The 56,396-nt window shown below is 65.3% G+C and carries 53 protein-coding genes, 1 tRNA gene, 1 other RNA gene and 1 pseudogene (2 of these 56 cut by a window edge); 31 read left to right on the top strand and 25 right to left on the bottom strand.

What is annotated here, in order from left to right; translation table 11 throughout:
- Together CRO22_RS00560 and CRO22_RS00555 are read left to right on the top strand one after the other, a co-directional pair.
- A protein-coding gene (locus CRO22_RS00560) for a GNAT family N-acetyltransferase (protein ID WP_097068167.1) crosses the window boundary here: on the top strand, positions 1-73 show its 3' portion. Its footprint begins 713 nt before the window's first position; 73 of the gene's 786 nt are visible here — the last part of the coding sequence; its start codon lies off the left edge, out of view; the stop codon is at positions 71-73.
- A 10-nt stretch (positions 74-83) separates the two neighbouring features.
- Entirely contained in the window at positions 84-941 is an 858-nt protein-coding gene (locus CRO22_RS00555; protein WP_097068166.1) for a lysophospholipid acyltransferase family protein, read from the top strand.
- Here CRO22_RS00555 and CRO22_RS00550 read toward each other — a convergent pair.
- Positions 908-1,141, bottom strand: a complete 234-nt coding sequence (locus CRO22_RS00550; protein WP_097068165.1) for a ribbon-helix-helix domain-containing protein — start codon at positions 1,139-1,141, stop codon at positions 908-910. The two genes, CRO22_RS00555 and CRO22_RS00550, sit on opposite strands and share 34 nt — an antisense overlap.
- Positions 1,138-1,329: a DUF4169 family protein gene (locus CRO22_RS00545; RefSeq protein WP_097068164.1), complete on the bottom strand. Its 192-nt coding sequence runs from the start codon at positions 1,327-1,329 to the stop codon at positions 1,138-1,140. The genes CRO22_RS00550 and CRO22_RS00545 overlap by 4 nt, the downstream gene beginning before the upstream one ends.
- Positions 1,330-1,440: 111 nt before the next feature.
- On the opposite strand from CRO22_RS00545, the gene CRO22_RS00540 reads away from it, so the two are divergent.
- The gene (locus CRO22_RS00540) at positions 1,441-1,884 is read left to right on the top strand and encodes a GNAT family N-acetyltransferase (protein ID WP_097068163.1); all 444 of its coding nucleotides are present in this window, start codon (positions 1,441-1,443) and stop codon (positions 1,882-1,884) included.
- An 81-nt stretch (positions 1,885-1,965) separates the two neighbouring features.
- On the opposite strand, the gene fumC is transcribed toward CRO22_RS00540, so the two are convergent.
- The 20 genes from fumC to bchF form a co-directional block, all read right to left on the bottom strand.
- Positions 1,966-3,360: a class II fumarate hydratase gene (gene fumC / locus CRO22_RS00535; protein WP_097068162.1), complete on the bottom strand. Its 1,395-nt coding sequence runs from the start codon at positions 3,358-3,360 to the stop codon at positions 1,966-1,968.
- Positions 3,361-3,447: 87 nt separating this feature from the next.
- Entirely contained in the window at positions 3,448-4,032 is a 585-nt protein-coding gene (locus CRO22_RS00530; protein ID WP_097068161.1) for a hypothetical protein, read from the bottom strand.
- A gap of 24 nt (positions 4,033-4,056) precedes the next feature.
- Positions 4,057-4,524 (bottom strand): SspB family protein, encoded by a 468-nt coding sequence (locus tag CRO22_RS00525; RefSeq protein WP_097068160.1) that lies wholly within the window; start codon positions 4,522-4,524, stop codon positions 4,057-4,059.
- Between the two features lie 118 nt (positions 4,525-4,642).
- On the bottom strand, positions 4,643-5,068 hold the full coding sequence (locus tag CRO22_RS00520) for a nuclear transport factor 2 family protein (protein WP_097068159.1): 426 nt from the start codon (positions 5,066-5,068) through the stop codon (positions 4,643-4,645).
- Between the two features lie 63 nt (positions 5,069-5,131).
- Positions 5,132-5,878 carry a phytochelatin synthase family protein gene (locus CRO22_RS00515; RefSeq protein WP_097068829.1) on the bottom strand — a complete coding sequence of 249 codons (747 nt, stop codon included), beginning with the start codon at positions 5,876-5,878 and terminating at the stop codon, positions 5,132-5,134.
- A 97-nt stretch (positions 5,879-5,975) separates the two neighbouring features.
- Positions 5,976-6,329: a transfer-messenger RNA gene (ssrA, locus tag CRO22_RS00510) on the bottom strand.
- Positions 6,330-6,410: 81 nt separating this feature from the next.
- Complete coding sequence (locus tag CRO22_RS00505; protein ID WP_097068158.1) at positions 6,411-7,733, bottom strand: ABC1 kinase family protein; 1,323 nt, start codon at positions 7,731-7,733, stop codon at positions 6,411-6,413.
- A gap of 43 nt (positions 7,734-7,776) precedes the next feature.
- Positions 7,777-8,250: a NifB/NifX family molybdenum-iron cluster-binding protein gene (locus CRO22_RS00500; RefSeq protein WP_097068157.1), complete on the bottom strand. Its 474-nt coding sequence runs from the start codon at positions 8,248-8,250 to the stop codon at positions 7,777-7,779.
- 23 nt (positions 8,251-8,273) lie between these two features.
- Positions 8,274-8,774, bottom strand: a complete 501-nt coding sequence (locus CRO22_RS00495; RefSeq protein ID WP_176518504.1) for a lysozyme inhibitor LprI family protein — start codon at positions 8,772-8,774, stop codon at positions 8,274-8,276.
- A gap of 236 nt (positions 8,775-9,010) precedes the next feature.
- Positions 9,011-9,925 carry a putative photosynthetic complex assembly protein PuhE gene (gene puhE / locus CRO22_RS00490; RefSeq protein WP_097068155.1) on the bottom strand — a complete coding sequence of 305 codons (915 nt, stop codon included), beginning with the start codon at positions 9,923-9,925 and terminating at the stop codon, positions 9,011-9,013.
- Between the two features lie 169 nt (positions 9,926-10,094).
- Positions 10,095-10,577, bottom strand: coding sequence for a photosynthetic complex assembly protein PuhC (gene puhC, locus CRO22_RS00485; RefSeq protein ID WP_097068154.1), 483 nt, complete (start codon positions 10,575-10,577; stop codon positions 10,095-10,097).
- Positions 10,578-10,587: 10 nt separating this feature from the next.
- On the bottom strand, positions 10,588-11,241 hold the full coding sequence (gene puhB, locus CRO22_RS00480; protein ID WP_097068153.1) for a photosynthetic complex putative assembly protein PuhB: 654 nt from the start codon (positions 11,239-11,241) through the stop codon (positions 10,588-10,590).
- Between the two features lie 70 nt (positions 11,242-11,311).
- Complete coding sequence (puhA, locus tag CRO22_RS00475) at positions 11,312-12,079, bottom strand: photosynthetic reaction center subunit H (protein ID WP_097068152.1); 768 nt, start codon at positions 12,077-12,079, stop codon at positions 11,312-11,314.
- A 15-nt stretch (positions 12,080-12,094) separates the two neighbouring features.
- On the bottom strand, positions 12,095-13,528 hold the full coding sequence (locus tag CRO22_RS00470) for a PucC family protein (RefSeq protein ID WP_097068151.1): 1,434 nt from the start codon (positions 13,526-13,528) through the stop codon (positions 12,095-12,097).
- Entirely contained in the window at positions 13,525-14,199 is a 675-nt protein-coding gene (bchM, locus tag CRO22_RS00465) for a magnesium protoporphyrin IX methyltransferase (protein ID WP_097068150.1), read from the bottom strand. The genes CRO22_RS00470 and bchM overlap by 4 nt, the downstream gene beginning before the upstream one ends.
- A 1-nt stretch (position 14,200) precedes the next feature.
- Entirely contained in the window at positions 14,201-15,103 is a 903-nt protein-coding gene (bchL, locus tag CRO22_RS00460) for a ferredoxin:protochlorophyllide reductase (ATP-dependent) iron-sulfur ATP-binding protein (RefSeq protein ID WP_097068827.1), read from the bottom strand.
- Positions 15,104-15,131: 28 nt separating this feature from the next.
- A complete protein-coding gene (locus tag CRO22_RS00455) occupies positions 15,132-18,701 on the bottom strand; it encodes a magnesium chelatase subunit H (protein ID WP_097068828.1) in 3,570 nt (1,189 codons plus the stop codon).
- Between the two features lie 4 nt (positions 18,702-18,705).
- Positions 18,706-20,271: a ferredoxin:protochlorophyllide reductase (ATP-dependent) subunit B gene (bchB, locus tag CRO22_RS00450; protein WP_097068149.1), complete on the bottom strand. Its 1,566-nt coding sequence runs from the start codon at positions 20,269-20,271 to the stop codon at positions 18,706-18,708.
- The gene (locus CRO22_RS00445) at positions 20,268-21,545 is read right to left on the bottom strand and encodes a ferredoxin:protochlorophyllide reductase (ATP-dependent) subunit N (RefSeq protein WP_097068148.1); all 1,278 of its coding nucleotides are present in this window, start codon (positions 21,543-21,545) and stop codon (positions 20,268-20,270) included. Before CRO22_RS00445 ends, bchB begins: the two co-directional genes overlap by 4 nt.
- Positions 21,542-22,060, bottom strand: a complete 519-nt coding sequence (gene bchF, locus CRO22_RS00440) for a 2-vinyl bacteriochlorophyllide hydratase (protein ID WP_097068147.1) — start codon at positions 22,058-22,060, stop codon at positions 21,542-21,544. The genes CRO22_RS00445 and bchF overlap by 4 nt, the downstream gene beginning before the upstream one ends.
- 434 nt (positions 22,061-22,494) lie before the next feature.
- On the opposite strand from bchF, the gene CRO22_RS00435 reads away from it, so the two are divergent.
- From CRO22_RS00435 to CRO22_RS00360, 17 genes are all read left to right on the top strand, one after another.
- Positions 22,495-23,250 (top strand): cobalamin B12-binding domain-containing protein, encoded by a 756-nt coding sequence (locus CRO22_RS00435; protein ID WP_176518503.1) that lies wholly within the window; start codon positions 22,495-22,497, stop codon positions 23,248-23,250.
- A 74-nt stretch (positions 23,251-23,324) separates the two neighbouring features.
- On the top strand, positions 23,325-24,734 hold the full coding sequence (ppsR, locus tag CRO22_RS00430) for a transcriptional regulator PpsR (protein WP_245860838.1): 1,410 nt from the start codon (positions 23,325-23,327) through the stop codon (positions 24,732-24,734).
- Positions 24,735-25,107: 373 nt separating this feature from the next.
- Positions 25,108-26,850, top strand: coding sequence for a magnesium-protoporphyrin IX monomethyl ester anaerobic oxidative cyclase (gene bchE / locus CRO22_RS00425; protein ID WP_097068145.1), 1,743 nt, complete (start codon positions 25,108-25,110; stop codon positions 26,848-26,850).
- 18 nt (positions 26,851-26,868) lie between these two features.
- A complete protein-coding gene (gene bchJ / locus CRO22_RS00420) occupies positions 26,869-27,507 on the top strand; it encodes a bacteriochlorophyll 4-vinyl reductase (RefSeq protein WP_097068144.1) in 639 nt (212 codons plus the stop codon).
- 37 nt (positions 27,508-27,544) lie between these two features.
- Positions 27,545-28,459 (top strand): chlorophyll synthase ChlG, encoded by a 915-nt coding sequence (chlG, locus tag CRO22_RS00415; RefSeq protein ID WP_097068143.1) that lies wholly within the window; start codon positions 27,545-27,547, stop codon positions 28,457-28,459.
- Entirely contained in the window at positions 28,456-29,742 is a 1,287-nt protein-coding gene (locus CRO22_RS00410) for a BCD family MFS transporter (protein ID WP_097068142.1), read from the top strand. Before chlG ends, CRO22_RS00410 begins: the two co-directional genes overlap by 4 nt.
- A gap of 2 nt (positions 29,743-29,744) precedes the next feature.
- Positions 29,745-30,920: a geranylgeranyl diphosphate reductase gene (locus CRO22_RS00405; protein ID WP_097068141.1), complete on the top strand. Its 1,176-nt coding sequence runs from the start codon at positions 29,745-29,747 to the stop codon at positions 30,918-30,920.
- Positions 30,921-30,925: 5 nt separating this feature from the next.
- Positions 30,926-31,456 carry an isopentenyl-diphosphate Delta-isomerase gene (gene idi, locus CRO22_RS00400; protein ID WP_245860837.1) on the top strand — a complete coding sequence of 177 codons (531 nt, stop codon included), beginning with the start codon at positions 30,926-30,928 and terminating at the stop codon, positions 31,454-31,456.
- A gap of 72 nt (positions 31,457-31,528) precedes the next feature.
- Positions 31,529-31,978, top strand: coding sequence for a hypothetical protein (locus tag CRO22_RS00395; RefSeq protein ID WP_097068139.1), 450 nt, complete (start codon positions 31,529-31,531; stop codon positions 31,976-31,978).
- 100 nt (positions 31,979-32,078) lie between these two features.
- Positions 32,079-32,234, top strand: coding sequence for a hypothetical protein (locus CRO22_RS18765; RefSeq protein ID WP_176518502.1), 156 nt, complete (start codon positions 32,079-32,081; stop codon positions 32,232-32,234).
- 157 nt (positions 32,235-32,391) lie between these two features.
- Positions 32,392-33,720 carry a helix-turn-helix transcriptional regulator gene (locus CRO22_RS00390; protein ID WP_097068138.1) on the top strand — a complete coding sequence of 443 codons (1,329 nt, stop codon included), beginning with the start codon at positions 32,392-32,394 and terminating at the stop codon, positions 33,718-33,720.
- An 82-nt stretch (positions 33,721-33,802) separates the two neighbouring features.
- Positions 33,803-34,210: a response regulator transcription factor gene (locus tag CRO22_RS00385; RefSeq protein ID WP_097068137.1), complete on the top strand. Its 408-nt coding sequence runs from the start codon at positions 33,803-33,805 to the stop codon at positions 34,208-34,210.
- The gene (locus tag CRO22_RS00380; protein ID WP_097068136.1) at positions 34,210-34,503 is read left to right on the top strand and encodes a hypothetical protein; all 294 of its coding nucleotides are present in this window, start codon (positions 34,210-34,212) and stop codon (positions 34,501-34,503) included. Before CRO22_RS00385 ends, CRO22_RS00380 begins: the two co-directional genes overlap by 1 nt.
- Before the next feature lie 3 nt (positions 34,504-34,506).
- Positions 34,507-37,203, top strand: a complete 2,697-nt coding sequence (locus CRO22_RS00375; protein WP_097068135.1) for a sensor histidine kinase — start codon at positions 34,507-34,509, stop codon at positions 37,201-37,203.
- Between the two features lie 102 nt (positions 37,204-37,305).
- Entirely contained in the window at positions 37,306-38,595 is a 1,290-nt protein-coding gene (locus tag CRO22_RS00370) for a FliM/FliN family flagellar motor switch protein (RefSeq protein ID WP_097068134.1), read from the top strand.
- 88 nt (positions 38,596-38,683) lie between these two features.
- Positions 38,684-39,037, top strand: a complete 354-nt coding sequence (locus tag CRO22_RS00365; RefSeq protein ID WP_097068133.1) for a TraR/DksA family transcriptional regulator — start codon at positions 38,684-38,686, stop codon at positions 39,035-39,037.
- A 77-nt stretch (positions 39,038-39,114) separates the two neighbouring features.
- The gene (locus tag CRO22_RS00360) at positions 39,115-41,154 is read left to right on the top strand and encodes an enoyl-CoA hydratase/isomerase family protein (RefSeq protein WP_097068132.1); all 2,040 of its coding nucleotides are present in this window, start codon (positions 39,115-39,117) and stop codon (positions 41,152-41,154) included.
- On the opposite strand, the gene CRO22_RS00355 is transcribed toward CRO22_RS00360, so the two are convergent.
- On the bottom strand, positions 41,141-41,356 hold the full coding sequence (locus CRO22_RS00355) for a hypothetical protein (protein ID WP_097068131.1): 216 nt from the start codon (positions 41,354-41,356) through the stop codon (positions 41,141-41,143). The genes CRO22_RS00360 and CRO22_RS00355 overlap by 14 nt on opposite strands.
- Before the next feature lie 135 nt (positions 41,357-41,491).
- Here CRO22_RS00355 and CRO22_RS00350 point away from each other — a divergent pair, with 135 nt between their 5' ends.
- A complete protein-coding gene (locus tag CRO22_RS00350) occupies positions 41,492-41,740 on the top strand; it encodes a DUF2312 domain-containing protein (RefSeq protein WP_097068130.1) in 249 nt (82 codons plus the stop codon).
- 223 nt (positions 41,741-41,963) lie between these two features.
- On the opposite strand, the gene CRO22_RS00345 is transcribed toward CRO22_RS00350, so the two are convergent.
- Positions 41,964-42,851 carry a hypothetical protein gene (locus tag CRO22_RS00345; RefSeq protein WP_097068129.1) on the bottom strand — a complete coding sequence of 296 codons (888 nt, stop codon included), beginning with the start codon at positions 42,849-42,851 and terminating at the stop codon, positions 41,964-41,966.
- Between the two features lie 690 nt (positions 42,852-43,541).
- Here CRO22_RS00345 and CRO22_RS19105 point away from each other — a divergent pair.
- The 7 genes and pseudogenes from CRO22_RS19105 to CRO22_RS00310 form a co-directional block, all read left to right on the top strand.
- A pseudogene (locus tag CRO22_RS19105) lies at positions 43,542-43,676 on the top strand (IS110 family transposase); the annotation flags it as partial.
- Positions 43,677-44,406: 730 nt separating this feature from the next.
- Positions 44,407-44,479, top strand: a tRNA-Thr gene (locus CRO22_RS00335).
- A gap of 613 nt (positions 44,480-45,092) precedes the next feature.
- The gene (locus CRO22_RS00330) at positions 45,093-46,121 is read left to right on the top strand and encodes a BMP family protein (protein ID WP_394341473.1); all 1,029 of its coding nucleotides are present in this window, start codon (positions 45,093-45,095) and stop codon (positions 46,119-46,121) included.
- A 3-nt stretch (positions 46,122-46,124) separates the two neighbouring features.
- Complete coding sequence (locus tag CRO22_RS00325; RefSeq protein WP_097068127.1) at positions 46,125-47,672, top strand: ABC transporter ATP-binding protein; 1,548 nt, start codon at positions 46,125-46,127, stop codon at positions 47,670-47,672.
- Entirely contained in the window at positions 47,662-48,711 is a 1,050-nt protein-coding gene (locus CRO22_RS00320; protein ID WP_097068126.1) for an ABC transporter permease, read from the top strand. Before CRO22_RS00325 ends, CRO22_RS00320 begins: the two co-directional genes overlap by 11 nt.
- Complete coding sequence (locus CRO22_RS00315) at positions 48,711-49,655, top strand: ABC transporter permease (protein ID WP_097068125.1); 945 nt, start codon at positions 48,711-48,713, stop codon at positions 49,653-49,655. The genes CRO22_RS00320 and CRO22_RS00315 overlap by 1 nt, the downstream gene beginning before the upstream one ends.
- A complete protein-coding gene (locus tag CRO22_RS00310) occupies positions 49,655-50,932 on the top strand; it encodes an amidohydrolase family protein (protein WP_097068124.1) in 1,278 nt (425 codons plus the stop codon). Before CRO22_RS00315 ends, CRO22_RS00310 begins: the two co-directional genes overlap by 1 nt.
- Positions 50,933-50,937: 5 nt before the next feature.
- Here the strand turns inward: CRO22_RS00310 and CRO22_RS00305 are convergent, their stop codons facing one another.
- Entirely contained in the window at positions 50,938-51,567 is a 630-nt protein-coding gene (locus CRO22_RS00305; RefSeq protein WP_097068123.1) for a TetR/AcrR family transcriptional regulator, read from the bottom strand.
- A 113-nt stretch (positions 51,568-51,680) separates the two neighbouring features.
- Between CRO22_RS00305 and CRO22_RS00300 the strand changes: the two genes are divergently transcribed.
- From CRO22_RS00300 to pflA, 3 genes are all read left to right on the top strand, one after another.
- Entirely contained in the window at positions 51,681-53,726 is a 2,046-nt protein-coding gene (locus CRO22_RS00300) for an oxidoreductase (RefSeq protein WP_097068122.1), read from the top strand.
- 384 nt (positions 53,727-54,110) lie between these two features.
- Entirely contained in the window at positions 54,111-56,378 is a 2,268-nt protein-coding gene (gene pflB, locus CRO22_RS00295; RefSeq protein ID WP_097068121.1) for a formate C-acetyltransferase, read from the top strand.
- Positions 56,379-56,385: 7 nt separating this feature from the next.
- On the top strand, positions 56,386-56,396 hold the 5' end (the start) of the coding sequence (gene pflA / locus CRO22_RS00290) for a pyruvate formate-lyase-activating protein (RefSeq protein ID WP_097068120.1). The gene runs 781 nt beyond the window's last position; only the first 11 of its 792 coding nucleotides appear in the window; its start codon is at positions 56,386-56,388; its stop codon lies beyond the right edge, outside the window.

Here is a 56,396-nt window from a genome sequence, read left to right as displayed (position 1 = left end):
TCTGATGGACACCCAGGCGATGTCGGAGAAACACCGCGAATTCTATACGCGCCGCGTCGAGGGGCGTGGATGAGGAGGCGGGGATGAGCGAACCCTCTGGCCCGCTCTGGATCGGTGACGAGCCGCCCGCGCCAGCGCCGCTCACTCCGGCAGGCGGGCTGCGGCTGGTGGTGCGCGGGGTGTCGATGGTCGTCGTGCTTCTGGCGGGGCTTGCGCTCTTGCTGGGCCTGCGGCTGATCGAACGGCCGCTCCACGGTGCGGCGCGGCCCTGGACGCCCGCGATCACCACTGCCGTTTGCCGGATCTGCATTGCGCTCATGGGCCTCCGCTACCGCGTGCAGGGGCAGCCGATGCACCATATCGGCGCGGTGGTGGCGAACCACTCGTCCTGGCTCGATATTTTTGCGCTCAATGCCTGTCAGCGGGTCTATTTTGTCTCCAAGGCCGAGGTGGCGCGCTGGCCCTTCATCGGCTGGCTGGCGCAGGCGACGGGCACGGTTTTCATCCGCCGCGATCCGCGCGAGGCAAAGGCGCAACAGGCGCTCTTCGAGGCGCGGTTGCGGGCGGGGCATCATCTGCTGTTCTTTCCCGAAGGCACATCGACCGATGGCCGCCGTTTGCTGCCGTTCAAGACGACGCTGTTTCAGGCGTTTTACACCCATGGGCTCGACAAGGTGATGCAGATCCAGCCGGTGAGCGTGGTCTACCACGCGCCCGCAGGCGAGGATCCGCGCTATTACGGCTGGTGGCGCGACATGGGATTTGGCCCGCATCTGATGAAAGTGCTGGCCGCGCCGCGGCAAGGCGCGATCGAGGTGGTGTTCCACGCGCCGCTTGATGTGTCCGCCTTCCCCTCGCGGAAGGAGCTGGCCGCGGCCTGCGAGCGCCGGGTGCGCGCCGGGCTCGATCAGGCTTTCTCTCGCGAAGCGCCATCGCGGTAATAAGCGAGCACTTCAAGCCGGATCGCCGTGGCCAGCCCGGTATCCTGAGCGCGTGCGGCGTCGATCTCACGGGCAAGCTCGTTGATGCCGAGCCCGCGCGCCGCGGCCATCTCCTTGAAGCCCTTCCAGAAATCATCTTCGAGCGAGACCGAGGTGCGGTGCCCGCCCAAAGTCAACGAATGCTTGCGCGGCGGGCTCATGGTTCTGTGTCGGGGCGCTCGCGTTTGCTGGCGTCGAGCACGGCGCGCGCCTTTTCAGCCTGCGCCTCTTCGAGCACTTTCTGCGCCTTGGTCCGGCCGAATTTGACGGCATTGGCATCGGCCGCGGCACGGGCCTCGGCCTTCGCGGCGTTTTTGCGGAAACGGTTCAGGTTGACGATCTCGGCCATGGGCGCAGCATCGCACGGCGCGCGGAACTGTGCAATCGGCGCACTCGTCGCCCGTTTTGCCTGCTTGCTCCCGCCGCGGCTTCGCGCTTCGATGGGGCAAAGGAGAGCGCCATGACCCTGACCATTTCCCCCGTGACGGAGGCCGACCGGGCCGATTGGGAGGCGCTGTTTCGCGCCTATGCTGATTTTTATCATACCGAGGCGCGCGCCGCCGAGCCGCAGGTCTGGGACTGGATCCACGCCGAGGCTGAGCCCTATTGGGCCGATCTCGCGCGTGACGCGGCGGGGCAGGCGCTCGGGCTCGTGCAATATTCGCTGATGCACCGCTCGCTTTCGGGCGGGATGGTGGTCTATCTGAGCGATCTCTACACCGTGCCCGAAGCGCGCGGGCAGGGCGTTGGGCGCGCGCTCATCGACCATGTGCGCGCCTTTGCCCGGGCACGCGGCTACGCTTCGGTGCGCTGGCTCACCGCCGAAACCAACGTGGCCGCGCGCAGGCTCTACGACAGCTACGCCCCCGCTTCCGGGTTCATCCTCTATAGCGTCGCGCCTTAACACCACGGCCGGGGGCGGCCGCTCCTCCGCGATATGAAAAGGGCGGCCCGCGGGCCGCCCTTGCGCGCACTGCGGGCAGGTTCAGCCTTTGGGACCGATCATGTCTTCCGGGCGCACGATGCGGTCGAAGGTCTCGCCATCGACATAGCCGAGCGCAATCGCCTCTTCGCGCAGCGTCGTGCCGTTTTTGTGCGCGGTCTTGGCCACCTTGGTTGCGGCATCATAGCCGATGGTGGGGGCGAGTGCTGTGACCAGCATCAGGCTCTCCTTCATCAGCTTGTCGATCCGCGCAGTGTTGGCCTGCGTGCCCACCACCATGTTGTCGGTGAAGGCCGAGGCCGAGTCGCCCAGAAGCTGCATCGATTGCAGCACATTGTAGCTCATCATCGGGTTGTAGACGTTGAGCTCGAAATGACCCTGGCTGCCGGCAAAGCCCACGGCCGCGTCATTGCCCATCACATGCGCGCAGACCATGGTGAGGGCCTCCGCTTGCGTCGGGTTCACCTTGCCGGGCATGATCGAGGAGCCGGGTTCGTTCTCGGGCAGGATGAGTTCGCCGAGCCCCGAGCGCGGACCCGAGCCCAGAAGCCGCATGTCATTGGCGATCTTGAAGAGGCTCGCGGCCACGGTTTTCAGGGCGCCCGAGAAGAACACCATCGCATCATGCGCGGCGAGCGCCTCGAACTTGTTCGGCGCGGTGACGAAGGGCAGCCCGGTGATCTCGGCGATCTGCGCGGCGATCCGCGTGTCCCAGCCCACCTTGGTGTTCAGCCCGGTGCCGACCGCGGTGCCGCCTTGGGCGAGCTCATAGATATGGGTGAGGGCGAGCTTCACCCGTGCGATGCCGCGGTCCACCTGCGTCGCGTAGCCGGAGAATTCCTGCCCGAGCGTGAGCGGCGTGGCATCTTGCGTATGGGTGCGGCCGATCTTGATGATGTCCTTGAACTCATCGGACTTCGCCCAGAGCGCTTTGGAGAGCTTTTCGAGGCCCGGGATCAGCACATCGCGCGCATGGCACGCAATCGCCACATGCATCGCGGTGGGGAAGGTGTCGTTCGAGCTTTGCCCCATGTTGCAATGATCGTTCGGGTGGACGGGCTTTTTCGAGCCCATCTGGCCCCCCAGCATCTCGATGGCGCGGTTCGAGATCACCTCGTTCGCGTTCATGTTCGACTGCGTGCCGGAGCCGGTTTGCCAGACGACGAGCGGGAAGTTGTCGTCAAACTTGCCCTCGATCACCTCGGTCGCGGCGGCGACGATGGCATCGGCGATCTCGGGCGCCATGTCGCCCTGCGCCTTGTTCACAAGCGCGGCGGCCTTCTTGATCACGCCAAGCGCGCGGATGATCGGCACCGGCTGGCGCTCCCAGCCGATCGGAAAATTCATGATCGAGCGCTGCGTTTGCGCGCCCCAGTATTTGTCGGCGGGAACTTCGAGCGGACCGAAGCTGTCGGTCTCGGTTCTTGTCGCAGTCATCGAGGGCCTCCGTGATGCAAATCTCCCGCGGTTCTAGAACCGCGGGACGGATTTGGCAATTGGTATGCGGAGGTATACTGGGCGCGCTCAGGCGTTCGCGAGACGGAACACGCGCGCATTGGCGCAGAGCGGATGATCGGCGAGCAACTCGGCGAGGGCTGCCTCGACATTGCGCACTGCCCGGCAGTGGAAATAGAGCTCGGTCGTCTTTTCAAACGCGCGCTCGCCCATGTAGCGCCCGCCCGAGCTGATCTTGTGCTTGATCCGTTCGAGCAGTTCGTCGGGCGAATGCGCGGCCTTCACGGCCGGGTCGAGCCCGGCGGTGTCGAGTTCCAGCACCAGCACTTCAGTCGACCCGAAGCGGCGCAGCTCCTTGCCGGTCTCGTCGGCGAACCACGAGCCCTTCGGCGCGCCGAGCGACTCGAAATGCGGCACCAGCCTGTCAAGGAGCTTCTTGTCGAGCCCCTTGATCTCCATGTCGAGGGTGCATTCGGTGACGCGCCCCGCGCCATCCATCGCCGAGGCGCCGGCGGTCACGCTGCCCACCCCCCAGGAGTTGAGCGCTTCCTGCACCAGAGCATCATAGCGCGGCGCGCGATCCTCGGCGGTGAGGCAGGTGGGCATATGGGCGGTGACCGCCACTGTCTTTTGCGGTTTGAGGAAATTGAACATCGGTTTGGCCGTTGTTTTGGAAGGTTATTTGCGAAACTTGTCGAGGCTGACCACCTCTGCCTCGGGGCGCGGCTTGTCGGCGCTCTCCTCGGTGATCTCGAAGTCTTCCTCGGTCTCGTCCTCCTCTTCGTCCTCGCTGTCTTGCGATTCGAAGCGCAGGCCGAATTCGACCGAGGGGTCAACAAACGTGTGCACCGCATCGAAGGGAATCCAGAGCGGTTCGGGCTGGTTGCCGAAGTTCAGCGTGATCCCGAAGCCTTCGCTCGTCACGGTGAGATTCTCGAACCAGTGCTGGATCACGATGGTCATTTCTTCGGGGTAGCGGGACTTCAACCAATCCGCCATTTCCACCTTCGGCGCGCGGGTGTCGAAGGTGATGAAGAAGTGATGCGCGCCGGGCAGGCCATGCTCGGCCACCTCGTTCAGCACGGTCTGGATGAGGCCGCGCATCGCGCGATGCATGAGAGTGCCGTAATCGATCGAACGCGTCATGGGGACCCTTTCCTTTGCGCACAGCATAGGGGATTTGCCGGGCAAGGAAAGGGGGAACCGGGGAGGGGCAGCGGCGGCGGCCGGTGTCGCGCGAAGGCGGTTTCGCACGAGGCACGACTCAGCGCAATTGCTCGCCCATCAGGCACAGCGCCATTGCCTGTTCGGGAAGTGCGCCGATCTGCTCGAAGAAAGTGATCATGTCGGTCATGTTGTAGGCCTCGGCGAAACGATCGCCCGTGAAGCGCACCGCCACCTGCGAGGACACATCGATTGGCCGGTGGTCGCGTCGGGTCTTGCCCTGAAAGCGCAACAGCGCCCAGAGCCAGTCGTCCCCCTCTGCATGGCGCAGCACTTCATAGCGCAGATCGGTGACGAGGCTGCGCATCAACGGAATGAATTCGGCAAAATCACGCGGCGCGAGAGAGAGGCCGGGCATAATTCCGGTCGCCTCCGTTCCCTGGGGAAAGAAGTCGTTGATTGCGTCCAGATCACCAGCGATCCACACGCGATCATACCAATCGCGCAGGATATCGAGCTTGCCCATTTTGTCGTCTCCGTGAGGTGGGCACATTTTCGGCGCCAACTCTGAAGACGCGATTAACGGTGCTCAGCGCGAGAGCCGCACCAGCCCCCCGGTCTGGCCCTTGAGGACGCCCTGATCCTCGGGGGCGGGGCGGGTGAGCGCGGCAAGAAGCACCGGAACCGGCGTCCAATAGGGAATATACCACTCCTGATCGACTTCGAGAACCAGCACCCGGTCGCGGGCCGCATCATAAGCGCCCACCAGCGAAACATGCGGCCCGTCCCAATCGCCGGTGACCACACCTTGATTGAAATAGACGAGGATCACGTCATCGGCGGTGCTTTCGTTGGCGGCCAGACGAGCGCGCAGCTCGGAGAGGGCCGCCGCCTCCGGCATCGCTCCGGGGGCGCCGGGGTGAAAGCTGTCGATGGTGATTTTGAGCCCCATCGCTTCGGCGGCCTTGCCAGCATAGAGGCTCAGCTCGTCGAATGTGATACCGTCACCCTCCTCGGCCGAGATCGCGCTCCAATGCGCGTCATTCACTTTTTCGAGAAGTTCCGGCTGGCGCATCACCGTGTCTTCGGCATTGGGCGGCAGGCCCGCGAGCCCGGTGAGCGCGGCGGTGATCGAGGCGACTCCACAGGCTGAAGAGGTGAATTGCGGTTTCACGAAGGGGAAGAAGGCCCAGAAATCCGGCGCTGGGGCCTCGGTCAGATAGGCGTGGTCCAGCGTGATCGGCACGGCATTGGGGCCGAGCTTGGGCAGGGGGGCATCTTCGGCCAGCGCGGGCGTTGCGAGGAGGGCGAGGGAAAGCAGAAAGGCGTGTCGCATCAGGATCTCCGGTTTTTCGGAAAGCGTGATGCGCGGACGGGGATTGCGCAAGCCTAAACCACCTGAGCGCGCGCCGCTTCGCGCGTTTGGTCGGAAAAGTGCAGGTTTCTGTTGCCAGGCACCTGCGAGCCCCGCCTTAAGCGGCTAAGCGTAAGGACTTTAGGTTTCGGTACCCGAGCTGCTTACGCAGCCAGAGCCACCGGAGCACGGTTGTCGTTGGCAACTGTACAATTTGCACCGATAACGGTGGTCGCTCACCGGGACAAAGCCATCACCTTTACACGTTCGTCGATCCTGTTTCGGCCCCAGATGCCCCCAACGAGGGATTTGGTGGAGCCGCCGGGTACCGCCCCCGGGTCCGATCCGCTTATTCCGTGCGCGTTTATGCCCATAGTCCGGGTTGCCCCGGACAGGAACCAAGATAGGGCGGGGGGGGCGCGGCTGCAAGGGGGCTGTTTCGTCCCGACGGAGCCGGTCCCCCCGCCTCCCCCCGGGGTATTTGCCCCCAATGGAGGAGAGGGGCGCCGGTGGTTCAGAGATGCGGTTCGATCAGTGCGCGCAGGTTGACGCGGGCGCGCATCTTCGTGGCCAGCAGATAGACACCGCCAAACTTGCGCTGCAAAAACAGCGTATCCATCGGCGGGATGCGCATATGCGCGCGCTGCTCCGACATCGCCATGCCGGCATCGCGCATCCTGAGCGCCAGATCATTGGCGCCGAAGTCGAAATCGCCCTGATGGCGCAAGGGTTCGAGTGACATCAGGAACATGCCGAGCATCGCCTCTTCCAGCGCCTCGGGCATGCCGTCGCTCAGAAAGCCGATCGCGCGGGCCGCTGTGCGGATGCCGGCCTGATCGCCCGCAAGCCCTGCGCGCAGAAGCGCGCGGTAGCGCTCGGCGAAGGCTTGGTCGAAAGCGCGCGTCGCGCCGAAATCGAGCAAGATGATGCGCCCCGTTGCCGGATCGTAGCGGAAATTGGCGAAATTCGGGTCGGTCTGCATGAGCTGGAAGGTGAAAAGCTCCGAGAAGATCAGTTCGATGATCAGCCGCATCACCCGGTCGCGCTCTTGCTGCGGCGCCGCTTCGAGCGCCTCGATCGGCTTGCCCTCAAGATAGCTCATCGCCAACACTTCGCGAGTGGTGAGATCGGCATGAAGCTCCGGCACGCGGAATTCGGGCCGGTCGGCGAGAAGTTGGCCAAAGAGGTCGAGATATTTCCCCTCGCGCTCGTAATCGGCCTCTTCATGCAACTGGCGCTTCGCCTCTTCGATCATCGGCGCGATGTCGATTTCCTTCGGCACCATGCCGGCAAGCTTCATCAGCCCGGCGACATTGTCGACATCGCTGTCGATCGAGCGGCGCACGCCCGGATATTGCACCTTGATCGCGAGGTCGCGCCCGTCGCGCGTTTGCGCGCGGTGCACCTGCCCGATCGAGGCGGCCGCAATCGGGCGCACCTCGAATTTCTGGAACCGGTTGAGCCAGTCCGGCCCCCAGGCGGCGGTGAGCACCTTCTTGAGCTGCGGCCCCGGCATATGATGCGCCTCGGCGCGCAGCCGGGCGAGGATGTCGGCGAGTTCGGGCGGCAGCATGTCGCCCGCATCCATCGACATCAACTGCCCCACCTTCATCGCCGCGCCGCGCATCTGCGCCAGCTTGTCGGCCACCTTGCGGGCATTGGCGGGCGTCATCAGAAGCGCGCTCATGTTGGGCTTCGTGCCACGGGCCAGTTCGCGGGCGCTGCCTGCGGCCACGGAGCCCGCGAGCGTGGCACCGAGCCCGCCCAGTTTTGCCAGCCGCGACAGCCGCGAGGAGGGCACGGCAAGCGCCCGGGATTCGAACTTGCGCTCGGTCATCTTTTGTCCTTCGGAGGGTCTTTCGGCTCAGATAGGGGCAGGATCAATGGTTGCAAGAGCAGCCGCCCCCTGCGTGTTCCGACCCGTGATCCGCCTCGTCATGGCTGCAGCCGCACCCGCCCGTGCCGTGATCGTGATGATGGTGATGATGATGCCCGGAGGCCGCACCGCGCAGATCGGGGATCGGCGCCTCTTTCATCTGGGCGAGCGCTTCCACCAGCGCCTGCACCGCCAGAAGCGGGTCGGTCTCGTCGGTCACCACAGCGAGCACCCCGCGCGCGGCCATGCGCGCGGTAAACCCTTGCCCGGCGGAGCCCGCGATCACCGCTTTCATCGCATCGAGCGGATGGGCGCCCTCGCCGTGGAATTCGTGCATCGACATATCCTTGGGCAGGTCGAGCCGGTCGACTTCGATAACCGGCGCGCTCGGCGCGGCCTCATAGACGAGGAAACGGCGGGTCTTGCCGGCGTGGCCGGTGATGGTGCGGAAGTTTTGCGAGGCAACGGCGATACGCATTGGTCTTTCCTTGGGATCGGGGCTCAGCGCGCGGCGGAGGAGTCGAGCAAGATCACCTGTTTGGCGGTCTCGTTCAGGTGGCATTCCTGCGCATTCACCATGCGCTTGGGCGAGGAGCGGTAGAACATCGACTCGAAATTGCAGCGCATCTGTTCCCAGCTGTTCCAGGCGGCGATCATCTTGTCGAGATCGTCAGTCATTCGTGCGGCGCCGGCCGCGATCTGCTTTTCATAGGGCTTGTCGCGCTCGGCGGCCCGGGTGCGCATCGCCTCTTCCGCCTTCGCAAGCCGGGCGCGCCACCAGGAGATTTCCGCGTTCATGCACAACGCCAGATCGGTGACTTGCGGATTGGGGAGCCGCTTGCGGCATTGCGTCGAGCTGAGCCCGATACAGGTCGCACGTTCCGCATCGGTACTGGCGGCGGCGTAGCAATCGGCGGTCGGGTCGGATTTTCCGGCCTGCGCCGGAAAGGCGAGGGCGGGCGCGATCAGCAGCGCCGCAAGGGCAACGGGTTTCGCATGCATCATCGGTTCCTCGGTCGAGAGCCAGAGAGGAACGGTCCGGGCCACGAAAAGCAGACCCGGAACCGTTCGGGGAAGCCCGGGCCGACGCGACTCATTGGGGGGAGACGTTGCCCGGATGGGGCGACCATGGACCGGGGGCGAGGATGGGTCTGTGATCTTATCACGTATCCCCTGCGACGCTTTGGCCCTGCGTCGGTCACGTTCCCGTGCCCGAAGCGCAAGCGTGAAAAAAGGGGTTACTTGCCGCCGCGCGGCGGACGGCGCAAAAGCGGTACGCTGGTTGCGGGCGCAGCCCCGGCAACAGCGATCGCGCCGGAGAGGGGAGAGGCCTTTGCCCGTTCGGCGCGGCGGGCCGCACGGGCACGGGCGCGGTTGCGCTCGGTCACCGCGGTGGGCAGCATCCAGGTCCAGAGCTTCTGATCCGGGAGCGGCAGCACCATGAACCAGTGCTCCAGCAGCGCCAGGAGCGTCAGCACCGCAATCAGCACATGGCCGATGAAACCGGCATCGCTCTCGGCCGAAATCGCGCGTTCGAGAAAGCAGCCAGCGGCAAAGGTGAGCACCGTGACCGAGACCGGGAACAGGAAGTTCATCCGCGCCAGCTTGAAGTGGCTGGCAAGGTGCGCAAGCGGCGAGGGCAGGAACTGCACATTGATCCGCGGCACGCCGAGGAACAGGTTCAGCTTGGCCGAAATCCGCGCGGTATAGAGAATGCCGAAGGTCAGAAGGCCGATCCGGTTCTCATTGTCGGAAACGATCACCGTACAGGCGATCATCGCGGCCAGAAGGGCGAGCTCATGCCACAGGATCGTGCCGGTGGCGCGCACGAACCGCTCGCTCATCGAGGCGCCTTCGGGGCAGGGCAGTCGATTCGGCCCCGCCACAACGCCGGAGAGGAAGGCAAGCTCAAACCAGCCCCAGACCGAGAGCGCCGCAAGAAAGGCGATATGGGCGCCCTGCACCGTGGTGTCATCCGAGGAGCGGTGCAGATAGAGGAACCCGAAAATCAGAAGCGGCAGGCCAAGCACGACCGAGAGCTGATGCGCGCCGCGGCCCTCAAGGTCGGCGCGGCGCACCCGCCACAGGATCGCGCCGGTGGAAAACCACCAGATGAACACAGTCGAGAGCGTAACGAGCCACGGATTGGTCATGCGCGGCACCCCCCGTTAAGGGGGCGCCGCGCGGGACCGGGGGACGCGCCCATCACCCCGATCCAAACCGCCTCGGGGGCGGTAGCCTGTTGCCCGCGCGCAAGCCCATTGGCTGCGGCGCGGGAGAAAAGCCGAGAAGAACCCTTGCTGGTCATCTTCCCGGCCCTCCTCAGTTCATGTCGAGCAGGCGCTCGAAAGCGGCCTTGCTGTCGGGGCCGAAGGCGTAAAGCTCGGCAGACCAGCCGGTGGCGGGATCCTCGGCGGAAATCCGGCCGTTCTCATAGCGCACGATGCGAATCGGCGGGTTGCCCTCGATCCGTTGCACCACGCGGGTGCGTTTGACCGCCGCGCCAACCACGTTGACAAAGCCGCCGTCGGGCATGTCAACGAGCACGGAGCCATCGGGGTTGCGCACGATCACATGCTGCGAATTGACGTCTTCAAGGATCACCGAGCGCTCCGCGAGCACTTTGGCGGTATCGGGCACGCCGACATGCGGGCGCCCGGTGGCGACCGAATATCCGACGATGGCGAGCGACAGAAGCGCCACGCCGATCATCGCGCGCACCATTGCGAGCGGGATCATCTCCTTGCTCTTCTCGGCGCTCTTGCCCGGCGCAGCGGCGCGGGCGGAAACGGGGTGTTGTGCCATTTTCAGGGCCTCATTCTGCCGGTGCCAGACCGGCCGTCGCAGTCCCCACGGGGGCGTGGGTCAATTCGGGTTCGTTCAGCTTCGCCTGCGCCGCCTCGGCGAGGATTCGCGCCACCTTCTCGGCCTCGGGAATGCAGCGGAACGCGGGCTGCGGGTGGCGGATGTGCCAGGGCCGGGCCGAGGGCCAGAGCACGGTATAGGAGAGCCGCATCTCGTCGGGCACCTGCAGCGCCAGCGTGCCGATGCCCTGTTTGGAGCGTTTCGTCAGCCCCAGCGCGGCCACTTCGATGACCTTGTAGGGCACGGTGAACGTCACCTGCAAAGCGGCGCCGACCCGCAGGATCGCGCGTGCCGAGGTGAGGGTGTAGATCGTCGCGCGGGCCTGCACATAGGCAAGAAGCAGCACCAGCAGATAGGTGCCCACCGCGAAGAGCAGATAAAGAACCAGTGTCGGCAGGGCCTTGGCCAGACCGCTCTCGGTCCAGATCACAAACGCCCGCCAGAAAGCCAGCGCCACCATATAGCCGGTGACCCAGCGAATTTTGAAGGCTTCGCTGGCCAGCGCCTTCATGTCGGGGCTGCCCTGCCAGAGAATTTCCTCGCCCTGGGGCAGAGGGGCCGGGATTCCCGGCTGGGGTTCGAAGTCGAAATCATGGTCTGACATTTCAGACCCTCCGTCCAGCAGTCAGGCGGAACGGCGCGGGCGCGCGCCGTTCCCGTAAGCACGCCTCAGATCAGATCGCGAAAGGCTGACGGCCCGTGGCATACATGTAGCCGCCGGCAACGTAAGCGCAGATCTTTTCTTCTTCGAGCTTGGTGACCTGGTCGAACGACTTCACATCCGGGATGTCGTCAAACAGGTCAGAGGTGATCGCGTTCACGCGAACGCGGTCCGACCAGATGCGCAGCAGCGTCATCGGGATCAGTTTCTTCTTGCCCGAGTTCAGTTCGATCTCGAGGTAACGGCCGAGTTGTTCGGGCACGTCGACCCACATCTCGGTGACTTTGCCGACCACTTCGGTATCGCCCGCTTGCACCGGCAGACCGCGCGGATCACGGCCAGCCGAAACCATCATGCCAGCGACATTGCGCATCGGCTTGATTTTCGGTTCGCCATGGGCGTCCATTTCCGGTTCGTCGCGCCGCGGCACCCAGGAGGCCGGGCCCACGCCGTCTTTCAGCGGGTTGCCGGTCGGGCGGAAGGGGTAGCCTTCGTTGGCCGAGGTGCGTTCCAGCGCCAGATCGGTGCGGCGGTGGGCTTCCTCGTTCTCGACCGAGGGCACCGTCACGGTGGTGCCGTTGGCGAGCAGGAAAGTTTTCGGCGAGGGCACCGGGAACGGGCCCTGGTTCACGGCAACGGCCCCGTCGTCGTTCTCGAGCGGGTAGCCTTCACGCATGTTTTCCGTCTGGAGGTAGTAGATCAGGTAGGCGAGAAACGCCCAGAACGACCAGATCGCGAGACTGGCGAGATCGAAATCTCCGAAGAAATTGACACCGACCATGATGGTCCTCCTTTGTCAGGTTGGAAATTCGGCAAGGCCGATCCGCGCCTCGCCGGTCTCCGGTTTCTTGGGGAACAGGCTGCCGGGACGGGCCAAGGGCCCGAGCACGGCAAGAGTAGTGAAGAGAAGTCCGATTTCGATGGCATAGACCACCGAATAGCCGAGCGCCGGGCTGTCGAGCGCCCCGAGGTAGCCCGCCGAGGCGGCGTGCGCAACGAGGTCGCGCAGCGCCCCGCCAAAGAACACCGCAAGCCCCGCCGCCGTGGCCTGCGCCGCACCCCAGGCCCCGAGCGCGATGCCGGAGGCACCCCGCACGATGACCATCATCGCCACGGTCAGCGTGGCAATCCCGAACGTGCCGCTGCCCAGGCCAATGCCCCAGGCGGCAGCAAAGAACATGATCTTGCTTTCGAACAGGGCCGAGAACAGCACCGCGGTAAAGGCCACGATGCCGATCAGGATGCCGCGCGCGGCAAGACGGTGCGCCGTCGCCCCTTGCGAGAGGCGCCGGGCAGACCAGATGAATCCGATCAGCGCACCGAAGCTCCAGCTTGCGGTGAGCAAGGTCGTCATACTGACGGGCAGTCCAAGCACCTGTCCACCATAGGGTTCAAGCAACACGTCCTGCATATTGAACCCAAGTGTCCCGATCATCACCACGGCAAGAAGCCGCATCGCGCCACTTTCGGCCGCCAGAAGGCCCCAGGCTTCGCGGAAGGTTTGCCGCGGCGCCTCCCTTTCCGCCTTTGTCATCGGGCGGATAACCTCTTGCTTCCAAAGCGCGATGACGTTCAGAACCAGCGTCATTGCGCCGCAGGCCTGCACCACGCGAATAAGCGTCATCTGGTCGAAATCGCGCAAAAAGAAGCCCACGACGATCGCAGAGATGCCCATGCCGACGAGGAACATGACATAAAGCAGCGCCACCACGCGCGGGCGCGTCTCTTCGGTGGCGCGGTCGGCGGCAAGCGCGAGGCCCGCTGTCTGCGTCATATGCATGCCGAGCCCCGCCATCAGGAAGGCGATGGCGGCGAAGACCTCGCCCGCCCAGTCCGGGCCCATGGTCTGATCGCCCGAGAGCAGAATCAGCGCAAAGGGCATCAGCGCGAGCCCGCCCATCTGCCACAGCGAGCCAAACCAGAGGTAGGGCACGCGCTTCCAGCCGATCGCCGAGCGGTGCGTGTCCGAGCGGTGGCCGAGCACGGCCCGGAACGGCGCGACGAGCACCGGGATCGAGATCATCAGCGCCACGACCAGCGCCGGAACCCCCATCTCGACGATCATCACCCGGTTCAGCGTGCCGAGCAGGAGCACCTGCGCCATGCCGACCGAGATCTGGAAGAGCGAGAGCCGCATGAGTTGCTTGAGCGGAAGCTCCGCCGAGGCCGCCTCGGCAAAGGGCATCCAGGTCTTGGCAAGCGAACCGATCATGCGGCGGCTGAGGATCATGGCCGATACTCCAGGCACTCGGAAATGTAGAAGCCCTTCACCACCCGGTCGATTTTCATCAGGCTGTCGCCGGCGTGGCGTTGCAGCTTGTCGAGCGCATGCGGGATCATCACCGGCGAGCGGTTCGAGCGCGGGAAAAGCTTGCCCACGCCCCAGAACGCCATCAGGAACGGCGTTTTTGGTGCCACGGTGAAGACGATCGCACTATGGGTGCGCGCGCCAAGGTTGGTGAGGATCGCGCCAATGTCGGGGGCGCGGTAGTAGATCAGGCTGTCCATCGCCACGACGTAATCGAACTGGCCCAAGGCCGGGTCGGTCATGTCGCCCGCCATGAAGGTGACCTTCTCGCGCAGCGCAGGCTCCAGACGGTCTTCGGCAACCGAAATGAGCTGGGGCGAGATGTCCACCGCCACCACCTCGGCGCCGCGTCTGGCAAGCTCGGTCGTCATCAGCCCGGTGCCGCAGCCCGCGTCGAGCACGCGGCAGCCGTTCAGATCTTCGGGGAGCCGCGAGAGCATGATCGCCCGCATCCGGTCGCGTCCCTCGCGCACGGTCTGGCGCACCTTCGAGACCTTTGCGTCCGATTGGGTCAGCCGTTCCCAGGCGCTTGTCGCGGTGCGGTCGAAATAGTGTTCGACGCGGTCGCGGATGGCTGCGTAGTCGTTGGCCATTTCAGTCAAATCCCAGCAGTTCGAAGATATGGCGGTCCGTCAGCGGCTCAGGCGTGAGCCCTGGCTCGTCGACCGAGCGCAACAGCGTCTCGGCGAGGCGAATATATTCGGCGCGCGCCTGCACCACGTCCTCGGCATCGTCCATCTCGAAAAGCGTGCGCTTTTTGAGCCGCGAGCGGCGGATGCTATCAAGGTCCGGCATGTGGGCGATGCGTTTGAAATTGGCGGCCTCGCAATAGCGGTCCACCTCGTTCGTCTCGCGCGAGCGGTTGGCGATGCAGCCCGCGAGCCGCACCTTGTAGTTGACCGATTTCGCCTGCACCGCGGCGATGATGCGGTTCATCGCGTAGATGCTGTCGAAATCGTTCGCCGTCACGATCAGCGCGCGGTCGGCGTGTTGCAGGGGCGCGGCAAAGCCGCCGCAGACCACATCGCCCAGCACGTCGAACACCACCACATCGGTATCTTCGAGCATATGGTGCTGACGGAGCAGTTTCACCGTCTGGCCAACGACATAGCCGCCGCAGCCGGTGCCCGCGGGCGGGCCGCCCGCCTCGACGCACATCACCCCGTTGAAGCCCTCGGTGACGAAATCCTCGGGACGGAGTTCTTCCGGGTGGAAGTTCACCGATTTGAGGATGTCGATCACCGTTTCCTGCAGCCGGCCGGTGAGCGTGAAGGTGCTGTCATGCTTCGGGTCGCAGCCGATCTGCAGCACGCGTTTGCCCAGAAGCGAGAAAGCCGCCGAGAGGTTCGAGGAGGTGGTCGACTTGCCGATCCCTCCCTTGCCATAGACCGAGAAGACCTTCGCGCCGCCGACATCGAGGTTTTCGTTTTCATGCACCTGCACGGAGCCTTCGCCATCAAGGCCGGTGAGGTCGGGTATGTCGTCGCGCGGGCTCATGCGGCCCTCCTTTTCGTAATCGTCCATGTCACTCGGCCGCCACGCCTTCCATCCGGTCCTCAAGCTCGTCGGCGGCAGCCTGCAGCGCGGCGAGGGTTTCAGGATCGGGTTGCCAGTAGTTGCGGTCGGAGGCCTCCAGAAGCCGCTGCGCCATCCGGCTCGAGGCGGCGGAGTTCAGATCGGCGAGGCGCTTGCGCATCTCCTCGTCGAGCACGAAGGTTTCCGAGAGCCGTTGGTAGACCCAGGGGTCGACCTTGCCGGTGGTCGCCGACCAGCCCAGCGTGTTGGTCACCTGCGCCTCGATCTGGCGCACGCCCTCGGCGCCGTGCTTGAGCAGGCCCTCGTAGAACTTCGGGTTGAGCGAGCGCGCGCGGGTTTCGAGCGCGATCTGGTCTTGCAGCGTGCGCACCGTGCCCGCGCCGCGGGTCTGGTCGCCGATGTAGACCGCCGTGTCTTTGCCGCCCTGCGCGCGTTTGGTGGCGCGCGCAATGCCGCCCAGCGTGTCGAAATAGTGGTCGACGGTGGTGACGCCGAGTTCCACGGATTCGAGGTTCTGGTACGCCAGATCGACCTTGCCGAGCACGTTTTGCAGCAAGTTCACCTGTTTGGTGGATTTGCCGTCGCGGCCATAGGCGAAGGATTTGCGCGCCTCATAGGCATCGGCCAGCTCGTCCTCATCGCCAAAGCCCGCAGAGCCCACGAGCGTGTTGACGTTCGAGCCGTAAGCCCCTTCGGCGTTCGAGAACACCCGCAGCGCCGCAGTGTCGAAATCCATCCCGGTGTCCTGCATCGTGGCCAGCACATGGGCGCGGATGAAGTTCTGCGCGAGCGGTTCGTCTTCGGCACTGGCGCAAAGCCATGCGGCCTCGGCCAGAAGCTTGGTTTGCAAGGGCAGCAGGTCGCGGAAGATGCCCGAAAGGGTCATCACCACGTCGATCCGCGGGCGCCCGAGCTCATGGAGCGGAATGAGCTCCGCCCCCGCAAGCCGCCCGTAAGTGTCAAACCGCGGTTTCGCGCCCATCAGCGCCAAAGCCTGCGCGATCGGCCCACCGTCGGATTTGATGTTGTCCGAGCCCCAAAGCACCAGCGCCACGGAACGGGGCAGGGTGGGGTGGGTGGCCAGAAGCCGCGCCGCCTGCGCCGCGCCATCGCGGAGCGCAAAGGCGGTGGGCATGCGGAACGGGTCAAACGCGTGGATGTTGCGCCCGGTCGGCAGAATCTCCGGTGCGCGCACAAGGTCGCCCCCCGGCACCGGCTCGATGTAGCGCCCGCCCAAAGCGCGCAGCAGCGCCTTGATCTCGTGCTCTTCGCGCAGGAACTTGTCGGCGCGGGCCCGGTCTGCCGTTTCCGGCATCAGGTCGAGCATTTCGGCGCGGTGTTCCGCCGTCATCGGCTTTCCGAGAACGTGAAGCCCCTCGGTGATCAGCGCGCCCTCGGTCTCAAGGAGTTTTTCCCAAAGCGTCGAGAGATCGGAAGCGTCCATGTCGACGCTTTTCGCCTGTTCGCGCACGAGTTCCGACAGGTCTTCCGCCTCGGGCGAGCCGGGCGGCAGCGCGCGCAGCCGTCCAAGGCTTTCCTTGAGTTCCGAGAGGCCCTTGTAGAGCCCCGATTGTGCGAGCGGGGGCGTGAGATGGCTCACGATCACCGCGTTCGAGCGGCGCTTGGCAAGCGTGGCCTCGGAGGGGTTGTTGGCGGCGTAAAGATAGACGTTCGGCAGGTTGCCAATCATCCGGTCCGGCCAGCACTCCTCGCACATGCCCGCCTGTTTGCCGGGCATGAACTCAAGCGCGCCATGCATGCCGAAGTGAAGCAGCGTATCGGCCTCGAAATCTTCGCGCAGCCAGCGATAGAAGGCGGCGAAGGCATGGGTCGGCGCAAAGCCTTTTTCAAAGAGCAGCCGCATCGGGTCGCCCTCATAGCCAAAGACCGGCTGGAGCCCGACGAAGACATTGCCGAAATGGCGCCCGAGGATGAAGAGATCACGCCCGTCGGTCTGATGCTTGCCCGGTGCGGCGCCCCAGACGGCCTCGATATCCTTGAGCCATTTCGTGCGCGCCACTACCTCGGCGGCGGGGAGCCGCGCGGCGATTTGTGCGGGCTGGCCATGCGTGGCCTCGGGGCCGCAAAGGACCGCCGCGCGCAGGTCATCGACCGAGGCGGGCAGATCGCCGGTTTGATAGCCCTCGGCCTTCATCGCATGGAGGAAGTTGAAGAGGCTTTCAAAAACAGCGAGATAGGCGGCGGTGCCGGCGGCGCCCGCATTCGGCGGGAAGCCATAGAGCACAATGCCGACTTTGCGTTTTTGCACCTCGGAGCGGCGCAGTTTTGCAAGGCGGAGCACCTTGTCGACCAGCACATCGACCCGTTCGGGGCAGGCGGCCATGGCGTGGCTTTCGGCTTCCGGGTCGGGTTTGCAGCCATGCGGACAGGTCGCGCAGCCCGCCGGATCGTGGCGCCCGCCGAACACGGTCGGGTTCGTGGCCCCGTCGATCTCGGGCAGCGCGATCAGCATCGTCGTTTCCACCGGGCCAAGCCCGCCGCCCGAGGCGCGCCATTGCCCGAGCGTCTGGAATTCGAGCGGCTGTGCGGAAACATAGGGAACGTCGAGTTCCTTCAGCGCGGTCACCGCGGCATCGCTGTCGTTATAGGCGGGCCCGCCCACAAGCGAGAAGCCCGAGAGCGACAGGAGCGTGTCGACCTTGCCCTTGAGGAATTCGTCAATCGCCGGGCGCCCGTCGAGCCCGCCCGCAAAAGCGGGCAGCACCGCCAGCCCCTTGGCCTGCAGGCCACGGATGACAGCATCGTAATGCGCGGTATCCTTGGCGAGAATGTAGGAGCGCAGCATCAGCACGCCCACTGTCGCCACCGGGTTGGCCGGTTGCGGGAGTTTTGCCGGATCGGTGGTGATGCGGCCCGCCATGTCGGGGTGGTAGAGCCCGACCTCAGGGTAATCGACCGGGGCCGCAACCTTCACGCCGCGCCAATCGACATTGTCCGAGTAGCGGCTGACGAGGTAGCGGACCATCGACTCGATATTGTCTTCCGAGCCGCCGAGCCAATACTGCATGCAGATGAACCAGGCGCGCAGATCCTGCGCCTTGCCCGGAATGAACTTCAGCATCTTCGGGATGCGGCGCAGCATCGACATCTGCTTTTCGGCAGAGCCCGCGCCCGGCTCGTTTTTCCCGCGCAGCTTTTTGAGAAGCGCCATCGGCCCGGAGGCCGGTTTCGTCATGTCGAGATCGCCCATCTTCGTCAGGCGCACGATCTGCGGATCGGCCACCATGCCGACAAAGGCATCGAGCCGCGGGCGCACCGCGGTCATCTCGGGCAGGATCGACTGCAGATGCTCGTCGATGAACAGAAGGTTCGCGACGATGATATTCGCCTCAAGCACCGCAGCTTTCGCAGCGGCGAGCTTGGCGGGGCTTTCGGCCCATTCGGCGGCGGCGTGAACAGTGATGTGCAGGTCGGGGAAGTCGTGTTGCAGCCGGGGCAGCGCGCGGGCGGCAGGGCCCGCGGCATGCGCATCCAGAGTAACGATCACGACGTTATAGCCGCCCGGACGGTGCGGCGGCAGCGGCATGGTTCCGCTCATCGACTCATCGTGCATAGTGGGCCTTGGCCTCGTAGAGGGTTTCGACGGTGATGTCGCGCACGCCCTTGTGCGCGGCAAAAAGCTCGGTGTTGCGCTTCGCTTTGCCCCGCACGAAGAACGGGATCTTTTTCAGCTCGCGCTCGGCCTCGGGCATCCAGCGGATCTCGCCCGAGGGCTCGACTACCGGCACGGCCGGGGTGTCGACTTGTGTTTGGGGGGCCGCTTGCGCGGCCGGTTCGGGCGCTTCGGCCCGCTCGACGTGCTTGCCGCCATGATGGCTGGCACCGGCTGCGTCGTGGAATTCAAAGTCCTCGCGGAACATCGTCAGCAGGTGTTCCTCCAGCCCCATCACGAGCGGATGGATCCAGCTGTCGAAAAGGACGTTGGCGCCCTCGAAGCCCATCACCGGGGCGTAGCGGGCGGGGAAATCCTGCACATGGACCGGCGCCGAGATCACCGCGCAGGGGATGCCCAGCTTCTTGCCGATGTTGCGCTCCATCTGCGTGCCGAGGATCAGTTCCGGCGCCGCCGCCTCGATCGCTTTTTCGACCTCAAGGTAATCATCGGTGATGAGCGGCTCGACGCCGTATTCGGCGGCGGCGGTGCGCAACGCCCGCGCCATCTCGCGGTTGTAGCAGCCCATGCCGACCACCTCGAAGCCCACTTCCTTCGCGGCGATCCGCGCGGCGGCGATCACATGGGTGCCGTCGCCAAACAGGAACACCCGCTTGCCGGTGAGGTAGGTCGAGTCGACCGAGGCGCTCCACCACGGCTGGCGCAGCGTGCGCTCGTCGGCCTTGACGGGCAGGCCGGTGAGCTTGCTTACCTCGGCCAGAAAATCGCGCGTGGCGCCCACGCCCATCGGCACGGTCTTTGTGAAGGGCTGCTTGCAGGTCCGCTCCAGATGCCGGGCCGCGCTCTCCCCTGTTTCGGGGTAGAGGAGCACGTTGAAATGCGCCTGACCGAGCTTGCGCAGGTCATCGGGCGTGGCGCCCATGGGCGCGACGACATTGACCGTCACGCCCATGCCTTCAAGGAGTTTTGTCACCTCGACCACGTCATCGCGGTGGCGGAAGCCGAGCGCATTGGGGCCAAGGATGTTGCAGCTTACCTCTGGGGTGCGCTCCATCGGCTTGGCGAGCGCGCGCACCAGCGCGCGGAAGGTCTCGTCGGCGCCGAAGTTCTCCTTGCGCGAATAGCTCGGCAGTTCGAGCGGCACCACCGGAATGGGGAGCGCAAGCGCGCGCGAGATCCCCTCGGGGTCGTCTTGCAAAAGCTCGGCCGTGCAGGTGAGCGCCACGGCCATCGCCTGCGGCTGGTAGCGCTCCTGCGTGGCCTTGATCGTCTCTTTCAGCAAAAGCCCGGTATCGGCGCCCATATCGGCGGCCTGAAAGGTCGAAAACGCCACCGGCGGGCGGGCATTGCGCCGCTCGATCATCGTGAAGAGAAGATCGGCATAGGTGTCGCCCTGCGGGCCGTGCAACACCAGATGCATGTCCTTCATCGAGGTGGCAACGCGCATCGCGCCGACATGCGGCGGGCCTTCATATGTCCAAAGCGTCAGTTTCATGCGGCGCTCCCCCCCGCAAGCAGCGCACGGCGGCGCAGCGGGCGCGAGAAGAGCCCCGCGAGGTCGCCTGCCTGCTCGTAGAAATGGATCGGCGTGAAGACGAGTTCGATTGCCCACTTCGTCGCATGGCCCTGCGCCTCGAGCGGGTTGGCGAGCCCAAGGCCGCAAACGGTGAGGTCGGGGTTGATCGCGGTGTGGCGATCGATCTGCGCCTCAAGATCCTGCCCCTCGGTCAGGCTCGCCGCGGCGGGCAGCAGCGCGAGTTCCGGCGCCATGATCGCGCGGTGCAGGAAGGGCGTGCCCACTTCCGTCGGCACCATGCCGCATTCGCGGGCAAGGAAGCGCGCGAGCGGGATCTCAAGCTGGCTGTCGGGGAAGAGGAAAAGCGAGCGCCCCTCCAGCGTGCCGCGATGCGCGGCGAGCGCCTTTTTCGCCCGCGCCCGCGGCGCGGCGGTGACGGCCTCGAAGGTCTCCGCGCTCACACCGTAAACGTCCGCAACGGCCTTGAGCCAGAGCGTCGTACCCTCTTCGCCGAAAGGGAAGGGGGCGGTGATGCGCTTGGCGCCGCGGCGTTCAAGCGCCGCGGCGGTGTCGCCCAGAAACGGCTGGGCGAGGATGAAGCGGGTGTTCGGCCCCACCGCGGGCGCCGCATCCGAGCGCCGCGCTGGCAGGAAGCGCACCGAGGGGATGCCGAGTTGCGAAAGCAGCGACGCGCATTGGTCCTCGACCACATCGGGGAGCGCGCCCACCACCAGAAGCTCTTCGGCTTCAGTGGGCTTCAGCGTCGGCACCATCGCGGCGAGGCAGGTATCTTCGCCCTGCGTGAAGGTCGTATCGAGCCCCGAGCCCGAATAGGCATAGACCCGCACATGCGGCGCGTGATGGGCGTTGAGCCGCTCGGCCGCGCGTTCGAGATCAAGCTTGATCACTTCCGACGGGCAGGAGCCCACGAGGAAAAGCTGGCGAATGTCGGGGCGGCGCTCCAGAAGGCGCGCGACCTCACGGTCCAGCTCGGCATTGGCATCGGCGAGCCCGGCAAGATCCTGCTCTTCAAGGACAGCAGTGCCAAAGCGCGGCTCGGCAAAGATCATCACCCCCGCGGCGGCTTGCAGCAGATGCGCGCAGGTGCGCGAGCCAACGACGAGGAAGAAGGCGTCCTGCATCTTGCGGTGCAGCCAGACGATGCCGGTGAGGCCACAAAAAACGGCTTTCTGGCCGCGCTCATGCCGCACCGGAGAATCGGTGCAGCCCAGTTTCGGCGAATCGAGGGTCATGGCGTGCCTTGCTCCATCGCGAGCGTGCCCGTGGGGGCCGACTCACTTGCGGCCTGAAGCCGGGCCTGGCGCAGTTTCCACAGAAACTGTCCGGCGTTGATGACATAGGTGGTGTAGGCGGCGAGCGCGATGAACATCTGCAGATTGTGCGACTGGCCGGTGAAGAGTGCCCAGAGGTAGCCCGTGTGCAGAGCGATCACCGCGAAGGAGAACACGTCTTCCCAGAAGAAAGCGGGGGCAAAAAGATATTGCCCAAACACCACTTTTTCCCAGATCGCCCCGGTGACCATGATCGTGTAGAGGATCAAGGTCTTGATCAGGATGGAAACTGTGGCCGCGGTATAGCCGTCGCCGGTGAACAGGTAGCGCAGCACCAGCCCGAGCGAGACGGCGAAGACGAAAAACTGCAAGGGCGCGAGAATCGCCTGCACGATCGTCCATGGCGTGGCATCGCGGCGGGCACGTTCCTCCGGCGTATAAAGAGACTTCGTCGATGGACGGGGGGTGTGTGGCATAGTGGCAGCCAGCCTTTCTTCGTGGGCGCGCAGTAGCTGTCAGGTTAGGCAATGGCCCCCAAGTGTCAACGAAAACTTACACTCTGGCGCCGCGCCCAAACGCCGCTGGCGGGGCCGGGGAGGGGGCAAAAGGGCAGGTTACCCCACCGTCATGACGGCCGCGCGACGGCGCGTCATGATGCGCGACGGGCTGCGGCGTGTTGCCGCAATGCGCTGCAAAAGAAAGGTATTTCTGCCCGCCGGACGATCGTCCTGTGACGATCGTCACGCCGCTGCGTTGCGGCGTGGGCGGCGGTGTCGCACCTTGTCAATTTCGGTGGACATCGGGGCGTCGTTGATGTCGTATGACACGAGGGGAGCGATCCCCTTCTTTTCATGTTCCGCTCGCGGGGGTAGGGAAGACCCGCCGCGATCGTTGGGTTTCGGGGACTCTGATGCGGGATATCAGTTTTGAAGTCGAGCGGGCCAACGGCAGCCTTGATGGTTTCGTTGGACTCGCTCTGGAGGCGATTGGGCGGCTTGCCGCGCGTCGCCGTGATGGAGTGGGAGAGCTGCGGACCGCGCTTGTGAACAGGTTGGTCGAGCTTGCCACAGGTCCGGAGCTTGGCGCTATGGACCTGTGTCTTGATGATTTTCGTGGCGCTTTCGTCGCTTCGGAAGACATCGCTGCAAAATATGTGCCTGCGGCGGCCCGGCAGATCGGGCTGGCGTGGGAGGCCGACCAGCTCAGCTTCGCGCAGGTCACGGTCGGCGTTGCCCGGTTGCAGGAGCTGCTTCACGCGCTGCAATCGGACTTCACGGCGGATTCGTCAGATCCGACGAATACGTCGACGGTGTTGGTGATCGTGCCCCCCGGCGAGCAGCATACGCTTGGCGCGCTGGTGGTGGCGATGGGCCTGCGCCGGAAAGGCATCTCGGTGCGGCTCCTGTTCGCCCCGGGGTTGAGTGATTTGTCGCGACTGATGGCGACCAATCGCTTCGACGCCGCCCTGATTACGGTCGGCAGCATGGAGAGGGTTGAAATCTCCGCGAAACTGGTGAAAACGCTGTCCAGCCTGACTAAGGGGCGTATGCGGGTTGCGATTGGCGGGGCGATCGTCGCGCAGCGCGCAGAAGCTCTCGCCAAGACCGGCGCGGATCTGGTGACCAACGATCTTTCGGTGGTGATTTCCGAATTCGCGCTGGCGTGACTGGGAACGGGTCGGGGGGAGACTGACAGGGGAAGGCTGAAGGAAGAGACACGGGTTCAGGAAAGGTTTCGGCCGTGACATCTGATGGCAGCTTCATGATGCGGCGGGAGGCCTTGCAAAGGGTTCCTCCTGCGCTCTTGGCCGATATCGTCACGTCGGCCTGTGATATCGCCCTGGTGGTCTCACCGGATGGCGTGGTCAATCTTGTTCTGGCCAATCCCCAGCTTGGCCCGACCGAACGGTTTGCACAATGGCAGGGGCAACGCCTCTCCGATCTGTTCAGTCCGGAAAGCTTCGAGAAGCTGCAGCGCCGCCTGGAAGCCGAGCTTGATCAGAACCGCGCGCTGGTGCTCGAACTCACCCATCTGTGCGAGGCGATCCAGTTTCCGATCCGCTATACGCTCACCCACACCGGCGCCGAGGGCACGATCCTGATGATCGGGCGCGACATGCGGCCGATCGCCGAGGTGCAGCAGCAACTGGTGAAGGCGCAACTCGCGCTCGAGCGCGATTACGAGGCGCAGCGCGAACTCGAAACTCGCTACCGCGTGCTGCTGGAGGCCAATCCGGCGCCGCTTCTCATCGTCTCGCTCGCCAATGGCCGGATTGTCGATCTGAACGGCGCGGCAACGGCGCTGATCGGCGCGACGCGCGCCGAGCTTCTGGGCGCGCCCGCTTCCAATGAGCTTGAAGGCCGTCGGCGCGGCGAGTTTCTTGAGGCGCTGGCGAAAGTTGCCGGAAATGACCCGCTCGGCTCGCTCGATCTCACGATCCGCCGCTCAAAGCGCAAGGTTGCGGTGTCGGCCACACTGTTCCGTGCCGCAGGGGACCGGCTCCTGCTCTGTCGGCTCGGGCTTTCGGAGGTGGCGCGTCCGCGCGGTGACGACGTTGGCGATTTGTCGGAGCGGCTTTTTCTCAAGGGCATCGACGCGATGGTCTTTCTGGAGGCCGATGGCACGATCCGCGCCGCGAACGATGCGTTCCTCTATCTCACCGATGCGGGCTCGGCGGCACTGGTGCGGGGGCGCTCCTTTGCCGATTTCCTCTCGCGCGGCTCGATCGACCTCAATGTGATGCTCGACAATGTCAAGCGCATCGGCCATCTGCGCCATTACGTGACGCGGCTGAACACCGATTTCTCGGGCCAGGTCGCGGTCGAGCTTTCGGCCACGCTCTTCTCCGAACGCGCCAATCCGACTATCGCGCTCGTTATCCGCGATTCGAACCTTGCCGATGCCACGCGCATCCTGCCCGGTGCGGCCGGCAATGAAGGCTTGCGGAACGTGATGCAGATGGTGGGCTATGCGACGCTGCGCGACATCGTCGCCGAAACCACCGAGATCATCGAAAAGATGTGTATCGAGACGGCGCTCGAACTCACCGGCAACAACCGTGTGGCCGCCGCCGAACTCCTCAGCCTGTCGCGCCAGTCGCTTTATGTGAAGCTGCGCAAGTTCGGGCTGTTGAGCAAGGAAATCGACTGAGCCGCATCCGGGGCCGCTCCCGAGTCGCAAACCGTCCCGCGCGACGGGGAGCAAAGCCACGGGAAAAGCCCGCGTGGCTGATTCATCTTTTGCCAATCCGGCTAGACGCTTTGTCGCAGTTCGCGCCTCTTGAATTCTGGTGCACAGTGTCAGGACCGGCTTGAATCGCCTCTCAACGCACTGCGCCACCCCGTCGCAGGCGGGCGTAATGCCCTTAGCCATCAGAGAAAAACATTTCTGTTACAATAGGTTGAGGCTTGCGCCGGGGGGCATTCAAAAAGGTGCGGCAATTTTCTGCATTTGACCTGTGCCAATTAATATGGTTGGGATTGTTGTCAACTGAGGTTTACACCTACGCCCTGGAGGGTCAGCCATGCGCATCCTTTTCGTCCACCCCAATTACCACTCCGGCGGGGCCGAGATCGCGGGGAACTGGCCCCCGGCTTGGGTCGCCTATCTGGCCGGTCACCTGAAAGAAGCGGGGTTCGACGACGTTCATTTCATCGACGCGATGACGCTGAACGTGCCGCATGACGAGCTGAAAAAGCGCATCGCCGCGCTGCAGCCGGACATCGTCGGCGTCACTTCGATCACCCCCTCGATCTACGAGGCGGAAGAAACGCTGAAAATCGCCAAGGAAGCGGCGCCGCATACAGTCGGCCTGCTCGGCGGCGTGCACGCCACCTTCATGTTCCGTCAGGTGCTGTCGGAAGCGCCGTGGATCGACGCGATCGTGCGCGGCGAAGGCGAAGAGATCATGGTCGAGGTGGCGAAATGCGTCGCCGAGGGCCGCTGGCCGGAAGACCGCAAGTCGATCAAGGGCCTTGCCTTCCATGAAGGCGACGAGATCGTTGCGACGCAAGCCGCGCCGACGGTGAAAGACATCGACAGCCTGAAACCAGACTGGTCGATGATCGAGTGGAAACACTACATCTACATCCCGCTCGGCGTGAAAGTTGCGATCCCGAACATGGCGCGCGGCTGCCCCTTCACCTGCTCGTTCTGCTCGCAATGGAAATTCTGGCGCGACTATCGCGTCCGCTCGCCCAAAGCGGTGGTCGACGAGATCGAGGATCTGGTGGAAAACCACGGCGTCGGCTTCTTCATCCTCGCCGACGAGGAACCGACGATCAACAAGAAGAAATTCGTCGAATTCTGTCAGGAGATGATCGACCGCGGGCTGAACCACAAGATCAAGTGGGGCATCAACACCCGCGTGACCGACATCTACCGCGATCGCGATCTGCTCAAGTTCTACCGTGAAGCGGGCCTTGTGCACATCTCGCTCGGCACCGAGGCGGCCGCCCAGCTCAAGCTCGACATGTTCAACAAGGAGACCACGGTCGCCGAGAACAAAGAGGCGATCCGCCTTCTGCGCGAGGCCGACATCTTCACCGAGGCGCAATTCATCGTCGGTCTCGACAACGAGACCAAGGAGACGCTGGAAGAAACCTACCAGATGGCGTGGGACTGGCAGCCGGACCTTGCCAACTGGTCGATGTATACGCCCTGGCCGTTCACGCCGCTGTTCCAGGAACTGCGCGATCAGGTCGAGGTCTTCGACTTCTCGAAATACAACTTCGTGACGCCGATCATGAAGCCCAAGGCGCTGACCCGGGGCGAGCTGCTCGATGGCGTGATGAACAACTACCGCCGCTTCTACATCAAGAAGGCGCTCTTCCACTATCCGTGGCGCGGCACGGGCTTCCGCCGCCGTTACCTGCTTGGCTGCCTCAAGGCCTTCCTCAAGGCCGGTGTGGGCCGCACCTTCTATGACCTCGGCAAGGCTGGCTATTGGGGCCCGCAGTCGAAAGAGAAGGTGGATTGGCATTTCGACGATACCCGCCAGATCGCCGATGCGCAGGTGGCCGACTGGGAAGCCGCGGCCGAGCGCTCGCGCAAGCACAAGGAACGCCAGGAGGCGGTGCGCGCGCAGATGAAAGAGCGCGCGACCGAACGCAACAGCGCCAACTTCGTGCTGCCGGAAGGCGCCGAGGACGAATTCGACCTCTCGCCCGAAACGCATGAAGCGCGCTCTGCCGAGCACGCCGGGGAAACCACCGCGCCGATGGCCTGCGGGGGCGGCAAGACGCAGATGGTCGACGCCGCGGAATAACGAAAAGGAGGGCGTGCCATGGTCGGGGCGCCACATGAGACGCAGGATGAGCCCCGGATCGGGCCCAACGCAATCCTGCAAACGATCGGTGTGCTCGACCGTCATCTGGGCCGCGCCGAGCGTGATCGGATCATGAAGCTGGCCGGGGTGCCTGTCCCCCCGGCCGACAGCGGCATGCTGCCGGAGAGCCAATGTTTTGCGGTGCATCAGGCGTTGCGCGTCGATCAGGGCGAGGAAGCCGAGGGCCTTTTGTGGCTCTCGGGGCTTGCCACGGGCGACTATATCCTCGCCAACCGCATTCCCGGCTTTGCGAAAACGCTGATCAAGCTGCTGCCGCCCGCGCTTGGCGCGCGGTTGCTGGCGGGGGCAATCACCAAACACGCCTGGACCTTCGTCGGCTCCGGGCAATTCCGGGTCGAGGGGTTCAAGCCGCTCACCTTCCGTATCGACGGCAACCCCTTGCGCGCGGAAAGCGCCGATCACCCCTCCTGCCACTGGCATGCGGCGGTGTTTCAGCGCCTTTTCTCGACGCTCGTCTGGCCCGATTGCACGGTGGAGGAGATCTCCTGCGCCTCGGTCGGCCCCGGGCCTTGCCGCTTCGTCCTGAACCCGCAAGGCGGCGCGCAGTCGCAACTTGCGCCTGTCCACTCGGGGTGAGCCCCGCGCTCGCCCGCCAAACCGGTTCGATCGACCCATGAGCGCCCCAGACAGTCTGACGACCCAACGCACCCTTCCCGAGCCGCGCGCGATGCTGCGGCTGATCAAGCCCGTGACATGGTTCCCGCCGATGTGGGCTTACCTCTGCGGTGCTGTTTCCTCGGGCGTGGCGATCTGGTCGCATTGGGGGCTTGTGCTTCTGGGCATCGTGCTGGCCGGGCCGATCGTCTGCGGCATGTCGCAGGCGGCGAATGACTGGTGTGACCGGCATGTGGACGCGATCAACGAGCCGGACCGGCCAATCCCGTCGGGGCGCATTCCGGGTTATTGGGGCCTTTACATCGCGCTCGCGATGTCTGCGCTTTCGCTCGTCGTCGGCTGGCAACTCGGCACCTGGGGCTTTGGCGCCACCGTGGTCGGTGTGCTCGCGGCTTGGGCCTATTCGGTCGAGCCGGTGCGGCTCAAACGCTCGGGCTGGTGGGGGCCGGGGCTCGTCGGCATCGCCTATGAGGGGCTGCCGTGGATCACCGGCGCCGCAGTGCTGCTCGCCACCGTGGGCGCCGCGCCCACCTATCCGATCGTCGCCATGGCCACGCTTTACGCGCTTGGCGCACACGGCATCATGACGATCAACGATTTCAAGGCGATCGAGGGGGACTGCAAGCTCGGCATCCGCTCGCTGCCGGCGGTCTACGGGCCCGAAGTGGCCGCCAAGATCGCCTGCACCGTGATGGGGCTGGCGCAGGCGCTGGTCATCACCATGCTCTTCCTCTTTGGCAAGCCGTTCCATGCGGGCGCGGTTCTCGTGCTGCTTTTCGGGCAATTCTGGGCCATGTCGGTCTGGATGCGCGACCCGGAAGGCAAGGCGCCCTGGTATAACGGCACCGGCGTCGTGATGTATGTATCGGGCATGATGATCACCGCCTTCGCGATCCGGGGCATGGTGATATGACCCTTGGCTGGCTCCAGATCTTCCGGCTGGGGCTGGTGCAGCTGTGCATCGGCGCGGTGGTGGTGCTGACCACCTCCACCTTTAACCGGCTGATGGTGGTGGAGCTGGCGCTGCCCGCGCTGTTGCCGGGCCTGCTGGTCGGGCTCCATTATGCGCTGCAGATCACCCGCCCCGCTTGGGGGCTGCGCTCCGATACCAAGGGCAACCGCACCGTCTTCGTGATCGGCGGCATGGCGGTTCTGGGTCTGGGCGCCTTTCTCGGCGCCGTGGCCATTGCGGTTCTGGCGATGAGCTTTTGGGCCGGGCTCGCGGTCGCGCTGCTGGCCTATACGCTCATCGGCTTTGGCGTTGGCGCCTCGGGCACGTCGCTCCTTGCGCTGCTGGCCTCGGCCACCGAGCCGCGCCGCCGCGCCGCCGCCGCCACCATCACCTGGCTGATGATGATCTTCGGCATTGCCGCCACCGCGGGCACGGTCGGGCATCTGCTCGACCCCTATTCGGTGGAGCGGCTCCTGTGGATCGTGGGCGCCGTCACTGCGGGGGCGCTGGTGGTCACCGCGCTCGCGGTCTGGGGGATCGAACGGCAGGTGAAGCACCCCGAACCCGAAGCGCGCCCGACCTCGCTGCGCGAGGGCCTGCGCGAGGTCTGGTCCGAGCCGCAGGCGCGCGCTTTCACGTTTTTCCTCTGCCTCTCGATGACCGCCTATTTCCTGCAAGAGCTGATCCTCGAGCCTTATGCGGGCCTCGTGTTCGGGCTCACCGCGGGCGAGACGACGAAGCTCTCGGGCGTGCAGAACGGCGGCGTTTTCGTCGGCATGCTCACCGTCGGCATCGCGCTCTCGGGTCTCAAGCTCGGCACGCTGCGGGGCTGGGTGGTGGGCGGTTGCCTTGGCTCGGCGGCGGCGATCCTCGCCGTTGCCGCTGTGGGCCAGATGCCCGGCGCGCCGATCATGCCTGCCGTGGTGGGGCTTGGCTTTTTCAACGGCATCTTCGCCGTGGCGGCCATCGGCGCGATGATGTCGCTCGCCGGTGAGGGCCGCGCGGCGCGCGAAGGCACGCGGATGGGCCTTTGGGGCGCGGCGCAGGCCATCGCCGCGGGCTTTGGTGGCCTGCTTGGCGCGGGCGCGGCCGATGTGATGCGCCTGATCCTCCCCGAAGCCACAGCCTTCGGGATCGTTTTTGGAGCCGAAGCGCTCCTTTTCCTTGTCGCGGCCGGTATGGCGACCAATGTGGTCGCCTCCCGGGGCGCGGCGCATGTGCCCACTGTGATTGCGGGAGAATGATAATGGAATACGATGCTTTCGTGGTCGGGGGCGGTCCTTCGGGCTCCACGGCGGCCTGGGATCTGGCCCGGGCGGGTTACAAGGTGGCGCTTCTGGACAGGGCCGGGCGCATCAAGCCCTGTGGCGGCGCGATCCCGCCGCGGCTGATCCGCGATTTTGACATTCCCGATCATCTGCTGGTGGCGAAAATCACCTCGGCGCGGATGATCGCGCCCTCGGGGCGGTTTGTCGACATTCCGATCGAGAATGGCTTTGTCGGCATGGTCGACCGCGAGGATTATGACGAATGGCTGCGTGAGCGGGCGCGCAAGGCGGGGGCCGAACGGCTCACCGGCACCTGGCTGCGGATCGAGCGCGACACCGGCAAAACCATCGTCGTCTACCGCGACAAGGAAAGCGGCGAAGAGCGCAAGGTGGGCGCGCGCGTGGTGATTGGTGCCGATGGCGCCAATTCGCAGGTGCGCGCGGAAGTGCCCGCGAAAAAGATCCCGCTCGTCTTTGCCTATCACGAGATCATCAAGGCCCCGACCACGGTGGCGAATTATGATCCGACGCGCTGCGACGTCTATTATGACGGACGCATCAGCCCCGACTTTTATGGCTGGGTGTTCCCGCACGGGAAAACCGCCTCGATCGGCATGGGCACCGAGCTTCCCGATGTCAGCCTGAAGGATTGCACTGCGCTTTTGCGCGATATGTCCGGCCTGGCCGGGGAAGAAACGATCCGCAAGGAAGGCGCGCCGATCCCGCTGGAACCCCTTGATGTCTGGGACAATGGCAAGGATGTGGTGCTGGCGGGCGATGCGGCGGGGGTGGTTGCCCCGTCCTCGGGCGAGGGGATCTATTACGCCCATGCCGGTGGCCGCTTCGCCGCCGAGGCCGCGCTGGCTTTCCTGAAATCGGGCAAGGCCGCGGAGCTGAAACTGGCGCGCGCGCATTTCATGAAAGAGCACGCCACCGTCTTCAAGGTGCTCCGCATGATGCAGGACAAGTATTACCACACCGACGAACGGCGCGAGCGCTTTGTGAGCCTGTGCCACGATGTCGATGTGCAGCGCATGACCTTCGAGAGCTACATGAACAAGAAGCTCACCTCGTTCCAGCCGATGAAGAACTTGAAAATCGGCTTCAAGAACCTCGCCCATCTCTCGGGCCTCGTGCCGCCGCAATGGGTGTGACGGCGATGGCGCATGAGATGATCCCGGCCTGGCTCGACGGCGAGCTGACCCCGGTCGAAAAGATGGAAGTGCATCGCAAGGGGCTGCGCCACCTCGCGATTTCGGCTTTCGTGACGCGCGGCGACAAGGTGCTTTTGCAGCAGCGCGCGCTGAGCAAATACCACACGCCGGGGCTCTGGGCGAACACCTGCTGCACCCATCCCTACTGGGGCGAGGCGGCGGTGGCCTGCACCGCGCGCCGGCTCGAGCAGGAGCTGGGGCTCAAGGGGCTCGATCTGCGCCATGTCGGGCAGGTCGAATACCGCGCCGATGTGGCCGATGACATGATCGAGCATGAGGTGGTGGAGATCTTCACTGCCGAGGCGCCCGAGGGGATCGAGCCGGTGCCGAACCCCGAGGAGGTGGCCAGCACCGAATGGGTGCCGATCGAGGCGCTTGCGGCGCGCATCGCCGCTCATCCGGAGCGCTACACCCCCTGGCTCCAGATTTACATCGAGCGCCATCGCGAGATGATCTTTGCCTCTGCCGGGGTCTGAGCGACATCCCGAAGCGGCGATTAACCAAAGCTTGATCCTCCGCGCGTAGGCTATGCGTGGAGGAGTTTCGCCATGCGCCCATCTCGTCGCTACCGTCCCCGTGTGAACCCGGAAGAAGAGTTTTCGCCGTTCCTGATCTGGGGCGGTGGGGCCGCTTTCGCGGTGGCGCTCGCGGTCCTGTTCTGGCTGTTGTGGAAAAGCCAGTTCACCGCGCCGGTAGGCTATCTTTTCGATACCCCTGATCTCGGTGCGGAAGCGGGCTATTGTCTCAGCGTGGCGCAAAAGGTCGTCCCCACCGGCGCCCCGGAGGGCAGCTTTTACGACGAGGCGGCTCAGTTCTGGATCCGGCGGCTGCGCGGGCTCGACATGGACATGGGGGCGGCGATTGCGCGCGGCCGCGGCAAGCTTGCACGCGACAGTGCGGCCGTGGGGGATCGCGCGCCCGAATGGGGGCTCGCCGCGATGGAACGCTGCGCCCGGCGTGCGATCAATTACGGCGCGCATTTCCGAGCGTTCGAGTGACGTTGGGAGAATCTTGACCCGGATCAGGGCGCATGCGAGACTTCTGAACTGCATAGTTCATAGGTCTCGAGTAAAGACCACGACGCCCGGAGGAAACGTCATGAGCCGTCACACGAAACCCGCCCTGCCCATCACCCTGACGGCCCTGCTGCTCTGTGCGGCTCTGGCCGGTTGCGCCAAGCCCGTCACCCAGTGCGAAGGCGGGGTTGAAGATCTTTCGACGATGTCGAGCGTTGTGGTCGACAACCCCTGCTGACCTAGCCCGGCGGGGAGGGCCACGTGCCGGGGCTCCGGCCGTGGCCCTTTCTTCTGCCCTCAGGCAGGCGCCCTGGCGGCTGCAAAGCATCTGTAAAAGACTTTTGTTCTCCGTGATCTGGTTGTAAATTCCTCCCGGGATCGCCGGGGGAGGGGGAATGGCCCGTTCGGCACTGACCGGCACGAGGATACGCGAGCGGCGGCTGGCGCTGAAACTGCGTCAGGCGGAGCTTGCCCGCGAGGTCGGCATTTCCGCCGCCTATCTCAACCTGATCGAACACAACCGCCGTCGTGTTGGCGAGTCGCTCCTGGACCGTTTCGCAACAGCGCTCGGCGTCGTGCCCGAGGCGCTTTCTGAGGGCGCGGAAAGCGCCCTGTTCGAGGCATTGCGGGAGGCTTCGGCCGGCAGTTCCGGTGCCGAGGGGCCAGCACAGGCCGATCTGGCCGAGCTGGAACGGATCGAGGAATTCGTCGGCCGGTTTCCCGCCTGGGCGCGGGTGCTTGCGGCGCGGCAAGGCCGGGTGGCGGCGCTCGAGCGCGTGGTCGAGACCTATTCCGAACGCATGGCGCAGGATCCGTTCCTGCTCGACGGGCTGCATGAGGTGCTTTCTGCCGTGACCTCGTTGCGTTCGAGCGCCGCGATTCTCGCGGAGACGCCCGATATCGAGCCGGAGTGGCAGGCGCGCTTTCTGGCGATGATCGCGGGGGAGAGCCGTCGGCTTTCCGCGGCTGCCGAGGGGCTTGTCGCCTATCTCGACGGGATCGAAGCGGAAGAGGCCGGGCCGACGGCGCCGCAGGAACAGCTTGAGGCCTGGCTGGCCGGGCAGAGCTGGCATCTGAGCGCATTCGAACGGCCGGACCCGCCCGAGCCCGAGGAACTGATTGCCCGTGCGCCCGAACTCGCCGCCTCGGCGGCGCGCGAGCTTGCCCGGGGGTATCTTGCGCAATTGCGCGCCGATACCCGCGCGCTCCCGCTCAAGCCATTTCTGGCCGCGCTCGCAGAGCTTGGCCCCGACCCCGGGCGCCTTGCGCAACGGTTCGACCGGCCGCTGCCCGTCGTGTTTCGTCGCCTCGCCACGCTGCCCGAGGGGCTTTCCGGCGTGCCGCCTTTCGGGCTTGTGGTTTGCGATGCCTCGGGCACGCTTGTCCTGCGCCGCCCGCTGCCGGGGTTTGCCCTGCCGCGCTCGGCGGCGGGATGCCCGCTCTGGCCGCTCTACGAGGCTTTGAGCCGACCAATGCAGCCCTTGCGTGTCACGCTCGACATGGCCGGGCGGCTGCCGCAACGCTTTCTCACCTATGCCTTTGCGGCGCCCAAAACCGGCAGCAGCTTCGACGGGCCGGTGCTGATGGAGGCGATGATGCTGATCACCCCGGCCAAGGCGCAGGCCGACGGAGCCCCCGCGCGTTCGGTGGGCACCTCCTGCCGGGTCTGCCCGCGCGGTGCCTGCCCGGGGCGGCGCGAGCCCTCGTTGATGGCGCTGCGCTGAGCCTTGCCGCGTGCGTTTGAGAGCGCCGCGTTTGACAGCGCGGGGGCAAGCGTGAATAGAATGACGCGGGGGAGGCGGAGCGATGACACACAAGCAGGTGTTGCTGGTCGAGGACGAGCCGAACATCGCTGAGGCGATCCGGTTCATTCTCACGCGTGCGGGCTGGGGGGTGGCGGTCGAGCCCTCCGGGAGCCAGGCGATCGCGCGGATCTGCGAGGAGCGGCCCGCCGCAGTGATCCTCGATCTGATGCTGCCCGGGCGTTCCGGTCTTGAAATCCTGGCCGAATTGCGCGCCGATGCGGCACTTTCCGCAACGCCGGTGCTGATGCTTACCGCACGCGGTCAGGGCCGCGACCGGGAGGCGGCGACCGCCGCGGGCGCCACCGCCTTTCTTGCCAAGCCCTTCGCCAATGCCGATCTTCTCGCCGCGCTCGAAGCGATGGCGGGGGCCGAGCCCGCGACGGGGCCCGCTACCGGACCCCACCGCTGATGGCGCGCAAGGCGACGCCGCTGTTCCTTGCGCGCCGCTCGTACCGGCGCCATCGTCTCATGGATGCGGCGCGGCTCCTGCCGATCCTCGGGGTCGTGCTGATCTTCCTGCCGGGGCTCTGGCATCCGGCGGATGCGGGCCGTGCGGAAACCGCTTCCGCGTTGATCTATTTCTTCGGCACCTGGGCGGTGCTGATCGGGCTCGCCGGGGCGCTTGCCCGCGGCCTTGCCCCCGCGCTCGATGCCGAGGACGAGGCCGAGGGCAGCGTGCCCGCGACGCGCGGAGAAGCTTAGACGATGCCCTTCAACACGCTTGTCGCGGTCTCGCTCGTCTATGTGCTGTTTCTCTTTCTCGTCGCCTTCATCGCAGAACGCCGCGCCCGGCGGGGCCGCCTTCGGTTTCTCTACAGCCCCTGGGTCTATACGCTCTCGCTCTCGATCTACTGCACCGCCTGGACATTTTACGGCGCCGTGGGCTCGGCCGCACGTTCGGGGCTCGAATTCCTCACCATCTATCTCGGGCCGACGCTTGTCTTCATCGGCTGGTGGTGGGTATTGCGCAAGCTGGTGCGGATCGGGCGAACCCAGCGTGTCACCTCGATTGCGGATTTGATTTCAAGCCGTTACGGCAAGTCGAACCTGCTCGGCGTGATCGTCACGCTGATGGCGGTCGCGGCCTCCACGCCCTATATCGCGCTGCAATTGCAGTCGGTGACGCTGAGCTTTGGCGTGTTTGCCGCCGATACGCCGCAGTTCTGGGAACTCCCGAACCAGTCCGCCGCGGCGCTCTGGATCGCGGGCGGGCTCGCGCTCTTCACCATCCTCTTCGGCACCCGCAACCTTGATGCGAACGAGCGGCATCACGGCGTTGTCACCGCGGTGGCGCTGGAAGCGATCGTCAAGCTCGTGGCGCTGGTCGCGGTGGGTATCTGGGTGGTCTGGGGGCTGGCCGATGGCGTGGGCGACATGCTCGCTCGGATCGATGCCTCCACGCTCGCCACCTGGCAACTGGAGCCGGGTCGCTTTGCCGGGTTCACCTTCGTATCCGCCGCCGCAGTGCTCACCCTGCCGCGGATGTTTCAGGTTCTGGTGGTGGAAAACACCGACGAGCGCCACCTCGTCACCGCAAGCTGGGCCTTCCCGGCCTATCTGCTGCTGATGAGCCTCTTCGTCGTGCCGATTGCGGTGGTGGGCCTCGAGCGCGCGGCGCCGGGCGCGAACCCCGACCTCTTCGTGCTCACGCTGCCGCTCTCCGAGGGCTGGGGGCGGCTCGCGCTTCTGGCCTTTCTCGGCGGCTTCTCCTCCGCGACCTCGATGGTGATCGTCGCGGCGATCGCGCTCTCGACCATGGTCTCGAACCATATCGTCACGCCGCTCTGGCTCGCGCTCTCGCGCGGCCCGGCCGAACGCGGTGACGTGCGCGGCCTCGTGCTCACGAGCCGGCGCCTCTCCATCGCCGCGGTGCTGGCGATGGGCTATGGCTATTACCGGCTTTCGGGCGGCTCCGAGGCGCTGGCCTCGATCGGCTTCATCGCCTTCATCGGTGCCGCACAGGTGTTGCCCGCGCTGATCGGTGGCATCTTCTGGCGCGGCGCCACCCATACCGGCGCCGCGGCGGGCCTCATCATCGGATTCGCGATCTGGCTCTATGCGCTCTTTTTGCCCTCGGTTGGCGAGACCGGGCTCATGTCGGCACATATGATGGACGAGGGCCCGTTCGGTCTTGGCTGGCTGAGGCCGCAGGCGCTGTTCGGGATCGAGGGGCTCGACCCGCTGATCCATGCGCTGGTCTGGAGCCTGATGCTCAACACCTTGGCATTCCTGATCCTTTCCATGCTCTCCTTCCCCGGCCCGGTGGAGCGGCTGCAAGGTGTGGCCTTTGTCAATGTGTTCGAGGGGCGTTCGGGCGCGCGCGGCTGGTCGCGCGGGCAGGCGGAAGCGGAGGATCTGCTGTCGATGGCGCAGCGCATCCTCGGCGCGCAGGAGGCGCAGCTCTTCTTTCAGGCGCAGGCGGCGGGGCAGGGGATACGCGGCTTCCTGCCCGACCCCACGCCCGATTTTCTCGCCGCATTGGAGCGCAAGCTCGCAGGCTCGGTTGGCGCCGCCACGGCCCATGCGATGATCTCGCAACTCATCGGCGGTGCGGCGGTCAGCGTGCAGGATCTGATCGCGGTGGCGAACGAGGCGCAGGAGATCAAGGAATATTCCGCCCAGCTTGAGGCGCAATCGGATGAGCTGGCCCGCACCGCCCGCGCGCTGCGCGCTGCGAACGAAAAGCTCACCTCGCTCTCGGTGCAGAAGGACGCGTTCCTCGGCCAGATCAGCCACGAGCTGCGCACGCCGATGACCTCGATCCGCGCCTTCTCCGAGATCCTGATGGAGCCCGATCTGCCCGAGCCTGTCCGCGCCCAATATGCTGAAATCATTCACGAAGAGGCGCGCAGGCTCACCCGGCTCCTCGATGATCTGATCGACCTTGCCGTGCTCGAGAACCGCAAGGTCGACCTCAATATCTCCGTCGCGAACCTGCATGACCTGATCAACCGCGCCGCCCATGCCGCCTCTTCCACCCGGCCCGAGCGCGCGTTCCGCTTCGAGCGCGATTTTCCGACCGAACATATGGCGGTGTTCACCGATACCGACCGGCTGGTGCAGGTGTTCATCAACCTGATCGCGAATGCGCGAAAGTACTGTGATGCCGAGGCGGCGGTGCTGCGCATCGAGGTGAAGCGGCGCAAGAACCGGGTGCAGATCGACTTCATCGACAATGGTGCGGGCATCCCGAAGGCGCAGCAGGGGCTGATTTTCGAGAAATTCGCGCGGCTCACCGATACGTCGAAAGCGGGCGGGGCCGGGCTCGGCCTCGCGATCTGCCGCGAGATCATGGCAAACCTTGGCGGTACGATCGACTATCTGCCGGGGCAGGGGGGCGCGGCTTTCCGCATCGTCCTGCCGCTCCGCCGGCGCGGCGACGAGCCGGGCCGGGCCGGCTGAACAACTGAAAAGTGTGAAGAATTTCCTGATCCTATCAACCATTTGTAAACCTTGATCTGCGATTCCTTGACCGTTGGATCGGGTAGCGGGCGGCTTGAGGGCATGACGGACGAACGGCTTCAGACAGTGATGCGACGCAAGGCGGAGGCGGGGCGGCCCGCGTCCGACGGCTCTCCGCTGACGGCCGAACGGGCGATCGTCCAGGCGGTCTCGAAAGTCGCGCAGGACATGTTTACCCTTCCGGTACAAACCGTTGGCATTACCGAGAGCCGCCGCACCCTCGCCGATCTGCCCGAGGCGCTCGAACCGCTCTCGCTCATCGCAATCATCGAAGGCCCGGAGGAAGGGCTGGGAATCATCGCGCTGCCGCCCGAGACGCTTTCGGTGCTGATCGAGGTGCAGACGATGGGCAATCTTGCCAAAACCGCACCGCCCGCGCGCAAGCCCACCCGGATCGATGCTTCGATGGTGGTCGATTATCTCGATGCGGTACTGGGGATGATTGAGGAAACTCTGGCCGAGACCGAGGCTGTGGTTTGGGCGGGCGGGTTCCGTTACGCCTCCTATCTCGACGATCCGCGCCCGCTCGGCCTTCTGCTTGAGGACATGGGCTACAGGCTCTGGCAGCTCGATCTCGCTTTTGGCGCCGGGTTCGAGCGCACTGGCAAGCTTCTCTGGGCCGTGCCGGTGAACGGACGGGGGCAGGCCCTGCGGCGCCTGCCGGGCAGCAGCAGCGAAGACGGCACGGCCGCAGGCCCCGCCAATGACGAGGCGGAATGGCATGCACGGCTGGAAACCTCCGTTCTGGGCGCCCCGGCCCTGATCGACGCGGTTCTCCACCGGGTCACGTTGCCGCTTTCTGCGGTGATGCAGTTGCGCCCCGGCATGAGCCTGCCGGTTCCCGCCGATGCGCTCGAAAACCTTGCGCTTGAAGGGGCGGGCAAGCGTCGCCTGTCGGGCGCACGCCTTGGTCAGCATCGTGGCATGCGCGCGGTGCGGCTCAGCGAGGAAGAGAGCAGCGGCATGTTCGATCTCGACAGCAGCGCCCCGAAGGTGCGCCGGGTCGTGCCGCAACCCTTCGAACCGGGCGAGAGCCCGTTTGCCGGAAAACCTGCCGTGGCCGCGCCGCGCGGGCCGCTTGATCGCATCGACTCGCCCGCCTATGACCCAGAACCGGGGGCTGCGGGGCTGGGCGGGCTCGGGGGGCTCGGTGGCGATGCCGACATGGGCGGGCTCGGCGGCCTTGGCGACATGGGCGGGCTCGGGGGCCTGGGCGGGCTTGGTGGAGAGACCGGCGACATGGGCGGGCTTGGCGGTCTTGGTGGCCTTGGCGGGCTTGGCGACGACGAGGCGGGCGGCCTGCCGTCGCTGAAGATCGGTTCGGGCATGTGAGCCAGAGACCGCGTTTTGTGCGCGGTTGACCTGCATCAAGGCTTTGGGGCGCCTGCCGTGCTTGGATAGACCAATCCGGGAGCACGCCATGACCTCTGCCGCAGTGACATCTCTCGCAACCCGTCAGGCCGATCTTCTGGCCCGAAAGGCGCAGCTTGCCGCGCGGCTTGAGCAGATTTCGGGGGAATTCGAAGCGCATGACTCGCGCGACTGGGAAGAGATGGCCACCGAACGCGAGACCGACGAAGTGCTCGAAGACCTCGGCGCCGCGGCCCGTCGCGAGTTGCGGATGATCGAGGCGGCGCTCGCGCGGATTGCGGCGGGCGAATACGGATATTGTGCCCGCTGTGGCGAGAAGATCTCCGAGGAACGGCTCGACCTGATCCCGGCGACACCGTTCTGTGCTGCCCATGCGGATCCTCGCCGCGCCGATAAATCCTGATACTGCAACGGTTTTGCCAAGGGTTTCCCTTGCGGGGGCAGGGGGTGCCCGCGTAAGTTGAGCAAAACGGAGGCGGCATGGAAAGACGGGTCTGGGTGCAGCGGCAGGAGGGCATGGCGCTGGTCCATCTCGGCGGCCGCGGGCCGCGGGAGGCGGCGGAACCGGACCGGGGCTTTGATGCCGAGTTGCGCGCCGCGCTCGATGCCGTGCTGACGCAGGTTTTCGCGCTCTCCGATCTCCAGGCGGTGGTGTTGCGCGGCGGCGCGGGCGGTTGGCCTTCGGCCGCCGATCCGGCGCAGGATTACGCCCCCGCCGACACCAACTCCGGCGTGCCCGGCCTTGCCGATCTTTGTGCGCGCATCGCCGCGGCACCGGTTCCGGTGATCGCGGTTCTCACGGGGCGGATCTCGGGCGGCGCGCTTGCGCTCTCACAGGCCGCGGCGCTGCGGCTCGCGCTCCCCACGACGCAATTCACCTTTCCCGAACCGGCGCTGGGCCTGATCCCGGCGGCGGGGGGCACGGTGCGGTTGGCGCGGCGCGCCGGCGGTGCGGCGGTGCTTGAGGCGCTCCTTGCCCCGCACCCGCTCGGGGGGGAAGCGGCGATGCGGCTTGGCCTGTGCGACGCGCTCGCCTCGGAGGGGACGATCGAGGCCACGGCCCTTGCCGAGGCGCTGCGTTGTGCCGAGGGGGCGGCGCCGTTCCTGCCGCAGGAGGCCGCTTTTGAGGCGGCGGGCCCGGCGCTTGATGCGCTGGTCGCGGCGCGGGCGCGCCTTGCGCCGGGGCATCCGGCAGCCTGGCTGGCCCGGCTCATCGAGGTGATCGAGGCGGCGCTGCTGCTGCCGCTTGCGGCGGCGCTTGATGTCGAGACGGTGGTCTATGAAGATCTGCGCGTCGGCACCGCCTCGGCGGCGCTGCGCCATCTGGCACGGGCAAGGCGGCGGGCGCAGGGGCTCGCCGGTCCGGCGGCGACGGTGACACCGGTGGCACGGGTGACGCGGCTCGCGCTCTGGAACCCCTCCGAGCGACAGTTGCTTGCGCTGCTCGGGCGCGGGCTTGAAGTGCAGTTCGGTGCCTCGAGCGCGCCGCGGCTCGAGGCTTTGCTGATCGCCGTGGCCCAGGCGCAGGAGGCGGCCTTCGCCGCGGGGCGGATCGATGCGGCACGGCGCGAGGCGGACTGGGCGCGGCTTGAACCGGTGGCGGCGCCCGAAGATTTCCTGCCCGCCGATCTCCTGATTGCGGTTCCCTCCGATGCGGCCGAGCTTGCCGGGTTGCGCGCGGCGCGCGATCCGGCGGTGCCCCTTGTGCTCAGCGGGGCGCTGCCGGGGCCGGGGGAGATCGGTCTGGATCGCGCCCCGGGGTTTGCGGCAATCTGGCCGGGCGGGCCGGCAGAGATTGCAGAGCTGCCGCGGCTTGCGGCCGTGCTGCGCGCCGATGGAACGCAGGTGATCGCCGCCACGGCGCTTGCGTTGCGCCTTGAGGTCGCCTGGATCGCGGCGGCGGAGCGGGCGGTTCTCGCGGGCGCGAGCCCGGCCGAAGTTGATGCCGCGCTGACCCGCTGGGGCTTTGCCGAAGGCCCTTTCGCGCGGCTTGATGCGCTGGGTCTTGCCACGGTGCAGGCGCGGTTTGTGGTGGCGGGGCGGCAGGGCCGGGCGCTTGTCGCGGCACTTGCGGGTACGGGCCGGGCGGGGCGGGCTGCGGGTGCTGGCGTTTACGATTATCCGGACGGCAAGATCCCGCAGCCGCGCCCGGGCGAAGCGGGCTGGCTCTCGGCGTTGCGGCTCGCCGAAGGGATCACCGCCCCGGCGCGCCTTTCGGCCGCCGAAATCGTGGCACGAGTGCTTGCCGAGATTGCCGGAGAGGGGGCGGCGGCGCTGCAGACCGGTCGCGCCTATCGTGCCTCCGATATCGATCTTGCGGCGGTGGCGGCCCTGGGCATTGCGCCGGAACGGGGCGGGCCGATGTTCGAGGCTGACCGGATCGGCGTTTTGGCCCTGCGCAAACGGTTGCGCGCGCTCATTGCCGAGGGAGCGCCGCTGCCGGCGCCGCTCCTCGACCGGCTGATCCGCGACGGGCGCGGCTTTCTCACCGCCGAGGGCGGCGGATCTATTGCAGGGTGATGCCGAGCACCACCATCATCAGCCCGATCGCCGAGATGAAGAGGGCGCCGAGGTTGAGTGCCACCACCCGGCGCAGCCGGTCGCGCAAGGTGGTGTCGTCAAGCCCCGCGCCTTTCGCCTTGGCGATCAGCGTCGCGCAGTAGAGGATCCCCAAGAGACCCACCAGCGACACGGCCGCCCCGGCCCAGATCAGTATCTCCATCCCGTCCTCCACTTTTCTTTCGGCTACAGCCCTGCGCCCGGCTTGGCAAGGCCGCCATGATCCCGTGCTTGCCCCGAAGCTTGAAGGCGGCGGGGGGCTGCGCTAGGGAGGGGCTTCACCGCCAGCGAGGACCCCATGCCCAACGACGCCTATAATGTTGCCGCCGACGAACTACGCCAGTTCATCGAGCAATACGAGCATCTCGAAGCCGAGAAGAAGGATATCACCGAACAGCAGAAAGATGTGATGAGCGAGGCGAAGGCGCGCGGCTACGATACCAAGGTGATGAAGAAGATTATCGCCATGCGCAAGCGCGACAAGAACGATCTCGCCGAGGAAGAAGCGATTCTCGATATCTACAAGGCGGCCCTCGGAATGGCCTGAGCCACGCCAAAAAGTTGCAAAACTGCGGTTTTGTGTCCCTCAGGCGCTTCCAGGGCGCAGGTTTGCAAGAAATGTGCAAGCCCTTGGTCCCGAGACGCGCCGTCAGGCGGCCCTGCTTTGCCTGAAACGGGCCTGCCGTTGAGGCGCCGGAATGTGCGAAAACGTGAAGTTTTGCATGCTTCCGGGGCGGGGACCGGGCGCAAATGCTGTCATAGGGAAAGTCTCAGGGACGCAGCAGCACCACTCCGGGCAGCGTTGCGATCTGGGCCATGTCTTCCTCATAGGCGGCGCCCATCCGCGCCACCAGCGCCTCGGTCCAGCCCGGCAGCGGCAGATCCGCCTCCATCGCTTCGCTGCGGGCGAATTTCTCGAGAAAGGCCACGAGCACCTTGCGTCGCTGCTCCGCGGAAAGCGGCGGATGATTTGCCACATAGGCGCGCAGCCGTTTGACGCCCTCAAGCTCCATCACCTCTTCCGCCAGCGCCAGTTCTCCCGCCAGTTCCGCCGCGTCGGGCAGCCCCGCAAGGCGCCGCAGCAGTTCGGGAAAAAGCAGGGGCAGATCCTCGTTGTTCCACAAGGTCAAGGTGGCGCCGCAGCGCCCTGCGACCTCGGCCATGCGCGCAATCACCGGCCCCCAACGCAGCGTCTCGGGGGCATGCCCGACGAGCATGTCGTCCAGATCGCGCCCGGGTTGGCGGGCATGGAGCGCGGCAATCAGCACGGCGGGATTGATCAGCCCGAGATGAAAGGCGACGGTCTCGCCGGGAAAGAGATTGGCCAGCGGCGCAAGTTTGTCGGCCGCCGCGGGGTAGAGCCCGGCCGGGCCGATGGCGCGGTCGGGAAGCGCGAGGAAATTCTCGTAGCTGAACACCAGCCGCTCCACTGGCCCGGGAGCGCCGGAGACACAGGCCGCAAGCAGGGTTTTTTGCGTCTCCGGGTCGGCCGGGCGCCCCTTCAGCGCGATCAGCACCTCGCGCAGCGCCTTGCGATAGGCGCCGGGGGCGGGCGCATGGGCCGCGGCGGCTGCCATTGCCGCGGGATTGGCCGCAAGAGTGCGGATCAGTCGTTCCTCGTCGGTGGCATGGGCGCCGAGATGAAAAACCAGATGCATGGGCAGTCTCCTCGCGGCAACCATAACGAGGCCTCCGGACGGAGGCAAATCGCTTCTGGCAGCGCTTGCGGAGGGCTTTTCTCGCGACGGCAGCATCGAGGGGCGTTGCAGGCGGGAGAGCCTTTCGCGTTGATGCAGACGTGGCGGATGAAGGCCCCGAACGCGAGGCCCATCCTCAAGCCGGACGTTTCGGGCGATGCTCCACAGCCGGGGAGAGGTCCGGTCTGATGGGGGGGTGGACAAGATCGCGCTGGTGACGCTTGCGCCAAGGAGAGCGCATGTCTAGATGTCCCCCACGTGCCCCTATAGTTCAGTTGGTAGAGCAACGGTTTTGTAATTCCCACATCACTCCCTACTGACGCCCGCTGACGCAGTATTTATTGGGTAAAATCAACAGCTCCGGTTGGTGGTGCGGGTTCGTGCATACTGTGCAATTGCATGGTTGATTGCATGGAGGCCCGTCGTGGCGACGAAGGAGATCAAGTTCACACCGGGGCGCGCTCGACGGCACGAGCCATGACGGCGGGCAGGCGACACGCTATCGCGATGCCCGGTATCCCACCTTTACTTTGAGTGGGCGCGCGGTCGAAGACGTGGCGCTATCGCAAATTCTGGAAGGGCCGCAACTCCACGGAGACTCTCGGGACGTGGCCGCAGATGACCGTGATTGATTGAGGCCGCCCATGGGGCGCAAAGCTCGCCCGCCGCCGTGGGGCGAAGCGAGCGATGGTCGCTTTGGCAAGACGCATCGCAGTGATCCTGCACCGGATGTGGGTCGAAAAAACCGATTTCCGAACTGAAACTCAGGTGCCCGATGCGACCTGAAGCCCTGCGTTCCAACCTGTCGTCGGCCTGATTGGAGGCCCTCGAGGCCCCTCAGGGACGCGGTTCCGGTGATGCCGTGGTCAGGACTGATGCCGACGCGGTCGAGCACGCCAATGAGATGGGCACACCGGAATTGCATTGAACCAGCATCATGTTGGCGGCCATTGCGCCGACCACGGACCGAAGCATGCACCCGGGGTGATCTCAGAACAAAAGGGCCGAACAGAATGGCTGCTGAGAACAAGAGGTAAAACCCGTTTCCGCGGGCGGCGGCGCGTGCGTAAAACGGCTTGACTGAGGCGGCCCCGTTACCGAAGTCCTGAGCCTAAGGAAACCAAATCTCTATTCAAACCGAGAGCAATACCTCGATCAGTTCCATCCTTTGTCTGCTTTAGCATCAGCAGGAATTGAAGGATGCTGGTCTTGCCCGAGGAGTTGGTCCCAAACAACCCGGTGACCTTCCCGCACTGGAGATCGGCCTCCTGCCACGATTTGACGTTTCTGAAACGAAGTAATTTCAGCAGGGCTGCTCCCGGTGCTGCACTTACTGCGAGCGTACGTTTCCATTGGTAAGGGGGACGTAGGTCATTGCAAACGCAGAAGAAACAAACGCCATTGGTTCTCGCGGCGAACAGTTGCTTGGGCTTGCAACGATGTAGGGAGTGTCGGGCGGGATTCGCGTGTGCCTTGCGCGGCCGCGCGGCAGTTGCTACATCGTCGGGGCGTGATCGCCCGGTTAGCTCAGAGGCCAGAGCTGCGCTTTTGTAAAGCGAGGGTCGGGGGTTCGACTCCCTCACCGGGCACGCGCGCATTGGCCAATTGCATCGCAATTGCGTGGTGTCCGATTTTTTGCGAAAAACATATAAAAATCAAGATGATGGCCTTGCGGATCGGCTTCCTTGTAAACCGTGGGTCGGCGGTTCGGTCCTGTCTGGGGGGGACCACTTCCTTTCTGCCCCCTGATAGGGATCAAATGCCTTGAAAAGGAAGCTGATTTCATCGGTTCGAAGCTCTTTTTCGCGCACCGAAAGCCGGGAGCGTCGTGGTTGCGCGCGTGCCAGAACGGAGAAAAGGCCAAGCGGACCGCAAAACCGGTCAAGCCGGAAGGCCCCGGCCGGATTGTAATCCCTTCGGTGAAGGGCCCTCGAATCGACCCCGGTCTTGAGGTATTTGCTTTTTCTGCGCCCGACCTGGACCAAGGTCGCGCAGCGGCGGCGGAGGCCTGCAGCGGTGCTCTGGCGGAACGCGGCTGTGCTGCCTGATTTTTGCGCAAGGTGACCCGAAACAAGCAGATCTCCTGGAGCCTTGACGCTTGCTTTTGAGGCATGGCTCTGCACAAGGCGCCGGTCTTGCGAAAAGTTTCACCAGATGATCAAAGACGTGCCATACTGCGCCCATCCAAGACAGGAGATCCCCGTGGCTGCCCAGACCCGTTTCCCCTCGCCCTCGCGGCGTGCCTTCCTGCTGTCGAGCCTAGCCTGTGCCGCGCTGATCGGTACCGCACCGGGCCGCCTCTTCGCGCAGGAAACGAAAAAGCTCAAGGTAGCGGGGATCTACACCGTGCCGGTCGAGCAGCAATGGGTGAGCCGGATCCACGTGGCGGCCGTGGCGGCGCAGGCGCGTGGCGAGATCGACTACACCTATTCGGAAAACACCGCCAATGCCGATTATCCGCGGGTGATGCGCGAATATGCCGAGGGCGGCTACGATCTGATCGTGGGCGAGGTTTTCGGCGTCGAGCAAGAGGCGCGCGAGGTCGCGGCCGACTATCCCGATGTTGCCTTCCTGATGGGCTCCTCCTTCAAACCCGATGGGTCGCTTGCGAATTTTGCCACCTTCGACAACTACATTCAGGACGCCTCCTATCTCTCCGGCATCATCGCCGCGGCGATGAGCAAGGCGGGCAATATCGGCATGGTCGGTGGCTTCCCGATCCCCGAGGTGAACCGGCTCATGCATGCCTTCATGGCGGGCGCGCGGGAGGTGAACCCGGCGATCACCTTCCAGGTCGCCTTCATCGGCTCGTGGTTCGACCCGCCGAAGGCGAAGGAAACCGCCTATGCGATGATTGAGAACGGCGCGGATCTGCTTTATGCCGAGCGCTTTGGCGTCTCCGATGCGGCGAAGGAAAAGGGCATTCTGGCCATTGGCAACGTGATCGACACCCAGGCCGATTACCCCGAAACCGTCGTTGCCTCGGCGCTGTGGCACTTCGAGCCGACGCTTGATCACGCCCTCGCGCAGATCCGCGCGGGCGCCTTTGCCGCCGAAGATTACGGCCTTTTCTCCTTCATGAAGGAAGGCGGCTGCGCGCTCGCGCCCTTTGGCACGTTTGAAGGCAAGATCCCGCAAGAGGCGCTTGATCTCGTCGGCAAGCGCGCCGAGGAGATCAAGGCGGGCAGCTTCACCGTCGAGATCAACGACGAAGAGCCGAAATCTGCCTGAGCCATGACCGGCCCCCACGATCAGAAGGCGCAGCCGGTGCTGCGCCTTTCCAACATAACGAAGCGCTTTGGCGCGCTCACCGCGAATGACGATGTGAGCTTTGATCTTGCCCGCGGCGAGGTGATCGCGCTTCTGGGCGAGAATGGCGCGGGCAAGACCACGCTGATGAACATCCTCTTTGGCCAGTATACCGCCGATGCGGGGACGGTCGAAGTGTTTGGCGAGGTGCTGCCGCCCGGCAACCCGCGCGCCGCGCTTGATGCGGGCGTGGGCATGGTGCATCAGCATTTCACCCTCGCGGGCAATCTCACCGTTTGGGAGAATATCGTTCTGGGGACCGAGCGGCTGGGCGCGCTTCGGCTTGATGCCAAGGCCGCAAAGGCGCGTATTGCCGATCTCTCCCGCCGTTTCCACCTTGCCGTCGACCCTGCCGCAAAAGTGGGCCGCCTGACCGTGGGCGAGCGCCAGCGCGTCGAGATCCTCAAGGCGCTCTACCGCGAGGCGCGCATTCTCATCCTCGATGAGCCGACCGCGGTGCTGACCCCGCAAGAGAGCGAGGCTTTGTTCAAGACCCTGCGCGAGGCGGTGGGGCAGGGGCTCTCGGTCGTCTTCATCTCGCACAAGCTTCATGAGGTGATGGCGATTTCAGACCGCACCATCGTGCTGCGCCATGGCCGGCTTGTGGCCGAGCGCGCCACCGCCGAGACCTCGCGCGAGGAGCTTGCCGCGCTGATGGTCGGCGGCAAGGTCAGTGCGCCAAAAATCGAGGCGCGCCCGGCGGGCCCCGCGCTTTTGCGGCTTGCGGGGGTTTCGACCAAGGGCGAGGGCCGGGCGCCGGGGCTGCGCGCGGTTGATCTCACGCTTCATGCCGGGCAGATCACGGGGCTTGCAGGCGTTTCCGGCAACGGCCAAAAGGCGCTCTCCGATCTGATCTCGGGCCTCGTCGCGCCCGCTTCGGGGCAGTTCGAGATCGTGGGCGAGCCGGTTGGCGACTGGTCGCCCCGCCGCGCTCTTGCTCGCGGCATTGGCCGCATCCCGGAAGACCGCCACCGCACCGGCACGATTGCCGATTTCGACCTGACCGAAAATGCCGTGCTTGAGACCTATGCGCAGGATTTTGCCCGCCATGGCTGGATGCGCTGGGGCGCGGCGCGGGCGCAGGCCGAGAGCCTCATTGCCACCTACGACGTGCGCTGCCCGGGCCCCGAGACCCGGATTCGCCTGCTTTCCGGCGGCAATATGCAAAAGCTGATCCTTGGCCGCGTGCTGGAGACCGCGCCGCGCATCATTCTGGCCAACCAACCGGTGCGCGGGCTCGACATCGGCGCGGTCAACTATGTCCATGGCCGCTTGGCCGAGGCGCGCGAAGAGGGCGCGGCGGTGCTCCTGATCTCCGAGGATCTCGACGAAATCATGACCCTGTCCGATGTGATCCATGTGATGTCCGAGGGGCGGCTCAGCCCCGGTTTTACCCGCGGCACGATGCGCGCCGAAGCGCTTGGCCAATGGATGGCGGGCGAGGGGTTCGGGAGGGTCGCGGATGCGTCTTGAACCGATCGCCCAGCCCAGCCTTGCGCGCCGCCTTGTGCCCCCCGCACTGGCGCTTCTGGGCGCCTTTCTCGTTGCGAGCGTTCTGGCGCTGATCGCGGGCGGCAACCCGCTCGCCGTCTTTGGCGCGATCGTCAAGGGCGCGGTGGGCTCGAAGTTTGCGCTGCTGGAAACGCTCAATCGCGCCACGCCGCTCATTTTTACCGGGCTTGCCGTGGCTGTGGCCTTCCGGGCAAAACTCTGGAACATCGGCGCCGAGGCGCAGCTTTACGCGGGCGCCGTTGTCACCGCGGTGCTCGGCACCGGTGTTTTGCCCTGGCCCCCGGCGCTGCTCCTCCCCGCCATCGCGCTTACCGCGATGCTTGCAGGCGCGCTTTTGCTCCTCGTGCCCGCGCTTTTGAAAACGCGGCTCGGGGTGGACGAAGTCGTCACCACGCTGCTTCTGAACTACATTTTCCTGCTTTTCGTCAGCTACTTGCTCGAAGGGCCGCTGAAAGACCCGATGGGCATGGGCTGGCCCAAATCCGCCCGCCTCATCGCCGAGGCGCGGCTTCCGCGCATCGTCGAGGGGCTGCGGCTGCATTGGGGCTTTGCGCTTGCCCTCCTCTCCGCCGTTGCGCTCTGGATCGTCAACGCCCGCACCACGCTCGGGTTTGAAATGCGCGCAGTGGGGCAAAATGCCGAGGCCGCGCGCTTTGCGGGCATGCCGGTGACGGGCGTGGTGCTGAAAACCGCGCTCCTCTCGGGCGGGCTTGCGGCGCTTGCGGGCTTTTCCGAGGTCTCGGGGCTCAAGGGCTCGCTCACGCTCGATCTGTCGCCGGGCTATGGCTACACCGGCATCGTGGTGGCGATGCTGGCCCTTCTGCACCCGCTCGGCGTGGTTGCCGCAGCACTCTTTGTCGCGGCCATTTTTGTTGGCGCCGATGCGATGAGCCGGGCGCTGGGCGTGCCAAGCTATATCGCGGATATCATGCTCGCCTCGGCGCTCCTGATGATGGTGCTGGCGATCCTTTTGACCAAATTCCGTGTGGTGAGGGACTGATGGACATTTTCGAGATCCTCACCTCCGCCGCCTTCTGGGCTGCCGCGATCCGCATCGCCTCGCCGCTCATCTTTGCCACCATGGGGGAGTTGATCTGCGAGCGCGCGGGCGTGCTCAACCTCGGCATCGAGGGGATCATGGTCGCGGGCGCCTTCGCGGGCTGGATCGCCGTTTACATGGGCCTGCCGCTCTGGGGGGGCGTGGCGGTGGCCTTTGCCACCGGCATGATGCTCGGAGCGCTGCATGGGCTCCTTTCCGTGCCGTTCGGGCTCTCGCAGCATGTGGTGGGCATCGGGCTCACGCTTCTGGCCACCTCGCTCACCTTCTATACCTACCGCGTGGTCCTGCCCGAGGTCTCCTCGCCCCCTAAAATCACCGCCTTCCAACCCTATCCGATCCCCGGCCTGTCGGAAATTCCGGGGCTGGGCAGCGCCTTCTTCACGCAAACGCCGCTCACCTATGCCGCCTTCGCGCTCGTCGCGCTCGTCGCCTTCGTGCTCTACCGCACGCCTTTGGGCCTTGCCGTGCGCGCCGCGGGGGAGAGCCCGGCCGCCGTTGCCGCACAGGGCCTTTCGGTCACGGCAATCCGCATGGGCGCGGTGATCGTCGGCTCGGGCTTCATGGCGGTGGGCGGCGCATTCCTGACGCTCTCCGCCTTCGACAGCTTCTTCTTCGACATGGTCAACGGGCGCGGCTGGATCTGCATCGCGCTGGTGGTCTTTGGCGCCTGGAAGCCGGGCAAGGCGATGCTTGGCGCGATCCTTTTTGCCGCCTTTGATGCGTTGCAGATCCGGCTGCAACAAACGCCCATCGGGGCGCTGGTGCCCTATCAGCTCTTCCTGATGATGCCTTACCTGCTCTCGATCCTCGCGCTGGTGCTGATGTCGCGCCGCGCCGAGGTGCCCGCGGCGCTGATGGTGCCGTTCAACAAGGGGGAAAGATGATGTTCGATCTGCTGGTGAAGGGGGGCACGCTCCCCGATGGCCGCGTGGCCGATATTGCGATTGCGGGCGAGCGGATTGCCGAGATCGCGCCGAAGATCGCGGCGGAGGCGCGCGAGGTGATCGACGCGACGGGCGATCTGGTCGCGCCGCCCTTTGTCGATCCGCATTTCCACCTGGATGCAACGCTGAGCTACGGCCTGCCGCGGGTGAATGGCTCGGGCACTCTGCTTGAGGGCATTTCGCTTTGGGGGGAGTTGCGCGAGATCGCCACGGTTGACGAAATGGTCACGCGGGCGCTGCAGTATTGCGACTGGGCGGCGTCGCTGGGCCTCCTTGCGATCCGCTCGCATGTCGATACCACGCCCGATCACCTCAACACCGTCACCGCGATGCTTGAGGTGCGCGAGAAGGTGAAGGATTACATCGACCTGCAGCTTGTGGCCTTTCCGCAAGACGGGCTCTACCGCGCGCCGAATGGCCGCGAGAACCTGATCCGAGCGCTCGACATGGGCGTTGAGGTGGTGGGCGGCATCCCGCATTTCGAGCGCACCATGGCGGAGGGCGCGGCGAGCCTTGCCGATCTGTGCGAGATCGCCGCCACGCGGGGGCTGCGCGTCGACATCCATTGCGACGAGACGGATGATCCGATGAGCCGCCATATCGAGACGCTGGCCTACGAGACCCAGCGGCGCGGCCTGCAGGGCCGGGTGGCGGGCTCGCATCTCACCTCGATGCATTCGATGGACAATTACTACGTCTCGAAGCTCTTGCCGCTGATCGCCGAGGCGGGGATCGCGGCGATCCCGAACCCTCTTATCAACATCGTGCTGCAGGGTCGCCACGACACTTTCCCCAAACGCCGCGGCCTGACCCGGGTGAAGGAGATGCAGGCTTTGGGCATTCCCGTTGGCTGGGGGCAGGATTGTGTGCTTGACCCGTGGTATTCGCTCGGCACCGCCGACATGCTCGATGTCGCCTTCATGGGGATGCATGTGGCGCAGATGACCCATCCCGACGAGATGGCGCGCTGTTTCACCATGGTCACCGAGACCAATGCCGCGATCATCGGGCTTGAGGATTACGGGCTGAAGAAAGGCGCAAAAGCCTCGCTCGTGGTGCTCGATGCGGCCGGGCCGGTCGATGCGCTGCGCCTGCGTCCGGCACGGCTGGCGGTGATTGCCAAGGGCAAGGTGATCGCGCGCACGCCGCGCGCGGATGCGGCGCTCTCGCTGCCGGGCCGACCCGCCAGCCTGAACCGGCGCGCGCCGCGGCGCTGAGGCCCTCAGCCTGCGGGGCGCCGTGCCGCCCTGAACCGCGTCATCTCCGCTGCGGTGGGGGCGGCGCCGGTGTAGATCTTGACGTAATCGGGAATCCGGGTCAGCCGCTCCTCGAAGCTCTCGGCAAGCTGCATCGAGATATAGCCGATCTGCACCAGATAGGCATTGCGCGCGCGCACATCGGCCTCCACTGGCGCGATGCCGAAGCGCGCGAACATCGCGGTGATGGCGCCGAGCCGCGCCGCATCGGCGGCCTGCACCCGCGCGGCCACCGCCCCATCGCCATGCGCCCAGCCGCGCACCGCGCGCTCGAACCCGGCCGAAAACGGCCCGTCGTCAAGAAAAATGGCAATCAGGTTCAGCGCGGCCTCCTGCAACGTCGCCGCATAGGCCCCGGTCGCGCCGATCAGCGCGCCGGTATTGCGCTCTTCCCAATCCGCAAGCAGCGCCTCAAGAAGTGCCGCGCGATCTGAAAAGAACCAGTAAAACGAGGTGCGGGCGAGGCCGAGCCGCTGCGCCAGCGGCTGGATTTTCACCGCCTCAAGCCCGGTTTCGACAAATGCCTCCCGCGCCGCGGCAAGCCACACCTCGCGCGAGCCGCGCCAACCGCCCGTTGGATCTTCCTTTTCCGTCATGGCGCCATTCTAGCGGCGGCCCGGCGCCTTTGCAAGGAAATGGACACATGTGAACCCATACTTGACATAGGTGAACATTTCTCGCAATCCTGTGTCATCCTCAGGAGGTGCCCATGTCCAACGATCCGCTCTTGCAACCCTACCAACTCAAGCATCTGACGCTGCGCAACCGGATCATGACGACGAGCCATGAACCCGCCTACCCGGAAGACGGCATGCCGAAAGAGCGCTACATCGCCTATCACGCCGAGCGCGCAAAAGCGGGGGTGGCGCTTGCCATGACGGCGGGTTCGGCGGCGGTCTCGCGCGACAGCCCGCCCGTTTTCAACAACGTGCTGGCCTACCGCGACGAGGTGGTGCCATGGGTGCGCCGCCTCACCGATGCGCTCCATGAGCATGGCTGTGCGGCGATGATCCAGCTCACCCATCTGGGGCGCCGCACCACCTGGGCGAAGGGGGACTGGCTGCCCTCGGTTTCCTCCTCCAAGCACCGCGAACCGGCGCATCGGGCCTTTCCGAAGCTCGCCGAAGATTGGGATATTGCCCGCATCATCAATGATTTCGCCGATGCCGCCGAGCGGATGCAGGCAGGCGGCATGGACGGGATCGAGCTGGAGGTCTACGGCCATCTGCTCGATCAGTTCTGGTCACCGCTGACGAATGATCTGGAGGGGCGTTACGGCGGGCAGAGCCTTGAGAGCCGGATGCAGATGCTTATGGATGTGCTCGGCGCGATCCGCGCGCGGGTCGGCGCGGCGTTCATCGTCGGGCTGCGCTATACGGCAGATGAGGCGCAAAAGGGGGGCATCACCGCGACCGAGGGGATCGAGATCTCCAAGCGCCTCGCCGCCTCGGGGCAGGTCGATTTTCTCAATGTGGTGCGGGGCCGGATCCATTCCGACCCGGCAATGACCGACCTGATCCCGGTGCAGGGGATGCGGGCCGCGCCGCATCTTGATTTTGCCGGGCAGGTGCGGGCGGCAACCGGCATGCCCACCTTCCACGCCGCGCGCATCCCCGATGTGGCAACGGCGCGCCATGCCGTTGCGGCGGGGCTTCTCGACATGGTGGGGATGACGCGGGCGCATATGGCGGACCCGCATATCGTGCGCAAGATCATCGAGGGGCGGGAGGATGAAATCCGCCCCTGCGTCGGCGCCACCTATTGCCTGGACCGGATCTATGCGGGCGGCCCCGCGCTTTGCATCCACAATGCCGCGACCGGGCGCGAGGAAACGCTGCCGCATGTGGTTGCCCCCGCCGCTGTGCGCAAGAAGGTGGTGGTGGTCGGCGCCGGGCCGGGCGGGCTTGAGGCCGCCCGCGTGGCCGCCGAGCGCGGCCATGAGGTGACCGTGTTTGAGGCGCAGCCCGATCCGGGCGGGCAGGTGCGGCTTTGCGCCCAAAACCCGCGCCGCCGCGAAATGCTCTCGATCATCGACTGGCGCATGGCGCAATGCGCCGCGCGCGATGTGGCGTTCCGCTTCAACACCTGGGCCGAGGCGAAGGATGTGACGGCCCTCGAGCCCGATGTGGTGGTGATTGCCACCGGCGGGCTGCCAAACCTGACGCTCTTCGAAACCAAGGAGGAGCAGGGCCTTGTCGTCTCCACCTGGGATATCATCGCAGGCGATGTGAAGCCGGGCCGCGAGGTGCTGATCTATGATGAAAGCGGCGATCATCCGGGGCTGATGGCCGCCGAGGTGGCGGCACGGGCGGGCGCGAAGGTCGAGGTGATGACGCCGGACCGCATCTTTGCCCCCGACATCATGGCGATGAACCTCGTGCCCTATATGCGCGCGCTGCAACCGCTCGACGTCACCTTTACCGTGGCAGAGCGGCTTTTGGGGGTGAGCCGCGCGGGCAACAGGCTGAGCGCGCGCATCGGCACCGATTACAGCGATCTGGTGGCGGAAAAGACCTACGATCAGGTGATCGTCAATTACGGCACGATGCCGCTGGATGAGCTTTATTTCGCGCTCAAGCCGCTGTCGCAAAACCTTGGTGCGGTGGATTACGATGCGCTGATCGCAGGGCGCCCGCAGGTCGGGGCGCAAAACCCCGCGGGCCGCTTTGCGCTTTACCGCATCGGCGATGCGGTGAGCGCGCGCAACACCCATGCCGCGATTCATGACGCGCTGCGGCTGATGAAAGACATCTGAGCGCGGTTCGTGACCGTTGCGGGGTTTGGCGCATGTGTGCGCAAGGATATGGCGCAAAATACGGTCCGGGGTGGAAGAAAATTCCGCCCCGGCGCATTCTTTCACGCAATCGTCGGAATTGGTAAGATTATTGTCATTCCGTTGCGTCAATGCCGCCCCGCGTCTAGGTTTAAGCTATTGAAATTATAGTATTTTAATATATTTCAGCCGGATATGAAGCATTGCCATCCGGTCCCGTTCGGTGTTCACTCAGGCATCGGGTGGTCCCTCCCACCGCGCCGTTCCAAGCTCAGGCCCAGAACAGTTCTCCGGAGCGATTCCCCCTCACACTGACCGCTCAGGCCGCTGACGGGTGCAAAACACCCCACCGGAAAGGACTGCCTCATGAATGCCTTCACCGAAACCTCGATCAACCGCCCCCTGATCGATCCGTGGGAAGGTTTTTCCGAGGGCAAGTGGCGCGAGATGATCGACCTGCGCGGTTTCATTCAGGAAAATTACACGCCTTATGAAGGCGATGCAGCGTTCCTTGCGGGCCCGACCGCGCGCACCACGAAGCTCTGGGCTGACATTGCCGCGCTTCTGAAGCTTGAGCGCGAAAAGGGCGTGCTCGATGTTTCGGCGGATCGGCCCTCCAGCATCACCGCGCATGACGCGGGCTATATCGACCGCGCGAACGAGTTGATCGTGGGCCTGCAAACCGATGCGCCGCTCAAACGCGCGATCATGCCCAATGGCGGGCTGCGCATGGTCGAGGCCGGGCTCAAGGCCTATGGCTTTGACTCCGATGCGACTGTGGCCGAAATCTGGACCAAATATCGTAAAAGCCACAATCAGGGCGTGTTCGACACCTATTCGCCCGACATTCTCGCCGCGCGCAAATCGGGCGTGATCACCGGGCTGCCCGACGCCTATGGCCGGGGCCGGATCATTGGCGATTATCGCCGCGTTGCCCTTTACGGGATCGACCGGCTCAAAGCCGCAAAACAGGCCGAGTTCCACGCGCTTGACGATGCGGTGTTTGACGAGGCCACGTTGCGGCTGCGCGAGGAGCTTTCCGAACAGTTCCGCGCGCTCGAAGAACTGCGTGAAATGGCGCTGAAATACGGTGTCGATCTCTCGGCCCCCGCGGTGACGGCGCGCGAGGCGGTGCAGGCCACCTATTTTGGCTATCTCGCTGCGGTGAAGGAACAAAACGGCGCGGCGATGTCTTTGGGGCGGGTCTCGACCTTCCTCGACATCTACTTTGAACGCGACCTTGCCGCAGGCCGGCTCACCGAGGCGCAGGCGCAAGAGCTGATCGATGATCTCGTGATCAAGCTGCGCATCATCCGCTTTTTGCGCACGCCCGATTATGACGCGCTCTTCTCGGGCGACCCGACCTGGGTCACCGAGGCCATCGGCGGCATGGGCGAAGACGGGCGCACGCTCGTGTCCAAAACCTCGTTCCGCGTGCTGCAAACGCTTTACAACCTCGGCCCAGCGCCCGAGCCGAACCTGACCGTGCTTTGGTCGGTTGGCCTGCCGCGGGGCTTCAAGGATTTCTGCGCCAAGGTCTCCAAGGACACGTCCGCGATCCAGTATGAAAACGATGACCTGATGCGCCCGAAATGGGGCGACGATTACGGCATCGCCTGCTGCGTCTCCGCCATGCGGATCGGTAAACAGATGCAGTTCTTTGGCGCGCGGGCGAACCTTGCGAAAGCGCTCCTTTACGCGATCAACGGCGGTGTGGACGAAAAATCCGGCGCGCTGGTGGCGAAGGGGCTCACGCCGATCACGGCGGAGGTGCTCGACTATGACGAGGTGATGGCGAAGTTCGACCTTTCGATGGACTGGCTCGCCAAGATCTATGTGAAGGCGCTCAACGCCATCCACTACATGCACGACAAATACGCCTATGAGCGGATCGAGATGGCGCTGCATGACCGCGACATCCTGCGCACCATGGCCTGTGGCATCGCCGGGCTCTCGATCGTGGCCGACAGCCTCTCGGCGATCAAGCACGCCAAGGTAAAAGTGATCCGCAACGCGGCGGGGCTCGCCACCGATTACGAGATCGAGGGCGACTATCCGGCCTTTGGCAACAACGATGACCGGGTGGACGAAATCGCCGTCTGGCTGACCGAGACCTTCATGAAGAAAGTGGCGCGCCAGCCGCATTTCTACCGGGGGGCCACGCCGACGCAGTCGATCCTGACGATCACCTCGAACGTGGTCTATGGCAAGAAAACCGGCAACACGCCGGATGGCCGGCGCGCCGGCGCGCCTTTTGCTCCGGGCGCCAACCCAATGAACGGGCGCGACAAGAAGGGCTTTGTCGCGGCGGGCGCCTCTGTGGCCAAGCTCCCCTATGAGGCGGCGCTTGATGGCATCTCCTGGACCGCGAGCGCGACGCCCGCCTCGATGGGCCATACCGAGGCCGAGCAGGTGACGAACCTCGCCAATTGCCTGGACGGCTTCTGCCATGCGGGAGGCTTCCATGTGAACGTCAACATGCTGCGCCGCGAAACGCTTGAGGATGCGATGGCCCACCCCGAGGCCTATCCGCAGCTGACGGTGCGGGTCTCGGGCTATGCGGTTAACTTCGTCAAGCTCACCCGCGACCAGCAGCTTGATGTGATCTCGCGCACCTTCCACGCCAGCATGTGAGGGCGCGATGACCTTCGA

The organism is Rhodobacter maris, assembly GCF_900217815.1.
GTDB lineage: Bacteria > Pseudomonadota > Alphaproteobacteria > Rhodobacterales > Rhodobacteraceae > Rhodobacter > Rhodobacter maris.
This window is presented reverse-complemented; position numbering and strand designations above follow the sequence as displayed.

Coding starts and splice junctions, on each gene's coding strand:
- CRO22_RS00555 (WP_097068166.1), top strand. CDS start 84: ATGAGCGAACCCTCTGGCCCGCTCTGGATCGGTGACGAGCCGCCCGCG.
- CRO22_RS00550 (WP_097068165.1), bottom strand. CDS start 1,141: ATGAGCCCGCCGCGCAAGCATTCGTTGACTTTGGGCGGGCACCGCACC.
- CRO22_RS00545 (WP_097068164.1), bottom strand. CDS start 1,329: ATGGCCGAGATCGTCAACCTGAACCGTTTCCGCAAAAACGCCGCGAAG.
- CRO22_RS00540 (WP_097068163.1), top strand. CDS start 1,441: ATGACCCTGACCATTTCCCCCGTGACGGAGGCCGACCGGGCCGATTGG.
- fumC (WP_097068162.1), bottom strand. CDS start 3,360: ATGACTGCGACAAGAACCGAGACCGACAGCTTCGGTCCGCTCGAAGTT.
- CRO22_RS00530 (WP_097068161.1), bottom strand. CDS start 4,032: ATGTTCAATTTCCTCAAACCGCAAAAGACAGTGGCGGTCACCGCCCAT.
- CRO22_RS00525 (WP_097068160.1), bottom strand. CDS start 4,524: ATGACGCGTTCGATCGATTACGGCACTCTCATGCATCGCGCGATGCGC.
- CRO22_RS00520 (WP_097068159.1), bottom strand. CDS start 5,068: ATGGGCAAGCTCGATATCCTGCGCGATTGGTATGATCGCGTGTGGATC.
- CRO22_RS00515 (WP_097068829.1), bottom strand. CDS start 5,878: ATGCGACACGCCTTTCTGCTTTCCCTCGCCCTCCTCGCAACGCCCGCG.
- CRO22_RS00505 (WP_097068158.1), bottom strand. CDS start 7,733: ATGACCGAGCGCAAGTTCGAATCCCGGGCGCTTGCCGTGCCCTCCTCG.
- CRO22_RS00500 (WP_097068157.1), bottom strand. CDS start 8,250: ATGCGTATCGCCGTTGCCTCGCAAAACTTCCGCACCATCACCGGCCAC.
- CRO22_RS00495 (WP_176518504.1), bottom strand. CDS start 8,774: ATGCATGCGAAACCCGTTGCCCTTGCGGCGCTGCTGATCGCGCCCGCC.
- puhE (WP_097068155.1), bottom strand. CDS start 9,925: ATGACCAATCCGTGGCTCGTTACGCTCTCGACTGTGTTCATCTGGTGG.
- puhC (WP_097068154.1), bottom strand. CDS start 10,577: ATGGCACAACACCCCGTTTCCGCCCGCGCCGCTGCGCCGGGCAAGAGC.
- puhB (WP_097068153.1), bottom strand. CDS start 11,241: ATGTCAGACCATGATTTCGACTTCGAACCCCAGCCGGGAATCCCGGCC.
- puhA (WP_097068152.1), bottom strand. CDS start 12,079: ATGGTCGGTGTCAATTTCTTCGGAGATTTCGATCTCGCCAGTCTCGCG.
- CRO22_RS00470 (WP_097068151.1), bottom strand. CDS start 13,528: ATGATCCTCAGCCGCCGCATGATCGGTTCGCTTGCCAAGACCTGGATG.
- bchM (WP_097068150.1), bottom strand. CDS start 14,199: ATGGCCAACGACTACGCAGCCATCCGCGACCGCGTCGAACACTATTTC.
- bchL (WP_097068827.1), bottom strand. CDS start 15,103: ATGAGCCCGCGCGACGACATACCCGACCTCACCGGCCTTGATGGCGAA.
- CRO22_RS00455 (WP_097068828.1), bottom strand. CDS start 18,701: ATGAGCGGAACCATGCCGCTGCCGCCGCACCGTCCGGGCGGCTATAAC.
- bchB (WP_097068149.1), bottom strand. CDS start 20,271: ATGAAACTGACGCTTTGGACATATGAAGGCCCGCCGCATGTCGGCGCG.
- CRO22_RS00445 (WP_097068148.1), bottom strand. CDS start 21,545: ATGACCCTCGATTCGCCGAAACTGGGCTGCACCGATTCTCCGGTGCGG.
- bchF (WP_097068147.1), bottom strand. CDS start 22,060: ATGCCACACACCCCCCGTCCATCGACGAAGTCTCTTTATACGCCGGAG.
- CRO22_RS00435 (WP_176518503.1), top strand. CDS start 22,495: ATGCGGGATATCAGTTTTGAAGTCGAGCGGGCCAACGGCAGCCTTGAT.
- bchE (WP_097068145.1), top strand. CDS start 25,108: ATGCGCATCCTTTTCGTCCACCCCAATTACCACTCCGGCGGGGCCGAG.
- bchJ (WP_097068144.1), top strand. CDS start 26,869: ATGGTCGGGGCGCCACATGAGACGCAGGATGAGCCCCGGATCGGGCCC.
- chlG (WP_097068143.1), top strand. CDS start 27,545: ATGAGCGCCCCAGACAGTCTGACGACCCAACGCACCCTTCCCGAGCCG.
- CRO22_RS00410 (WP_097068142.1), top strand. CDS start 28,456: ATGACCCTTGGCTGGCTCCAGATCTTCCGGCTGGGGCTGGTGCAGCTG.
- CRO22_RS00405 (WP_097068141.1), top strand. CDS start 29,745: ATGGAATACGATGCTTTCGTGGTCGGGGGCGGTCCTTCGGGCTCCACG.
- idi (WP_245860837.1), top strand. CDS start 30,926: ATGGCGCATGAGATGATCCCGGCCTGGCTCGACGGCGAGCTGACCCCG.
- CRO22_RS00395 (WP_097068139.1), top strand. CDS start 31,529: ATGCGCCCATCTCGTCGCTACCGTCCCCGTGTGAACCCGGAAGAAGAG.
- CRO22_RS18765 (WP_176518502.1), top strand. CDS start 32,079: ATGAGCCGTCACACGAAACCCGCCCTGCCCATCACCCTGACGGCCCTG.
- CRO22_RS00390 (WP_097068138.1), top strand. CDS start 32,392: ATGGCCCGTTCGGCACTGACCGGCACGAGGATACGCGAGCGGCGGCTG.
- CRO22_RS00385 (WP_097068137.1), top strand. CDS start 33,803: ATGACACACAAGCAGGTGTTGCTGGTCGAGGACGAGCCGAACATCGCT.
- CRO22_RS00380 (WP_097068136.1), top strand. CDS start 34,210: ATGGCGCGCAAGGCGACGCCGCTGTTCCTTGCGCGCCGCTCGTACCGG.
- CRO22_RS00375 (WP_097068135.1), top strand. CDS start 34,507: ATGCCCTTCAACACGCTTGTCGCGGTCTCGCTCGTCTATGTGCTGTTT.
- CRO22_RS00370 (WP_097068134.1), top strand. CDS start 37,306: ATGACGGACGAACGGCTTCAGACAGTGATGCGACGCAAGGCGGAGGCG.
- CRO22_RS00365 (WP_097068133.1), top strand. CDS start 38,684: ATGACCTCTGCCGCAGTGACATCTCTCGCAACCCGTCAGGCCGATCTT.
- CRO22_RS00360 (WP_097068132.1), top strand. CDS start 39,115: ATGGAAAGACGGGTCTGGGTGCAGCGGCAGGAGGGCATGGCGCTGGTC.
- CRO22_RS00355 (WP_097068131.1), bottom strand. CDS start 41,356: ATGGAGATACTGATCTGGGCCGGGGCGGCCGTGTCGCTGGTGGGTCTC.
- CRO22_RS00350 (WP_097068130.1), top strand. CDS start 41,492: ATGCCCAACGACGCCTATAATGTTGCCGCCGACGAACTACGCCAGTTC.
- CRO22_RS00345 (WP_097068129.1), bottom strand. CDS start 42,851: ATGCATCTGGTTTTTCATCTCGGCGCCCATGCCACCGACGAGGAACGA.
- CRO22_RS00325 (WP_097068127.1), top strand. CDS start 46,125: ATGACCGGCCCCCACGATCAGAAGGCGCAGCCGGTGCTGCGCCTTTCC.
- CRO22_RS00320 (WP_097068126.1), top strand. CDS start 47,662: ATGCGTCTTGAACCGATCGCCCAGCCCAGCCTTGCGCGCCGCCTTGTG.
- CRO22_RS00315 (WP_097068125.1), top strand. CDS start 48,711: ATGGACATTTTCGAGATCCTCACCTCCGCCGCCTTCTGGGCTGCCGCG.
- CRO22_RS00310 (WP_097068124.1), top strand. CDS start 49,655: ATGTTCGATCTGCTGGTGAAGGGGGGCACGCTCCCCGATGGCCGCGTG.
- CRO22_RS00305 (WP_097068123.1), bottom strand. CDS start 51,567: ATGACGGAAAAGGAAGATCCAACGGGCGGTTGGCGCGGCTCGCGCGAG.
- CRO22_RS00300 (WP_097068122.1), top strand. CDS start 51,681: ATGTCCAACGATCCGCTCTTGCAACCCTACCAACTCAAGCATCTGACG.
- pflB (WP_097068121.1), top strand. CDS start 54,111: ATGAATGCCTTCACCGAAACCTCGATCAACCGCCCCCTGATCGATCCG.